Here is a 53,369-nt window from a genome sequence, read left to right as displayed (position 1 = left end):
CGATGTCGCTGGTGATCGGCACGTCCGGGAAGCGCTCCGACACGAGACGCAGGATCTCGTCCCGCCGGTGCGGGCTCTCCACCTCGCCGTGGAGCACGAGGACGTCATCGCGTCGGACGACGGTGATCCCCTGTTCGGCGACGGCCGGATCCTCGGTGAGCGACCGTTGGATCTCCGCTTCGACGTACTCGTCGGGTGGCGCCGCGCCACCGGCCTGATCGTTCGTCACGGTGTCTCCTCTCCTGCCGGGGTGCCGGGCTCCGGCACCACCTCCAGCCGGTCCAGCAACACCAGGAACGCCTCGGCGTACGGCGAGTGCTGCGTCTCCTTGCGTACCCGTTCCCAGTCGATCTGCTCCCGCAGCGACCGGGCCAGCGGCAGGCCGCGGGCGAAGTCGCAGTAGTGCTGCGAGAAACTGAGCAGCTTGTGCACCATGAGCTGGGTGGCGGACAGGACCGGCATGTGGATGGCGTCCACCGGCCGCACGACGGTGTCGGCGAACGTCTCCTCGGTCACCGGCGTCTCGATGGGCCGGTGGATCAGGTCCACCATCCGCTCCTCGTCGAAGACCTTGACGAGCCAGTCCTCCGGCGGTCGCTCGGCGCGGAAGCCGGCGGCGACCAGCGCCTCCAGCGACCGTTCGACGTCGGCCTCGCGGATGAGGAAGTCGACGTCGTGGTCGCTGGAGTGGCCGCCGTGGGCGTAGACGGCGAAGCTGCCGCCCAGCGCGAACGGGATCTCGGACTGCTTGAGCACGGCGGCGACTTTTTTCAGGGTGTGTACCAGACTCTCGTCCCCGCGCTCAGCCATCTGGATCTCCCGTCGGTCGTGTTGGTGGACAGGCGGTTGGATTCGAACCCCCGTACCCGGCATTCCGGTCGCCCACACCTGCTCTGGTCGCGGGCGGGTGCCAACCGGAACAAACAGGTACGAACCTCGCGGGAGGCGAGCGTCGGTCGGATAACCTGTGGAGAGTGGCGAGACCATCGGAGACGCGACATCGCACGGCCCGGTTGCGCACCGTCGCTCTGATCGGCATCGACGGTTCCGGCAAGACCACGCAGGCGCACCGGCTGGCCGACGCGCTCAACGCCGCCGGCCGCCCCGCCACCTACCGCCGCAACGCCAGCGGGCGTCGCTGGCTCGGACGGCTCGCCCACCGTCTCGGCCTGCCGGACGCGCAACGACTCGTCGGGCGCGACGGTGTCCTCGCGGTGGAGTCCGTGCTGCGCTGGCTGGCCATCGCCGCAGCCCTGCTCAGTTGCCTACTCACCGGCCGGACGGCCGTCATGGACCGCTACTCGGCCTGCCAGTACGCCAGCATCCGTGCCCACGGCGGGCACCGCTGGGAACGGCTGGCACGGGCCGGCTACCGACTGTTCCCGACACCGCAGGTGACCTTCCTGCTCGCCGTCGACCCGGCGGAGGCGTACCGGCGCATCGAGGAGCGCGGCACCGACCACGAGTCGATGCACTGGCTGACCGCGGCGGACACCGCGTACCGGACCCTGCCCGAGTACCCGAGCTTCGTACTCGTCGACGCCGGGCGTCCGGCCGAGGAGGTCACCGAGCAGATCCAGGCCCACCTGGCGTCCTGGCTGCCGTCGGACGGCCGGCCCGACCCGGCGCAGTCGTCGACGGGGACACCACCGGCGTCGGGGCGCGCCGGGCCCGGCGACGTACCGCTGCTGGTTCAGGCGCGTCCGTAGACCGGGACGGTGGCCCCGCTGGTCGGTGCCGACTCCGGCGAGGCGAGAAAGCGGATCACCGGCGCGATCTCGGCCGGGCCGACCCAGCGGGAGTGGTCCGCGTCGGGCTGCGCGGCCCGGTTCGCCGGGGTGTCGATGACGCTGGGCAGCACGGTGTTGCAGCGGACCCCGCGGGAGCGGTACTCCACGGCGACGGCGTTGGCGAAGGCCAGCACTGCCGCCTTGGCCGTGACGTAACCGGCCGCCCCGGCGAACGGGCTGACGGCCGCCCGGGCGGAGACGCACACCACCGCGCCGCCGCCGGCCGCCACCAGGTGCGGCAGTGCGGCCTGCGTGACCAGGTACGTGGGGCGCAGGTTGACGGTGAGCATCCGCTCGAACTCCTCGACCGGTGTCTCGTGCACCAGGCCGCCGCTCGCGTACCCGCCGACCAGGTTCACCACCGCCCGCAGCGGCGCCGCCGGATCGGCCGCGGCGGCCTCGACCGCCCGCGCCACCTCCGCGGGCTCCGTCAGGTCCGCGGTGAGCGGGACCAGCCCGTCCGCCGCCGGCTCCGAGCCGGCGGCCCCACCCCTTCGTGGTACGACCACCCGCCAGCCCGCCTCGACGAAGGAGGCGACGACCGCGCCGCCCAACCCGCCGCCCCCACCGGTCACGACCACACTCCGCCCCACCATGCCCCAAACGCTAACCCCACCCACCCCCCACCCCCCCCGGCCCCTCGACCTCTCCGCGCGTCGATCATGAAGTTGTTGCCGGGTCTGTGGATCTAACGGTGTTTCCGGCCTGACCTGCCGGGCGTTGTGCCTGGTGAGGAGGGTGCCGTGATGACCGCGACACTGAACGACCAGACCGGACGTAGGAAGCGGCCCGAGCCGTCGGCGGAGGCGAAGGCGGCCGCTGAGCTGGTTCGGGCCGCGAAGGAACAGGGGCTGTCGTTGACCGGCCCGGACGGGCTGCTCAAGCAGTTGACCAAGACGGTCCTGGAGACCGCGTTGAACGAGGAGATGACCGAGCACCTCGGCTATGAGAAACACGATCAGGTCGGTGCCGGGTCGGGCAACGTCCGTAACGGCACCAGGGCGAAGACGGTGCTGACCGACAGCACCGGTCCGGTGCAGATCGACGTGCCCCGGGACCGGGCCGGCACGTTCGAGCCGCAGATCGTCCGCAAGCGGCAGCGCCGGCTCTCCGGAGTCGACGAGGTCGTGTTGTCGTTGTATGCCAAAGGGCTCACGACTGGGGAGATCTCGGCGCATTTCGCGGAGATCTATGGCGCCTCGGTGTCCAAGGAGACGATCTCGCGGATCACCGACAAGGTGATCGAGGAGATGACCGACTGGTCGCACCGCCCGTTGGATGAGATTTACGCGGCGGTGTTCATCGACGCGATCGTGGTCAAGGTCCGCGATGGGCAGGTCGCGAACCGGCCGTTCTATGCCGCGATCGGCGTCACGCTCGACGGTGAGAAGGACATCCTCGGGTTGTGGGCCGGCACCGGTGGTGAGGGCGCGAAGTTCTGGATGAGCGTGCTGACCGACCTGCGCAACCGCGGTGTGAAGGACGTGTTCTTCCTCGTCTGCGACGGCCTCAAAGGGCTGCCTGAGGTGGTGACGAACGTGTGGCCCCGCACGATCGTGCAGACGTGCATCATCCATCTGATCCGCAACACGTTCCGGCTCACCTCCCGCAAGTACTGGGACGCGCTCAAGCACGACATCAAGCCGATCTACACCGCCGTGAACGCCCAGGCGGCCCGGGCGGCGTTCGATGACTTGGCCGAGAAGTGGGGCAGCCGGTATCCGGCGGTGATCCGGTTGTGGGACAACGCCTGGGCAGAGTTCATCCCGTTCCTCGACTACGACGTCGAAATCCGGCGGGTGATCTGCTCGACCAACGCGATCGAGTCGCTCAACGCCCGCTACCGGCGGGCCGTCAAAGCCCGCGGCCACTTCCCCAACGAGCAGGCCGCGTTGAAGTGTCTGTACCTGGTAACCCGATCCCTGGACCCCACCGGGGCAGGCCGAACCCGATGGACGATGCGCTGGAAACCCGCCCTGAACGCCTTTGCCATCACCTTCAGCGACCGCTTCCCAGCCGCTGAAACTTACTAACCAAGATCGCCGGAAACACCTTTAGCGAGACAGGCCCTTGTTGCCCTCCGGGCCGGCGTGTCGTGCCGATAACTTCATGATCGACGAGCCCTTGGGGCCGGGGTTGGGGCCGGGGTTGGGGCCGGGGTTGGGGTTGGGGTCGGGGCTGTCTGCTGTCGGCAGACGGGTGGGGTCTTTCGGGGTGGGATGGCGCAGGATCGGGCGATGGCGCGGATTCTTGTTCTCGGAGGCACTCGATTTCTTGGGCGGGCGGTGGCTCGGCTCGCTGTCGCGCGGGGGGATGAGGTGACGTGCGCGGCGCGGGGCGTGTCCGGCGCCGTACCGGAGGGGGTGCGGTTCGTGTCGGTGGACCGCGACGATCCGGCGGCGCTGACACCGCTCGCCGGCCAGGCTTTCGACGCGGTGGTGGACGTGACCCGCCAGATCAGCCACGCCCGGTACGCCCTCGCCGCACTGGCCGACCACGTCGGTCACTGGTCGTTCGTGTCGACGATGTCGGTGTACGCGGACAACGCGACCCCGGGTCAGCGTGCGGTAGACGCCCCGCTGCTGCCGCCCCCGCCGTCGGACGTGGACGGACCGGGCCCGGATTTCCGCTGGTACGGCGAGTGCAAGGTCGCCATCGAGCAGCTGGTACGCGAGCGGATGGGTGTGGACAGGTCGTTCCTCTGCCGGGCCGGGCTGATCGTCGGCGCGGAGGATTCGAGCAACCGCTTCCCGTACTGGGTGCGGCGGCTGGCCCGTGGCGGTGAGGTTCTCGCGCCGGGGGAGCCGACCGACCGCGTGCAGTTTGTGGACGTCGAGGATCTGGCCGGTTGGCTGCTGCACGCCGCCGACACCGGGCTCGGTGGCACGTACGACGGGACCGGCCCGGCGATGTCCCGGGCGGAGATGCTGACCGGGGTGGCCGCCGGGCTGGGGGTCGCCGATCCCCGTCTCACCTGGGTCGACCAGGACTTCCTGCGCGCGCACGACGTACGCGAGTGGTGGGGGGAGCGGGCGCTGCCACTGTGGGTACGGCTGCCAGAGTCCGCCGGCCTGATGGACCGGGACGTCTCCGCGGCCCTGGCCGCCGGGCTGGTCGTCCGTCCGCTCGCCGACACCGTTCGGGCGACGGCCTCCTGGATGAGTGCCTACCCGGACGACGTACCGCAGGGTGGACTCGACCCGGCGGATGAGGCGGCGATCCTGGGTACGTGGCACGCTGTGCGAAAGGCGTGATCCGGATCGTCGACACTTTCCCACCACAGATGGTGATGGTTGACGCTCACGCTTGGTGAAAGTAAGTTTCACCCGTGGCGAAGAGTCCGAAGCTTTCTGCGAGTCACGAGCCCGGTGGACTGATCGTCCACATCAGTGGGCTGCTGCCGTCGCTGTCGCCCGCCGAGCAGCGGGTCGCCCGACTTGTCGTGTCCGACCCGGCCGCCGCCGCGCGGAGGACCATCACCGACCTCGCCACCGCAGCGGAGACATCCGAGGCGACCGTCATCCGGTTCTGCCGGTCGGTCGGCATGGACGGTTACCCGCAGCTGCGCATCCGGCTCGCCGCCGAGGCCGCCCGCCGCGTGGAACCTCCGGACGCCCGGGTCGTCGGTGGGGACATCCCGCCCGGCGCCGATCTCGCCCAGATCATCGCCACCATCGCGTTCAACGACGCACGAGCCGTCGAGGAGACCGCCGAACAGCTCGACCCGGCCGTCTGCGAGCAGGTCGTCGAGGCGATCGCCGGCGCTGGCCGGATCGACATCTACGGCGCCGGGGCCAGTGGGTTCGTCGCCTCGGACTTCCAGCAGAAGCTGCACCGCATCGGCCGGATCGCGTTCTACTTCCCGGACGTGCACACCGCGCTGACCTCGGCCGCCCTGCTCGGTCGTGGCGACGTGGCGATCGGCATCTCGCACACCGGCACCACCTCGGACGTGATCGAGGTGCTGGAACAGGCCCGGACGCGCGGCGCGAGCACCGTGGCGCTGACCAACTTCCCGCGCTCGCCGATCACCGAGGTCGCCGACTTCGTCCTGACCACCGCGGCCCGCGAGACGACCTACCGCTCGGGTGCCACGGCCAGCCGTCTGGCGCAGCTCACCGTCGTCGACTGCCTCTTCGTCGGGGTGGCCGCCCGCAACCGGTCCCGGGCCCGCAAGGCCCTCGAGGCGACCGCCGAGGCGGTCCAGTCACACCGGGTGGGCGCGAGCCGGAGGCGGGCATGACGCCCGGCTCGGTCGAGCCGGACAAGGACATGACAGCACCACCCACCCGCCCCACGGTCCGGGTGGCCGCGCCCACCGAACGGCGTAACCCGCTCAGCGTCGACCTCGACTTGATGTCGACCCGGGACGTCCTCTCCGTGATCAACGACGCCGACCGACGGGTGCCGGCGGCGGTCGCCGAGGTGCTCGACGAGATCGCCGCCACGGTCGACCTGGCCGTCGCGGCGCTGCGCGGCGGCCATCGGGTGCACTACTTCGGGGCCGGCACCTCCGGCCGGTTGGGCGTGCTCGACGCGGCCGAGCTGGCGCCCACCTTCAACTCGCCCCGGGACTGGTTCTGCGCCCACCTCGCCGGCGGCCCGGACGCCATGCTGCGCGCCGTGGAGGACGCCGAGGACGACGACCGGGGTGGCGCGCTCGAAGCGGCCGGTTGTGTGCGTGCCGGTGACCTCGTGGTCGGTCTGGCGGCCAGCGGACGCACCCCGTACGTCCTCGGGGCGCTCGCCGCGTCCCGCGCCACGGGTGCCTCGACGGTGCTGCTCTGCGCCAATCCGGAGGCGGAGGCTGCCCGGTCGGTCGACGTGTTCATCGGGGTGGACACCGGACCGGAGGTGGTCACCGGGTCGACCCGGCTGAAGGCGGGCACGGCGCAGAAGTTGGTGCTGAACGCGTTCTCGACCGCCGTCATGGTGCGCCTGGGCCGGGTCTACTCGAACCTCATGATCGACATGGTTGCCACCAACGCCAAGCTCCGGGGCCGAATGATCTCGATCCTGGTCGAGGCGACCGGGTGTTCCGAGGAGGTCTCCCGGCGGGCCCTCGGAGAGGCCGACGGCGACCTGAAGACCGCGCTCGTCACCCTGGTTTCCGGGGCCGGGGTGACGGCCGCGCGAGCCGCCCTCGCCCGCTCCGCGGACCAGGTGCGCGGCGCACTCGCCCTGCTCGCCTCCTGAGCCCGCCCGCACCCGGGAAGCGAACGGGCCCCCGGATTGTTCAACGGGCCGGAGGGTAATGACACCCTCGTGGATGAACCGACCGGTCCAGCGCTGCGTATCTGGCAGTGACCAGGATCGCAGCACGGTGGTGACCCGGGTCGCTGTGCCAGCGCGGCGGGCGGTGTTGCCTATGGTGCGGGCGATCGGTGATTCGTCGATCCACCAGCCTGTTCGAGGTGCCCAGCGGCGCGCCACCCGACGGGTGCTGACAGCAAACATGGACCGTGCTCTCAGCAACTACTCAGGCATTCGTGACACTTTCGACTCACGGAATGGAATCCCGGACACGTCTCATCTGTTGTGTAGGTGTCAGCACCGGTGGGCACAGCAGAAGTTACCAGGGGCTGACCGGACGTGGGGAATGGCAAGGAACCGGGCAACCGGCGCGAGCGAGGGGACCGTGGGCACCGTGGACAAGAACATTGGCATGCGAACCGACGAGGTCGCCGAGGAGCGTGACCTGGTCGGCGTCTACCTGCACGAGATCTCCCGGACGCCACTGCTGGACGCCGCCAAGGAGGTCGATCTCTCCAAGGCGATCGAGGCGGGCCTCTACGCCGAGCACCTGCTCGGCGAGGATGCCGTTCCCGACGGTGTCGACCGGGCCGACCTGGACCGGCTGGTCTCCGAGGGCGAGCGCGCGAAGGACCTCTTCATCCGCGCCAACCTGCGACTGGTCGTGTCGATCGCGCGTCGTTACGTACGCTCCGGGATGCCCATGCTGGACCTGATCCAGGAGGGCAACACCGGCCTCGTGCGGGCGGTCGAGAAGTTCGACTACGAGCGTGGTTACAAGTTCTCCACCTACGCCACCTGGTGGATCCGCCAGGCCATCAGCCGGGCGATCGCCCAGCAGGAGCGCACCGTCCGTCTGCCGGTGCACCTGGTGGAGGACGTCAACCGGATGCGCAACGTGACCCGGCAGCTCACCCGTGAGCTGGGGAGCGACCCGGAGCCGGAGCAGATCGCGGCATCGCTCGGCGTCACCGTCGAGCGGGTCAACGAGCTGCGCCGCTGGTCGCAGGACACGGTCTCGCTGGACACCCCGGTCGGCGACGACGGCGACACCAACCTCGGTGACCTGGTCGCCGACAGCGACGCGCCGTCGCCGGAGGACATCGTCCTGAGCGGCCTCGAGCGGCAGCGCATCGAGGGGCTGCTCAACCACCTCGACGACCGGTCCGCCGGCATCATGCGGGCCCGCTACGGGCTGGAGGACGGCCGCGAGCACTCGCTGACCGAGGTCGCGTCCCGCTTCTCGCTGTCCCGCGAGCGGATCCGGCAGCTCGAGATCCAGGCCCTCGGCCGGCTCCGCGAGCTGGCTCGGGCCGAAGGGCTGCAGGCGGCCTGACCTGGTAGTAATGACGGCGAACGGCCGGCGTCCGATAGGGGGACGCCGGCCGTCGCCGTATCGGCCGCGCTAGCGGACCCTGCCGTACCCGTGGATCGACATCATGTTCATGCCGCGCTTGAGCACGTTGCGACCGGCGCTCGGCGCGTCGATCACCTGCCCGTCGCCCACGTAGAGGGCGACGTGCCCGAGACCGCTGTAGAAGATGAGGTCCCCGGGTCGCAGGTCGCCACGACCGATGTGGGCGACCGCCCCCCACTGCATCCGCGCGCTGTGCGGCAGCGACCGTCCGGCCGCCCGCCAGGCTGCCAGGGTGAGCCCGGAGCAGTCGTAGCCTCCCGGCCCTTCACCTGCCCAGACGTACGGCTTGCCGATCGCACCGAAGGCGTAGCGCACCGCCGCGCCGGCATCTCCGGCGACCGCCGGTACGTTCCGGGCCTCGGCCTGCGCCGACTTGGGCGCGGGCCGCTCGGTGGCCGCCCCGTACGCCTGCCGGCGCAGCTCGTACAGCTCGGCCAGGTCCTTCTCGATGCGCGTCCTGCCTGCCGCCAACTCGCGGGCCTGGGCGGCCTGCCGGGCCAGCGTGGCGTCCAGCCGCTTCTTCTCGTCGAGCAGTCGCCGCTGGTTGTCCGTGAAGCCGGAGATGCGCTCCTGGCGTTGGCGGGTCAGCTGGTCGAGGGTGCCGAGTCGGTCCAGCAGGGCGGCGGAGCCGCCGGGCCGTAGCAACGCGTCGGCGGTACGGAGGCCACCGCTCTTGTACGCGCTGTTGGCGAGTGCGGCGACGTCCGCCCGGCTCTGCTCGGTCTGCTGTTCCAGCGGGCCGATGCGGGCCTGTAATCGGGCCACCGCGGCTTTGTTGACCTTGATGTCCTCCGTGAGCTTGTTGTACGACTCCACGACCCGCTCCAGCTCTGCCGAGGACGCCTCGATCCGGCGGGTCAGGTCGGCGGGAGACGGCTCGGCGTGCGCCGCCGCGGTCGGGGCGATCAGGGCGGCCGACAGGCCGACCAGCGCCACGGTACGCAGCAGGGTTCTCAGGGATGACAAGAGCGAGAGGCTCCTCTCCCACGGCCGCCGATGGGGCTGCTGACGCCCTCGGCGACACCGGTCGGGGTCGTCCGGGTGGACGGCACTGGGCCGGACCGGCCTGCCCAACCTAACCCGGGACGGTTGTGCTGCGCAGTTGAAGCAGGGGCGATTGTTGACCAAGTGGCAGGAAGTGCCACTGCGGAACCACACCGTCAGCGGGGCCTCCGACACGGGAGTGAAGCACTCCGAGGTCCGCTTGCTGGGGTTCTGACCGATATACGACTTTCGTCGTTCCCGGCGCATGCCGACGGTTAACAGCGCGCCATAACCGATAAAAGATGAAATGGATGCTGTTTCATGAGCATGTCACCCGAGGGGGTGAGCGGTCCGTCTGCCGTAAATGCCCAGGTGGAGTGGCAGCGCCCCAACACAATGGAGCCCGGGCCGGGAATCCCGTCACCGGACACTCACACCGGTGGTCGCGGGATCCGATCCGACAGACCGCACCCGCGGGAGGAACCGTGAATCGTGAAGGCGCAACGACGCGACCGCAGCGAACGGTGCCAGGTGCCAGGTCCACGCTGCTCTACGCGCGACCCGGCATCATCGTCACCGTCGACCGGTTCACCGTCGGTCGCACCAGCTACCGCATCCCCGACCTGACCCACCTGCGCACCACCCGAGGGCCGCACGACCGGATCGCCGTCCGGGCCGTCGTGACCACCGCCTCCATGATCGGCGTGGTCGGCCTGCTCCTCGGCTTCAGCGGCGGCCTACAGCGGCTGACCGCCGGGGCGTACCTCATCCTCGGCGCGGTGCTCCTGCTGCCGGCCACGCTCGCGCTCGTCGGTGACCGCTGGCGGCCACCGCCGTACGAGCTGTGGGGCTGGCACCGGGGCGCGGAGGTGCTGCTCTTCAGCGCCGACGACGAGCGGCAGTTCGGCCAGGTCACCCGGGCGCTGCTGCGCGCCCGGGAGGTCAACCGGTACGGCGGTTGGACCGACCCGCTCGCCTCGACCGACCCCTGGCGGCCGAACCGCTGACCGGACAGCCCTTCGGGGCCCTGGTCAGCTGGCGACCGGCTCCGGCGTACGGGTGGCCGGTCGGTCGAGCCAGGCGGTGACGCGCCGCTCGGCGTAGAACGAGACGAATGGCACGGTGCCGGCCAGCATCACCAGGAGCATCCGCTTCAGCGGCCAGTCGGCCCGGCGGCTCAGGTCGAACGCGGCCACCAGGTAGATCATGTAGAGGAAGCCGTGCGCCGGGCCGACGGTCTCCACCACCGTCGGGTTGTCGAACGCGTACTTCAACGGCATACCGATCACGACCAGCAGGATCAGCACCACGCCCACGATCCAGGCGATCACGCGGTACCGGGTAAGGGCTGCGCCCACCTTTGTCCGTCCTTCTTCAGGCCCGGCTCAGCCGGGATAGTCACCGGGCCGGGCGCCCGGATTGGCGTTCAACCATGACAGGTAGTCGTTGTACGCGGCCAGGGCCGCGTCGTCACCGGGCGTCGCGTCGACCGGCGCCCTCGTCACCCGCACCGGTCGGCGTACCGCCGGTCGGGAGTCGGCGTTCACGGCCGGGGCCGGCTCGTCGGCCGCTGCGCCGGGAGACGCCGGGACGCCCTGCGCCGCGCGCCGAGCCAGGCGCACCTCGCGCCACCAGACGTACACCACGAAGCCGGCGAAGATCGGCCACTCGACGGCGTACCCCCAGCTGAGGCTGTTGCCGGCGGTGGCCCGGCTGATCTGCCACCAGCCCAGCCCGAGGAAGCTCCCGACCAGCACGACCATGGCCACGTGACGTGCGATCCACGCCGGGGTCCAGAGCCACCTCATGGCGTCGAGGGTACCGGGGACGGCGGCGCTCTCCGACACGGTGTCGTAGGTGGTGCGCGGACGGGATGGTTTGGCGTCACCCCGGCTGGGCATCCGTCTAGGCGCCAGCCCAAACGAGACCAGGGGGGCGAAGATGACCGGATCGGTACGCGAGGACGGCTTTGCGTCCAGCGGCGGTACGGAGATGAGCCCGGAGCAGCGGATGCCCGAGTGGAACGGCGACCACTTCGCCGACCCAGGGGGCGCGGAACTCGACGGCGACGCGATCGGCGCCGAATTCGACGGCGACGAGGTCGGCGTCGACCCGACGGAGCTGACCGACGACGATCTGATCCGCGAGATGCACAGCCTGCACCGCACCAGGCTGGACACGCTGCGGCACGCGGCGGATTCCGCGCTCGCGAACCATCTGCGGCGTACCGCGGAGTTGGAGACCGAGTACCTGGCCCGCCACCCGGGCCGGGAGATCGACCCGAGCCGCCTGCGGGACGCCTGATGGCGGCGCGAGCCGTGCGGGGCATGTCCGCGCCGCCCGAGGTGGTCTTCAACACGGCCACCGACCCGGCCCGGGCCTCGGCCTGGTTGCCCGCGCCACTGCGTTCCGACGGGAGCCCTCCGGCCGAGGTCAGCGGGGAGGAACTGCGGGCCCGCTGGGGCGACGCCGACTGGGCAGCCGAGATCCGGGTGGATCCGGCCGACTCCGGCGGCGCGCGGATCCAGCTCGACCTGACCGACGGCTCGGGTGCCGACCCGGACCAGTTGGCCGACGAGGCGCTGACCAACCTCGCCCGCGAGGTCGCCGACAACCTCCAGGCCGGTTGAGACACGCCGACCGTTCGGAACTTTCGCACCACGACGACATGGAAGGAGACCGGTGACCGACTCTGGCCTGCGACAGAGGGTGGCGCGGCTGCGCCGGGCGTACGCGCCGCACGAGCATCGTCCACTGGGCGGCTACCTGGCGGCGATGGGCACCTACGCGGGCGTCACGGGAGCGCTCGCCGGCCTGGTGAAGGTGACCGGGCGGCCGGTACCCGAGCGTCCCGCCGTCACCGATGTGGTGCTGCTCTCCATCGCCACCCACAAGCTCAGCCGGCTGCTCTCCAAGGACGCGGTGACCAGCCCGCTGCGGGCCCCGTTCACCCGGTACGACCGGCCGATCGGCAGCGGCGAGGTGATGGAGCAGGTCCGCGACTCCGGCAGCTCCACCCGGCACGCCATCGGTGAGTTGCTGAGCTGCCCGTTCTGCCTGGCGGTCTGGGTGGCGACGGGGCTCACCGGTGGACTGGTGCTCGCCCCCCGGCTGACGCGTCTGGTGGCGACCGCGCTCACCGCCGTCGCAGCCTCTGACTTCCTCCAGATGGCGTACGCCTCGGCCCAGCAGGCCGCCGAGGGCGGACACGACGACTGACCCGACGACGGGCACGACACGACGGGGGCCGGCGAATGTCGCCGGCCCCCGCTGTCGTGCCCACGTCAACGCTGCATGCCGGACCAACCGTGCGGCGACTCCGGCTCGCGTTCGTCCTCGTCCGCGCCGGTGATGATGTCGCGGTCCACCGCCGTGCGGTCGTGCTCGTTGGCGAAGTCCGGCTCGGGCGTGGTGTCCCTGCCCTCCGGCGGCTGGCCCAGCGCCGGGACCTTCTCCTCGTGGTCCTCGTGGTGCGTCATCGTGTGTCGTCCCTTCGCGTCGCTGGGCTCGCTGGCTGCGCTCGTTCCGCTCACCCGACGCTGCCACCCAGCAGGTCGCTGGCCTCGTCCACCGCGTACTCGCCCTCGGGCAGCGCGTCGATGCGGGCGAGCAGGTCCGGCGGGAGTTCGGCGGCGACGGCCCGGCGGTAGATCTCCGCCTGGGTGACGCGCTCCTGCCCCCGGTAGATGTCGTCGAGCAGGTCGTCGAGGGCGCGGGTGTCCGGCTCGTCGGCCACGGATGCGTCGTCGGTCACGTCGGTCAGCTACCCGGGCCGGAATCGGTCAAACGTCACGCCCCGCCCGTGCGCAGAGACAGCGCCGCCCCCGGCCTCGTGAGCCGGGGGCGGCGCTGGTGTCGGTGTGTAGGTCGCCTCTCGGCGAGTGGCGCGACGCGGCTCCAGCCGAACGGTATTCCGCGAGGGCTATTTAGGTGAGGCCCGGGGACACTGAGCACACCGACACCTCAGTTAACCAGTCCTCGCCCCTTCGTGTTCCGGGCACCGCAGTGCCGGCCGTCACACGTCTCAGGCGTGGGTGGGCAGGGTGGCCCGGCGGGCGCGTACGGCGGCGGCCAGTTCGGCGAGCACCTCGGCGGTGTCGTCCCAGCCGAGGCAGGCGTCCGTCACCGAACGGCCGTACACCAGCTCGCGGGTGGGGTCGAGGTCCTGCCGGCCGGGCAGGAGGAACGACTCCAGCATCACGCCGGTGATCCCGCGCTGGCCGGCGGCCAGTTGGGCGGCCACGTCGGCGGCGACCAGGGGCTGGTTGCGGTGGTCCTTGCCGCTGTTGGCGTGGCTGGCGTCAATCACCAGACGCTCCGGCAGCCCGGCCGCCCGGAGCAGGTCGAGCGCCCCCGCCACCGACGCCGCGTCGTAGTTGGGCCGACCGCCGCCGCCGCGCAGCACCAGGTGGCCATCGGTGTTGCCCCGCGTGTGCATGATCGCGGGGGTGCCCGAGAAGTCGATGCCCGGGAAGACGTGCGGCACTCCCGCGGCGCGGATCGCGTCCACGGCCGTGCCGATGCTGCCGTCGGGGCGGTTCTTCATGCCGATCGGCATGGACAGGCCGGAGGCGAGCTGCCGGTGCACCTGGCTCTCCACGGTGCGGGCACCGATCGCGCCCCAGCCCACCGTGTCGGCGATGTACTGCGGGGTGATCGGGTCGAGGAACTCGCAGCCCACCGGCAGACCGAGGCGCAGGACGTCGAGCAGCAGCGCCCGGGCCCGGCGCAGGCCGGTGTTGACGTCCCCGCTGCCGTCCAGCCCGGGGTCGTTGATCAGGCCCTTCCAACCGACCGTCGAGCGGGGTTTCTCGAAGTAGACCCGCATGACGATGAGCAGGTCGTCGGCGAGCCGGTCGGCGGCGGCGCGCAGCCGCTCGGCGTACTCCAGCGCGGCCGCCGGATCGTGCACCGAGCACGGGCCGACGACCACCAGCAGGCGGTCGTCCTCGCGGTCGAGCACCCGGCTCACGGCGCGGCGGTGATTCAACACGGCCGCGGCGAGCGGGGCGTCCAGGGGCAACTCGTGGTGCAGCAGGGCGGGTGTGGTCAGCGGCACGACGCGGTCGATCCGCTGATCGCTGACCCGATCGGTCTCCGGGGTCGTCACGGTGGGCATCCTTTCGCCGACCGTGCCCGGGGCCGGTGCCCGGGACGAGCCGGCTGCTCGTACGCAGAGGGGCGGGAACGACAGCTCCTGCCCGGCCGGCTCGGTCCGTGGTGACGTCAGATCATGGTGAAGTCACCGGCGTGCGAGCCGGCTGCCTAAACCATGGATACGTCTTCATCACCGGGCCAGCGTACCCGACCGGGCGGGGCTCGCCGGCCCCTCGTCCCAGGATGCGGAGTGAACACCGCGTGCGAAGGGCGGGCCCGGGGTAACAGGGGTGCCATGACTGACGAGCAGAGCGATCAGGAGCGGGCGGAGTCCCGCGCCCACCACCTCCTACCCGAGGAGGTCGCCGCGGGCAGTGACGATCCGCAGGCGCAGGCCGAGGCCATCCTCGCCGAATCGGACCTGCGCGAGGCGGACCAGAACGCGGCCCCCGACACGGTGCTGGAACGGCGTACCTCCGATCAGAGCGTGGTGGCCGTCGAGCCGCCGGACTGAACCGACGCACCGCGGGCCCGGCGTGACCCCCGGTAGGTCTGCTCGCGCAGCCAGGCGAGCGGACCGGCCGCCCGCAGTCCGGCCGGCAGGTTGCGCACCGGATCGAACGCCAGCGCCGCGTCCTGGCGGGCGTCCAGCGGGACGCCGATGCCGACCTGGCCGACCGGCCGCCACGGCCCGACGGCGGACGCGACCGCGAGCACCAGGCGCGGCGCGTCCGTCCGGGCCGCGGCCGTGACGGCGGCCAGGGTACGACCGAGGTCGACCGCCTCCGGGTCGGCCAGCGCGGCCAACCACACCCGGCGGCGGCCCGCGCGATAGCCCATGATCGTGCTGTACGTCCCGGAGAAGCCCCGGCGGGGCAGTGGCAGGTTCCGCAGCACCGGAGCGGCACCGCTGGAGCTGACCAGCAGGTCGAACGGGCGTCCCTGGCCGGAGTGCACACGCAGCGCCAGGCCCAGCACGTCCGGCCATCCGCCCGGCGTGGGCGTCCCCCGGGACAGCCGTACCGTGCCCGCGTACTCACCGGGGTCGTCCAGGAGGCCGACCCCGACGGGCGGTCCGGGCGTACCCCAGATCGTCACCGTGGCGGAGAACGACGCCCCCGCCGGATGCAGCAACCGGCCGCGGCGCAGGCGGCCGAGCGCGGCGCTCGCGCGTTCGACGGCGCGGGCGGCGCGACGCGCGGGTGGACGGGCGCTCGAACGGGTCATACCCCTGCGGTACCCCGACCGGCGGACTCGATGCGGGCCCGCGGGTGGGTCGGCTCGCCGACGCACCACACGTCACCTTTCCGCCCGCGAGATCGGATAGCGTCGTGCCATGCCCGACAGTGGTTACCCCTGGCCCATCGAGACGTCCCGACTGGACAACGGCCTGCGTGTGGTGGTGAGCGAGGACCGGACCGCGCCCGCCGTGGCCGTGAACCTCTGGTACGACGTCGGATCCCGGCACGAGCCGGCCGGGCAGACCGGCTTCGCCCACCTCTTCGAGCACCTCATGTTCGAGGGCTCGGTGAACGTGGCGAAGACCGAACACATGAAGCTGATCCAGGGCTCCGGCGGCTCGCTGAACGCCACCACCAACCCGGACCGGACGAACTACTTCGAGACGGTCCCGGCCGAGCATCTGGAGTTGGCGCTCTGGCTGGAGGCCGACCGGATGGGTGGGCTCGTCCCGGCGCTCACCCAGGAGACGCTGGACAACCAGCGCGAGGTGGTCAAGAACGAGCGCCGACAGCGCTACGAGAACGTCCCGTACGGCGACGCCTGGCTGCGGCTGCTGCCGCTGCTCTACCCGCCGGGGCACCCGTACCACCACTCGACGATCGGCTCGATGGCCGACCTGAACGCCGCCGACCTCGCGACCTTCCAGGCGTTCCACGAGATGTACTACGCGCCGAACAACGCGGTGCTCACCGTCGTCGGCGACGCCACGGCCGCCGAGGTGTTCGCGCTGGCCGACAAGTACTTCGGCGCGCTGCCCGCCCGCGACGACATCCCGGCCGCGCCGGACGGCCGCAACGTCCCGGCGACCGGGCAGCCCGCGGTGGAGACGGTGACCGCCGACGTGCCCGCCCCGCGCGTCTACGTCGCGCACCGTGGTCACCCGTTCGGCACCCCCGGGTACGACGTGCTCACCGTGCTCGCGACCGTCCTCGGCAGCGGTCGGGGCAGTCGGCTCTACCAGCGGCTCGCGGACGGCGAGCGGATCGCCCAACCCGACCTGGTCGGCGCGTACGGGGTGGACCTCGCGCACGCGCCCGCGCCGCTGATCGCCACCGCCACGGCCCGCCCCGGGGTCAGCGCCGAACGGCTGGCCGAAGGGCTCGCCGAGGTCGTCGACGAGCTGGCCACCGTGCCGGTCACCGCCGCTGAGCTGGACCGGGCCAAGGCGCTGCTGAGCACCGCGTGGTGGCGGCAGATGTCGACGGTGGACGGCCGCGCGGACACGCTCGGCCGGTACGCCACCCAGTTCGGTGACCCGGCCCGGGCCGCCGACCGGCTGCCCGCCTGGCTCGCCGTGACCGCCGAGCAGATCGCCGAGACGGCCGCCGAGGTGCTCGGCGCCGCCGACCGGGTGACCTTGACCTACGTGCCCGAGGAGACCGCATGACGCTGATCACCGACCGTCCCGGCCCGGGTGCCGCTCGCCCGTACCGGTTCCCGCCGGTGGTCCGCCGCGCGGTAGGCGGCGGGCAGGTGGTCGCCGCGCACCTGCCCGGTCAGAACCTGGCCGTCGCGCTGCTGCTGCTCGACGCCGGCGCCGGCCGCGAGCTGACCGGCAAGGAAGGCTTGGGCGGCGTCCTCGCCAAGGCCATGGAGGAGGGCACCGCGCAGCGGGACGCCACCGCGTACGCGCTGGCCATCGAGGCCTTGGGCACCGAACTGGTGACCGGGCTGGACTGGGACTCGTTCCAGGTCAGCGTGCAGGTCCCGGTGGACCGGTTGACCGCCGCCGTGGAACTGCTCGCCGAGGCCGTCCGGACGCCCCGGCTCGACCCGGCGGACGTGCGGCGGGTCCGCGACGACGAGGCGAACGCGCTGCGCATGGACTGGGCCAACCCCGGCCCGCGCGCCGACGCGGCGCTGCGTGCGGACCTGTTCGGCGCCGACACGCGCTGGGGACGACCGATGTACGGCGACCCGGACTCGGTGGCCGCCCTGGACGTGGAGGACATCACCGTCTTTCACTCCGAGTGGTTCCTGCGGCCCGGGACCCTGGTCGTCGCCGGTGACCTGGACCGGATCGACCTGGACGCGTTGGCGGCCGCGGCGTTCGCCGGCAGCGGAGGGGGGCCGGCCGAGTCGGGTGGCCCGATCGAGGTACCGCTGCGCGCCGACCGACGGATCATCCTGGTGGACCGGCCGGGCTCGGTGCAGTCCACGCTGCGGCTGGGTCACCCGTCGCCGCACCGGGCGCACCCCGACCACGTACCGATGACCCTCGCCGGCACGGTCCTCGGCGGGGCGTTCACCTCCCGGCTCAACCACCTGATCCGCGAGGTGCGTGGCTACACGTACGGCATCCGGGGCGAGTTCGCCTCGTCCCGACGGTTCGGCCGGTTCGCGGTCAGCTCGGGCGTGCAGACCGCGGTCACCACCCCGGCCCTGGTCGAGGCGGTGGGCGAGATCGCCCGTACGCAGGCGGAGGGGGTGACCGAGGACGAGCTGGCGGTGGCCCGTTCCTGGCGGGCCGGGCAGCTCTCGGTCGAGTTGCAGAGCCCGCGGGCGATCGCGTCCGCCCTGACCACGCTCGTGGTGCACGACCTGCCGGACGACTACCACGCCCGGCTGCGCGAGGAACTGCTCAACGCCGACGTGGACCAGGTCTCCGCGGCGGCAGCCACACACCTGCACACCGAGGCGCTGACCCTGGTCGTGGAGGGCGACGCGGCAGTGATCCGCGAAGACCTGGAGTCGGCGAACCTGGGAGACCTGCACCTGCTCCCGTGACCCCGGCGTTCGACCTCGTTGATCATGAAGTTGTTGTCACCCCGCCCGGCGTGTCGTGGCAACAACTTCATGATCGACGCGGGGGAGGGATCGGTGTGAGGTGGGACCCGGGGGGTGGGAAAGGGGTCCCGGTTTCGGGGGTGGGGTGGGTAGCCTCCGGGCATGAGGATCGGCATTGTGGGTGCCACCGGCCAGGTCGGTGGCGTGATGCGGCAGGTGCTGGCGGAGCGGGAGTTCCCGGCGGAGCAGGTGCGGTTGTTCGCCTCGGCGCGGTCCGCGGGGCGTACGCTGCCGTGGCGCGACGACGAGATCACCGTCGAGGACGCCGCGACGGCGGACTACTCCGGGCTGGACATCGTGCTCTTCTCGGCCGGTAAGGGCACGGCCAGGGAGTTGGCTCCCCGGGTCGCCGAGGCCGGCGCCGTGGTGATCGACAACTCGTCGGCCTTCCGGATGGACCCGCTGGTGCCACTGGTGGTCGCCGAGGTCAACCCACACGCCGCCGCCGACCGCCCGAAGGGCATCATCGCCAACCCCAACTGCACGACGATGGCCGCGATGCCGGTGCTGCGCCCGTTGCACGCCGAGGCGGGTCTGATCGGCCTGGTCGTCTCGACGTACCAGGCGGTCTCCGGCGCCGGGCTGGCCGGCGTCGCCGAGTTGGACGAGCAGGTCCGCAAGGTCGCCGAGCACGCCTCCGGTCTCGCCTTCGACGGGTCGGCCGTCGAGTTCCCCGCGCCGCGCTCGTTCGCCGAGCCGATCGCCTTCAACGTGCTGCCGCTGGCCGGCTCGATCGTCGACGACGGCTCGTTCGAGACGGACGAGGAGCAGAAGCTCCGCAACGAGAGCCGCAAGATCCTGGAGATCCCCGACCTCAAGGTCTCCGGCACCTGCGTCCGGGTGCCGGTCTTCACCGGCCACTCGCTCCAGATCAACGCCCGCTTCGCGCGGCCGATCACGCCGCAGCGGGCCCACGAGCTGCTCACCGACGCGCCCGGCGTCGCGTTGACCGCCGTGCCGACGCCGTTGCAGGCGGCTGGGCAGGACCCGACCTACGTGGGTCGCATCCGCGCCGACGAGACCGTCGAGTACGGGCTGGCGCTGTTCTGCTCCAACGACAACCTGCGCAAGGGCGCGGCGCTCAACGCCGTACAGCTCGCCGAGTTGGTCGCCGCCGAACGGCGCTGAGGGTCACCGTCCCCTGCGGGCCCGGCCGGTCACGGTCCGGGCCCGTAGTCGGTGGTGGGTACCGGCACGTCGGGGGCGGAGGCGCGCCGGTCGTGTTTGGATGGACGAAGCCGACCGTGCCACCTGGAGGAAGCCGTGCCGGAGGACCCCAACCAGCAGGCGTTGACCGAGTTGATCGCCGGTCGTTCGATGGGCGTGCTCGCCACCATCAAGCGTGACGGACGACCGCAGCTGTCCACCGTGGTCTACTCGTTCGACCCCGCCGCCGGCCTGATCCGGGTGTCCGTCACCGACGGCCGGGCCAAGACCGCCAACCTCCGTCGGGACCCGCGCGCCAGCTTCCACGTCAGCAGCGAGGACGGGTGGGCGTACGCGGTCGTCGAGGGGCGGGCCGAGCTGACCGTTCCGGCGGCCGACGTCGATGACGCCACGGTCGAGGAGCTGGTCGGGCTCTACCGGTCGTTGCGCGGCGAGCACCCGGACTGGGCCGAATACCGCGACGCCATGGTCGCCGAGCGGCGGCTGGTGCTGCGCCTGCACGTGGAACGGGTCTACGGGATGCCGCCGCGCTCCTGAGCGGGCCGGTCTGACGGGCGCCGGTCAGCCCGGCTCGACCACGGTCACCCCGGGCCAACGCTGCGCGGGCCGGTGGCGGGCCAGCCGCTGTCGGGACCGCGCGACGTCCACCCGGGTCGGGTTGTGCCGCCACACCCCGCCCAGCAGGTCCGCGAGGCCGTACGGGGCGCAGACCTTCAGCTCACCGTCCGTCGACAGGCGCACGGCCACCGCGGTGGCGTACTCCGGCCAGGTGGCCACCGCCTCGGCGACGCTGCGGTACGGCGCGATCGGCTCGCCACCGAACTTCGCGGCGTACCAGGTGTGCACCGCCGCCTGGTTGCGCGCCTCCCACGGCGGCTCGGGCCAGGCGGCGGCCAGGCGGGCGGTGGCCCGGTCATCGTCGGCGCGGGACAGCTTCGTCGGGTCGAAGAAGACCACGTCCACGTCGCGGACGGTGGTCGGGGCGAACCCGTCGCCGTACCGCTCGCCCCAGACCAGGTCGCGCAGCGCGCCCGCGCCGATCCAGGCGTTCGGTAGACCGGAATCGCGGACCACTGTCAGTGCCCGGGTCAGCCAGGCGTTGCCGGCGACCAGTTCCCGCAGCTCATGTTCACCCGTCAGCACCGTACCCACGGTAGGTGTGGTGACCCGGACGCGCGGCCCGGCCCACGGGTGTCGGGACCCTCGGCGGGTATACCGGACCGCCGTGCCGGAGCAGCCCAGGCGGTATGCCGGGCGGCGCGGCACCTCGGGGGAGGGGGCGGAATTGGGCACCGAGCAGGGGAACGACGACGTCGGGCAGGCCGGCGGCGGCCCGATCCTGCGTTCGGAGACCTCCCGCCTGCTCGCTTTCAGTGACGGGGTCTTCGCCATCGTCATCACGCTGCTGGTACTCGACCTCCAGCCGCCCCGGGTGGGCCGTGGCCAGCTGCTGCACGCGCTCGTCGAGCAGTGGCCGGCCTACCTGGCGTACGTCACCTCGTACGTCCTCGTGGCCGTCACCTGGCTGAACCACCGCTCCGCGCTGCACCGGGTGGTCAACAGCGGGAAGGGTTTGCAGTGGTACAACCTGGGCGTGCTGTTCACGACAGCACTGCTGCCCTTCGCGACCTCCATCGTCTCCCAGGCCGTGCAGCTGGGCGACCGGGCGGACGAGCGTACCGGGGTCGCCCTCTACGGCCTGGTCGGCATCCTGCTCACGACAAGTTGGCTCGGTCTGTACCACTATCTGGCCCGCCATCACGACCTGGTCGACCCGGCCGTCCCGCGAGAGTTCTTCCCCGGAGAACGAAAACGGGCCGTGGTGGGCATCCTGGGGTACGCGCTGGCGGTGCTCATCGGGTTCGTCACCGAACCGCTGTTCGCGTTGGTGATCTTCCTGCTGCTGCCGATCTTCTACAGCCTGACCAGCAGTGGCCTCTACGAACTGCGCCGCTTGCGCCGGCCGGACGGATAGCCGCCGCACCGACCGCGTTACCCCCTGCGGGACGGCGGGTAGACGGGCCGTGCCGACACCGAGAGGGGAGCACCATGACAACGGTCGGAGAGTTCATGACGACCCGGTTGGTGACGATGGACGGCAACGACACGTTGATCGCCGCCGCGCAGGAGATGCGCGACAGCGCCATTGGTGACGTGGTGGTGACCGACGGCGACAGTGTCGTCGGTATCGTTACGGACCGGGACATCACGGTCCGGGGCGTCGCGGAGAACATGGACCCGGGCTCGACCCGGCTGAACCAGATCACCAGCCGCGACGTGATCACGGTGAGCCAGTACGACGATGCGGTGTCCGCCGCTGACCTGATGCGTACCTACGCCGTACGCCGACTGCCGGTGGTCGACGAGGGCCGCCTGATCGGCCTGGTCTCGATGGGTGACCTCGCGGTCGAGCGTGAGCCGCAGTCGGTGCTGGCCGACATCAGCGCCGACGAGCCGAACAACTGACGTACCCAGCACACGAGCGCCGGCCCTTCCGTCCCGGAAGGGCCGGCGCCTCCATACCCCCGCCCCTACGGCCCCCGAGCGGGGGAGGAGCGGTGGGTCACCCCATGTGGGCGAGGTTGGGACTGTGCGGTGCGGGGACCCGAGCGGGGACGTGCGACGCCGGCCCTGAGCGCGCCGGTGGGTTGCGGCGGCCTGGCCGACTGGGAGGAGTGGACCCGATGGTGGACGCGACCACGAGGTTCTTCGAGGACCTGGACCGGCGGGGGTACGAGCCCCTGCTGGCGAAGACCTCCGGGACGCTGCGGATCGACCTGCACGAGGGAGCGCAGACCCGGCACTGGCTGCTGAGGATCGACCGGGGGCGGCTCAACGTGAGCCAGGAGGACCGCGAGGCCGACACGGTCATCGGCGCCAGCCCGATGCTGTTCGACGAGATAGCTGCCGGCCGTGAGCACGGCCTGGCGGCCCTGTTGCGCGGGGACATGACGGTGTCGGGGGACGCCCGGCTGGTGGTGCAGGTGGAGCGGATCTTCCCCGGGTCGCCGGACGCCCGTGGGCCGCGCCGCCGATTCGCGGGGGAGGTGCGGTGATGGGGCAGAGCAACACGATCCGGATCCTGGACGGCAACACGTTCGTCGTCTGCGAGGACACCGGCGACATCGAGGCGACGCCGAGCGAACCGACCGGGCTCTTCTCTCTCGACACCCGGTTCCTGTCGACGTGGGTGCTGAGCGTCAACGGCGAACGCCTCAACTCGCTGTCGTACGACGACCTGCAGTACTTCGAGTCCCGGTTCTTCCTGGTGCCGGGGATGGCCACGCACTACGTGGACGCGAAGTTGTCGATCATCCGTGAGCGGGCGGTCGGCGGCAGCTTCCGCGAGCAGCTCACCATCCTCAACCATGACGAGAAGGCGGTCGACCTGGAAGTACGGATGGACGCGGCGTCCGACTTCGCCGACCTGTTCCAGGTCAAGGACGAGATCCTGAACAAGAAGGGCGAGATCTACACCGAGGTCGAGTCGGACAAGCTGCGCCTGGGCTACCGCCGGGGCAACTTCCGGCGCGAGACGAGCATCTCCTCGTCGATGTCGCCGCGCTACGACAACCGGGGCTTCTCGTACACCATCCACCTGGAGCCCAACGAGCAGTGGGACGCGACGATCGACGTGCAGACACGCGCGGTCGGTCCCGGGGACCGGGACCTGCGGATGGGTCTGCGCGTGCACGGCGGCGAACGGCTGGCCCTGCAACACGACCTGGAGCAGTGGATCGCGGACGCCCCGAAGGTCAACAGCGAGCACGGTCGGGTCGCCGCCACGTACCGTCGCAGTCTGATCGATCTGGCGGCGCTGCGCTTCTCGCCGCTGTCGCTCGGGGGCGCGACCCTGCCCGCGGCCGGTCTGCCCTGGTTCATGACCATGTTCGGCCGGGACAGCATCCTCACCTGCCTCCAGACGCTGCCGTTCACGCCGCAGTTGTCGAAGACGACGCTGCGCATCCTCGCGTCCCTGCAGGGCAGCCGGTTCGACGACTTCCGGGACGAGGACCCGGGGCGGATCCTGCACGAGATGCGCTACGGCGAGACCGCCGCCTTCGAGGAGCAGCCGCACTCCCCGTACTACGGATCGGTGGACGCGACTCCGCTGTTCCTCGTGCTGCTCGACGAGTACGAGCGGTGGAGTGGGGACGTGGCGCTGGTCAAGGAGTTGGAGCAGGAGTCCCGGGCCGCGCTCAAGTGGATCGACAGCTACGCCGACCTGGTCGGCAACGGCTACATCTGGTACGAGCGCCGCAACACCGAGACCGGCCTGGAGAACCAGTGCTGGAAGGACTCCTGGGACTCGATCTCCTACTCCGACGGCACCCTGCCACCGTTCCCCCGGGCCACCTGCGAGGTGCAGGGGTACGCGTACGACGCGAAGGTCCGCGCGGCGCGGATGGCCCGCCTGTTCTGGGACGACCCGGAGTTCGCCGACCAGTTGGAGCGGGAGGCGGCGGAGCTGAAGGAGCGGTTCAACCGGGACTGGTGGGTGGCCGACGGCGAGTACTACGCGCTGGCCCTGGACCCGGACGGTCGCCAGTGCGACATCCTCAGCTCCAACATCGGTCACCTGCTGTGGAGCGGGATCGTCGATCCGGCGCGGGCCGAGAAGTTGGCGGCGCACCTGGTCGGGCCGCGACTGTTCTCCGGCTGGGGGGTGCGCACGCTCGCTGAGGGGGAGGTCCGGTACAACCCGATCGGCTACCACAACGGCACGATCTGGCCGTTCGACAACTCCTTCATCGCCTGGGGCCTGCGGCGGTACGGCTTCGCCGAGGAGGCCGCCACCATCGCCAACGGCATCCTGGACGCGGCCACCTACTTCGACGGGCGGCTACCGGAGGCGTTCGGCGGCTACCCGCGGGAGCTGACCAAGTTCCCGGTCGAGTACCCGACGGCGTGCAGCCCGCAGGCCTGGTCGACGGGTACGCCGCTACTGCTGCTGCGCACCATGCTCGGTCTCGAACCACACGACGGGCACCTGGCGGTCGAGCCGCGTCTGCCGGTGGGGATGGGCCGGATCGAGGTCCTGGACATTCCCGGCCGTTGGGGGCGGGTGGACGCCTTCGCCCGGGGCCGACTCGATCTGCACAGCCTCGCCGACTGATACGCGGGCGGGCATACCGGCGGCGGCACGCCACCCGCGTCGCCGCCGGGCCGCCGCCCAGGCGATCCCCAGTCCGGCACGGTAGATTCTGCGAATGCCGGAGCTCGTGTACCCGCCCGTTATCGCCGCTGCCAAGACGCTGTTCCGGGTCCTCGACCTGAAGATCACCATCGAGGGCGCCCACCACGTACCTCGCACGGGCGGGGCGGTGCTGGCCAGCAACCACGTCAGCTACCTCGACTTCATCTTCGCGGGGTTGGGCGCGAACCCCTCGGGTCGGCTCGTCCGGTTCATGGCCAAGCAGTCGGTGTTCGCGCACCGGATCTCCGGCCCGCTGATGCGCGGCATGCGGCACATCCCGGTGGACCGGCAGGCCGGTGCGGCCTCGTTCCGCGCGGCCGTCGACGCGCTCAAGCGCGGCGAGGTGGTCGGCGTCTTCCCGGAGGCCACCATCAGCCGGTCGTTTACCGTGAAGGAGCTCAAGAGCGGCACCGTCCGGATGGCCCGTTCGGCGAAGGTGCCGGTGCTGCCGGTCGCGCTGTGGGGCACCCAGCGACTCTGGACCAAGGGCCGCCCCCGCACGCTCACCCGCCGGCACACGCCCATCACGATCCTCATCGGCGAGCCGATCATGCCGGCGGACTTTCCGGACCCGAACGTGCTGGCCGCCGAGTTGACCACCCGGCTGAGCGCGCTCGTCGAGCGGGCCCAGCGCGACTACCCGGACGTGCCGGCCGGCCCGGAGGACACCTGGTGGCTGCCGGCGCACCTCGGTGGGAGCGCGCCGACGCCGCAGGAGGCGGCCGCGCTCGACGCCGAGGGGGAGGAGCGCGCCCCCAGCGTCTGAGGACGCCCGGCCACCCCGCCGGCCGCCGTCCGGACCGGCCGCCGGCCGCGCGCAGGCTGTCGGCGACGCCGGGGTACGCCACCAACGACACCTGGGTACGGCCGGACTCCGCGTCAGTGCCGCCCGGACGTGCCGTCCGCGAAGCGGTCCCACGAATTGGGCTCCGGTCCCGAGCGGTAGTAGTCGTCGCGGGAGCGGAACTCCACCGGCAGTGAGCCGGGCAGGGTGATCCGGCTGTCCCCGTCGAGCAGCGCGGGGCCGGCCCGCAGCAGCAGGACGTCGCGCTCCTGGGCAGAGAGATCCACCAGTTGCGGGCGGGTGAGGCGGAACATGGCCACCGCCCGGCGGACCTGCCGGGCCAGCGCGACGACCTCGCCCGGCGACCCACCCAGGGCCAGCGCCGGCTGCTGGATCGTCCGCAACGCGTCGCAGACGATCATCAGTTGTGGTGGCTCGGCGGGCAACTCCAGCCGGGACGGCCACTGCCAGCGGATCTGGCCGGTCATCAGGCCGGTCACGCGGCCGGTGGGCCGGGGCCGGGGCGCGTCGTCGGCGACCAGCGAAAGCTGCGAGCCGGTGCCGACCCAGCAGATCCGCTGGTCGGTGACGGTCACCGAGACAGGCCCGGGGAGCTGCCAGGCGCGTCGTGTCTCCGTGGGCCCGAGCAGGTAGCCCGCCACGAGCAGCCGGTGCCGGCCGAGCACCTTCTCGCCGGGCAGCGGGCGCATGTCGTACCGCCGGTCGAGGGTGGGGCCGGCGTCGTCCGGCGCGTCGAACCGGTGCGGGCCGATGAAGAAGGGGGACGCGTCGGCATGCATCGTCACGACCTCCCGGTCAACTGGCTGTGCGTTGAGCTTCGCCGATTGGTCGGCCACTGTCATGACGCCCGTTAGGGGGTCGGCCGGTCGTGTGTCGCCTGTGACCGGTAGATGCCGATCTCCTCCGGGCGGACGAGGCCGTCCTCGATCGCACGGGCGAGCAGCGCCGCCTTTGTGGCTGCCGGCCGCCCCGCCCGGGTGTACTTGATCCGCGCGCGGTCGACGTACTGCTTCACGGTGTGCTCGCTGATCTGCATGCGACGCGCCACCGACGCCTTGGACATCGACTGGAACCAGAGCAGCAGGGCCTCCCGTTCCTTGTCGGACAGTGCCGGCCGGTCCGGTCTCGGGTCGCCGACCATCGCGCCGGCCAGCGCCGGTGGCACGTACGGGCGGTCACTCGCCGCGGCCAGTACGGTCGCCACGCAGTGCTCGCGGCCCTCGTGCTTGGCCAGGAACGCCACCGCCCCGGCGTCCAGCGCGGCGAGCATGGTCGCCGGGTCGGTGTGCTCCGAGTAGACCACCACCCGCCGCCCGGTGGCGCTCAACTCGGCCAGCTTGTCCAGCGCCATCCGGCCGTGCAGCCGCAGGTCGAGCAGGACGACGTCGGCGTCCGGCGCGGCGCGTAGCACCTCGTCCGGGTCGTCCCCGGTGGCCAGCACGGTCAGTCGCGGTTCGCTGGCGAGCCAGGCGCGTACCCCCTCGACGACCACCGGGTGGTCGTCGACGATCGCCACCCCGACCGGCCGGTCACCGGTCATGTCGACCATCGGGTCTGCGCCCATCTGATGTCCCCGTCCCGTTCGTAGAGGTGCTGCACCGGTCCGTCCTGGAGCTCGCTGGGCGGGCCGGTCGCGTCCGGCCCCTCCCGGTCCGGCGTGACGAGGCTGACCACCACCTCGTCCGGGCCGGACACCACGGTCAGGCGGGCCCACCCTCGGGCGTCGGCGAGCAGGCTGGTGAGTGGGTCGGCCAGCCGGCGACGGACCTGGACCGGTAGCGGCGGCGGGTTGCCGATGGCGACCAGGTCGATCGGTAGCCCGTTGCGTTCGGCAAGGTCGGCGGCGGCCCGTAACTCGTGCAGGAGCGGGTCGGGCACGTCGTCGGATTCGGCAATCAGACGGCGCAGCCGGGCCGCGGCGAGCACGCACCGACGCTGCACCTCCGGGTCACCCGGGTCCGCCTCCCCGGCGGCCAGCTCGCCGAGCACCCGACCGGCCGCCGCACCCGCCAGGGCGAGCCGGTCACGGCGTTCCTCCCGGCCCTGCTCGGCGGCGGCCCGTTCGGCGGCGATCGTGTGCATCGCCGCGGCTGCGGCGGCGCGTTCCCGGGCCAGGCCGACGATCACCGCGCTGCCGGCGAAGACCGCCACCGGCAGCGAGAACGTGCCGTAGACGTACATGGTGTAGCGGGCCAGGTCGGCCGTGCCCGGCGCGTACGCCAGGACGGCGGCGAGCGCGATCAACGCGTGGGTGGTCAGCAGTGCGACGAGACCGCCCACCCGCCGCCCCCACAGCGCGAGCACGAAGAACCAGCCGAGCGTGCCCCACACCCAGTTGGCGGCGGTGAACAGCTGTCGTTCGCCGACCGCCGCGAAGACCGCCGCGTCGACGGCGACCAGTACCCCGGCGAGCGGCCACGGCGGCAGCGGCGTGCCGCGCAGCAGCTGGACGCCGGCCACCGCCCCGGCCACGGCGACCAGTAGCCAGCCGCCGAGCACCACCAGGGGCGCGGAGAACTGCGTGCGGGCCGCCACCACCGCCGGCAGTCCGATCGCGACGTGCCAGGCCAGCGCAATGGCGACGGCGACGATCCGGGCACCCCGGTCGGAGGCGTGCGCCACGGCGGCGGGCGCGGCGAGCACCGACTGCTCGGGTGCGGGCCCGTCGACCGGCCCCGGTCGAGGTGCCGGCACCGACGCGACCCCGGCTCCGGTGCGGTCCGCCGTCGCGCCCAGGTCAGCCGCCACCGGGCCACTCCAGTCGAATCCGGGTGCCGGCGCCGGGCGCGGAACACACCTCGGCCCGCCCGCCGACCGCCGCCATCCGCCCGTGGATCGACTCGCGCAGACCGTACCGGTGCGCGGGGACGGTGGCCGGGTCGAAGCCGGGGCCGTCGTCGACCACCTCGGCCACGACGGTGACCGCGTCGCGGCTCAGCCGCAGTGTGGTCCGCGCGCCCGGGGCGTGCCGGACCACGTTGGACAGCGCCGCGTAGGCGCTCTCGGTGATCGCGTCGGCCACCCCGGCCGGCACCGCACAGGCGGTCAGCTCCAGGCTCACCGGTAGCTCGGGCAGCCGGTCGGGCACCGCGCGCAGCCGCTCGTCGAGCGGCACCGGGCCGTCGCCGGGCGTCGGGTCGAGGTCGGTCAACTCGACGAGGGTACGCAGGTCGGCGGCGCACCGACCACGGAACGCGGCCGACGGGCCGGGTACCGCGCCCAGCCCCACCATGGTCAGGGTGCCGAGCACCGTGTCGTGCAGGTCCCGGTTCTGCTGACGCTCCGACTCCCGGGCGGCCCGGTCGACCAGCGCCTCCCGGGTGAGCCGCTGGTGCTCGGCGAACGCGTTGTCGGCCCGAGCGATCCGACGGCGCATCACCCCCGTCATCATCGCGGTGCAGGCCGTCTGCACGAGCAGGGTGGCGGCGTGGGCCCGCGCCTCGGTGACGTCGCCGGCGGCCTGCGCGCCCGCCACGTACGCGGCGGTGACCAGCAGCCCGGCCGGAATCGACCAGCGGGCACTGGCGGTGGCCTGCGCGTTGATCACCGTCGTGCTGGCGAGCACCGCGATCCAACTGCCCTCGCCGGGCAGCACCTCGGGTGCCACCAGGCGGGGGATGAGCAGGCAGGCGACCGCGGTGATCGCGACGTCACCGGCGACCAGCGTCGGCGTGATCCCGTGGCGTAGCGCGCGGACCGCGTACCAGAGCGACCACCCGGTCAGCGCGGCCACACCGGGCAGCAGCAGAGCCGGGTCCACCGGCGGGGTACGCACCGACAGCGCCACGGCGGCGCCGACCAGCCCGCAGGTCAGCCGCAGCAGGGCCGGCAGGGTGGTGAAGATGAACCCGAACGCCCCGCCAGCCGGATTGTCGAGGGCGGGCGGTGGCACGGTCGGGGCGGCAGTCGCCGGCATCGGGAGGTGTCCTTCCGACAACGACCCGCTCTCGGGTCCGCACGGCGGAGATCGACATCGGAGAATAGCATGGCGGACGGTGAGCGTTCACCTACCGGATGCGTGGTGTCGCCTTGTCGTCACTCTGCGCTGCGGGGCTGGATCAGGTCCCAGCGGTTGCCGTACAGGTCGACGAAGACCGCCACCGACCCGTACACCTCGTGCCGCGGCTCCTCCAGGAACCGTACGCCGGCCGCGACCATCCGGGCGTGAGCTGCGGCGAAGTCCTCGGTGTGCAGGAACAGGCCGACCCGTCCGCCGGTCTGGTCGCCCACCCGGGCCCGCTGTTCGGCGTTGCCCGCGCGGGCCAGCAGCAGGGCCGTCTCCCGAGCCCCGGGAGGCCGCACGACCACCCACCGTGACCCGTCCGGGCGTGGCGTGTCCTCCACCAACTCGAAGCCGAGCCCGCCGACGTAGAAGTCGAGCGCCTCGTCGTACTCGTTCACCAGCAGCGCGACCAGTCCCAGATGTGCCATCCGCCCATTCTGCGCAACGGACACTCCGGCGCCGCCGGGGGCGTCACCATGGTCGGCAAGGTCACGCGGGAACCTGGCGGGACGCACTCCCGTCCCATTCAGCGGTAGAGAGGTGGTGAGCGGGATGCGTCCGCGCGGAACGACACTGGTGGCGACGCTGCTCGGCCTGGGGCTGTGCGGCCTGGCACTGACCGGCTGCGCCGGACCGGCCGACCCGCCGAAGGGTCCCGGCCCTGCCGAGATCGCCGAGAAGTGGACCTCCTGCGCCGAGGTCGCGCCGCAGGCGGGCGTCATGCTGCCGGTACGTCCCGGATCGGCGACGTCGCCGCCCGCCGGGGTCGAGCCGCGCGTCGGACGGATCGATCCGGCGTTCACCCCGGTCGCCGCCGTGCTGTGCGGCCGCGACGTCGTGCCGGGGGCCGCCGGTGGCCGGGAACAGGTGGCCGTCGAGCGCCGCGCCGACGAGATCGGCCCGCTGGTCGCCGCGCTGGCACTGGCCGACGAGGAACGGGGCCGGGGCGACGTCGCCTGCACCGCCGACATGCTGGTCCCGCCCTGGCTGGCGCTGCTCGACGACCAGGGTCGGTGGCTACGGCCGTACCTGCCGATGGATGTCTGCGGCAAGCCGCGCAGGGAGGTCCGCGCGGCCCTGGACGGGCTGCGGTTGACCAGCGTCGACAGCCGTACCGTCGGGATCGTCGAATCCTCGGCGGCCGAGGCCGCCGGATGCGCGCAACAGTGGGCGGACATGGTGTGGGTGCAGGCCAGCATCGGCGGTCCCGACCCCGTCGCGCCGGGCGCCGCGCCGGGCGCCGCGCCGAAGACCGGGCCGCTGCGCCTCTGCGTCTACCAGGTGCCCCCGTCCGAGCGGGGCGGCGGCAAACCGGCAGGTGACTTCGTGTACGGCCGGCCGCTCCCGCCCGAGCGGCAGGCGGACGTGCTGCGGGCGCTGGTCGGCACGCGACCGGTGGCCGACTGCGCCACCCCGGCGTCCCGCTTCGCGGTGCTGCGGCCCGTCGACGACAACGGGCCGCAGTGGTACGTCGAACTCGATGCCTGCCGGCGGTTCCTGGCGGTGGCACCGTCCGGTGGGTCACAGCTCGGGCAGGGCGACGCCGCGCTGGCGGCGCTGCTGGGACCGAGCTGACCCGGCTCAGCGGATGGGCAGCGCCTTGGTGCCGGCACCGGCGATGGACCGCTTGACGGTGGTGCCGCCGGACCAGTAGTAGCAGCGCACGCCGCGGTCGCCGCGCTCCCACAGCAGACGGTTCGGAAAGCGGTACGAGGTGCCGGTGCGGTAGACCAGATCGCCGTCCACCGGCACCTTCGCGTACCGGGCGATGACCTTCCGGCAGGCCGCGTGGATGGAGTCCTCGTCCCGGGTCGCGTCATCCCAGGAGCGGTCCGGTGCCATCCAGGTGCCGGCGTACTCGAACTGATGTCCGGCGGTGCAGGCGACCGGCCGCAGCATGTTCCACTTGTCCTCGTTCATGCACCCGTAGTGCAGCGGAGAGCGGGTGGCCAGGGCGTTGCGCAGCGAGCCGCCCCGCTGGATCGCCGCATCGCTCTCGCCGTTCGGGCCGTTGACCTCGTCCAACTCGAAGATGTCGCACCGGTACCAGCGCGCGCCACCCGACCAGGCGGCCGGCGACGGCGGCGCGACCTGCACCGACAGGCGGGCGTCGCGCCAGTCGCCGCCCACGAACTGCTTCGCGCGCTTGTCACAGTCGGCGAAGGTCGACCGCATGGTCGCCGACTCCGTCTTGGGCGGCGCGGTGCGGGTGGCCAGAGCGCCGGTGAAGGTGCCGACGTGGAAGGTCTCCACCTTGTGGGTCTTCGCGCAGTCGACGGGGGAGTAGCTGCTCAGGTACGACGTGGCCTCGTCGATGAGGTGGCACTCGTCGGCCTTCGGGACGAACTGCTGCGCCGCCGCCATCGGCTGCCAGTCGTCGGCCAGATCGCCATCGGTGCCGGCCGGCGTGCCGCAGCCCGCCAGCGTCATCGTGAGGATCGCAGCCGTGAGCGCCGCCCAGCCGTACCGTCGCATGTGTTTCTCCCCGTGGCCCCCGTGTCGAACGCGGGCAGCATATGGCACGGCCGTGACCGACCGGCACCGGCTTCCGGTGCGGTTCGGCCGGCCTTACCGCCACTGCTCGTCCCTCGTGCGGACGACCAGCACCAGCAGAACGACGCCGAGGGCGGCGAACGCGAGCCCGACCGGGGGAATCGTCCAGTTCATCAGGAACGACATCGAACCGTTGGTATGCCCGTTCGCCGCTACGAACCTGTCGGGCGCGGCCGGGTCCACCCACACGTCCATCGTCGGGCCGGGAGTCCGGTGGCAGCCGGTCCCACCCGCGCAGGGAATCCAGGTGCTGTACGACCTCGACTCGTACAGATAGGAGACCTCGATCCGGTCGATCCCGCTGCCCCGGCCGTGGCCCCCGGCCCGATCGGAGACGTAGGCCGTGACCGGCACGCCGTCCGCGCGCAGGCGAGCCGCCTCCGACGACACGTGCCAGCGGTAGACCCCGGCACCAATGGCCAGGCCCAACCCTCCAAGCAGCATGGGCAGCGCGATCAGCAGCACCCGCACGCGCGGACGCAGACTCCTCGGAGCGGGTGGCGGCGACCGACGCCGTCGTCTGGACACCGGGCCATCGTCCACCGTGGGCGCAACAGTGGGCGTCACCAGGTGTCGGGGTGGTCGAGGTCGGGGGCGGGGCGGTACCCGCCGAGGATCGTCAGCGCCTCCGCCTCGGTGTAGCCGTTGCCCCAGCCCTCGCGGAACGCCTCGACGAAGAAGGGGTCGACGGTCATCTCCAGGACGTCGTCACCCTGTCGACGTGCCCGGTAGGGGCCCGCGACGAGGTCCGCCGACCTGACCCGGTGGCCCGGGGCGGGCTGCGCCCGGACCGTCAGCCAGCGGCCGGCGTCGTCGCCGACGACGAGCGAGCCCTCGGCGATCGCGCCCCTCTCCGACCGGCCGAGGGTGACCGAGCATTCCAGCAGCCGCGCGCCGGCCGGCAGTGCTTCCAGGTGGAACGGCACCACGCAGCGGCGGGCACCGTCGAACCGCACCCGGCCCGCCGTGCCGGTCGCCTCGTCGCTGGTGACCGCGTACGTGTCCAATTGCGCCCAGAGCCCGTCGGTGGGCTGCCAACGGACGAACCACAGCTTCTGGTCGCCGGACGGATCGAACCAGGCGACCCCCGGCCGGTCACCGACCCGCACGTCGGTCCGGGGCTGCGGGCGGCCGGACGAGGACAGGGTCTGCGGCAACGCGTCCAGCGCCGCGACGCTGCGCGCCAGCGCGAAACGCGCCGCGCCGTCCGGGCCCCGGAACTCGACACTCTCGGACCCGCGCCCGGTACGCCAGGTGGCGGATTCGGCGCTGCTCACAAGCGCGTCCGCCGAGAAGTGGATGGTGGTGGGGTCGGCGCCGACGACATCCTCGGGTCGTACCGCGTTCTGTACGGACGCCTCCGGCAGTAGGAGCGTTGTGGCTGGCGGCATCGGGTCATCGGCGCTGGGGATGGTCAGGCCCACCGCGGCGAGGGCCGCACACGCCGCCGCCGCGCCCGCGGCGAGCAGCCCACGGCGACGCCGCCGCAGACGGCGACCGTTCTGACGGGCCTGCTCGACGATGGGTGTCGGGTCGATGTCGCCACCGGCGCGATGCGCGAGCGTGGCGGCGAGCTGCCGATCAAAGTCGCTGACCATCAGAGGTCTCCTGCCCGTGCGAGGGTCGGTGCTTCCTGCCGTCGGCGCAGCGTCGTCAGGGCGCGCTTCGCGTGGGTGCGTACCGTGCCGGTCGAGCAGGCGAGGATCTCGGCGATCGCCGTGTCGTCGAGATCCTCGTAGTAGCGCAGGACGATCACGGTCCGCTGACGCGCCGGCAGGTCGGACACGAGCCGCCACAGCGCGTCGCGCTCGACGACGCCGACCGCCTCGTCCACGTCACCCGCCCGATCGAGTACGGCCGCGACGGTGACCTCCCGGCTCCTGCGCCGACGCCACCACGAGTGGTGGGCGTTGACGAGCATGCGGCGGACGTAGGCGTCCGGTTGATCCGTCCGCGAGATACGACCCCAGCGGGCGTACGCCCGAGCCAGGACGTCCTGGACCAGGTCCTCGGCCCGGTGCTCGTCGCCGGTCAACAGGCGCGCGAGCCGCACCAGCGCCGATGTGCGGGCGAACGCGTATTCCTCGAACGTCACGCCCTATTAACGCCGGGGGCCGTGCCGCCCGTAGACACCCGTTCGGCACTTCTTCCGCAGCGGAGCCCTACTTGTCGCTGACGTAGGTCCCGCGCTGCGGCACGGTCATGACCAGTCCGCGCTCGCGCAGCAGGCGCACTGCCGCACGGACCGTGCCGCGGGCGACGCCGTACTCCTGCTGAAGCGTGGACTCGCTGGGGATCGGTCGCTTCGGTGGCAGCTCGCCGGTCTCGATCCGCTTGGCGATCACGTCAGCGAGCTGCACGTACATCGGCGTCGGAGACAGCGGATCGATCATGAACGCAACCTAGGGCACGTCCATGGACGTCTAGACCTCTGGTACGTCTATAGACGTACACATACGTATAGCGCTACCGTCGCGGAAGAGAGGGTGACAGTCCGTAGGAGGCTGGATGCGAAGGGTTCGTTTCGATGATTACCTGCTGTCGACGGCACTGACCCTCGCGCGCCGTCACCGTCCGGCCTGGAGCTGGGAACGATGGCGTTACGTATGTCGCTGTGGTGCCGAGCTGCCCTGCCACTCTCGTCATCGCATCCCCATCAACCGGGGCCACTGGCCGGGCGAGGACCAATGACGCGGCACGGGCCGACCCTGCCGCTCTGGCTGTGCGTGACGTGCGACCGCCCCTGGCCGTGCCTGGCGCGACGAGAGGAACTGCGGGGCGAGTACGCGGAGGATTCGTGCGCGCTGAAGCTCTACATGGGCATGTGCCTCGCCTCCGCCCGCCAGGACATGAGCTGGGCGCGCCCGGAGGCCCTTCGACTCCGCTTTCTCGGTTGGGTGCCGTGACCGCGTTCAAGGCCGGTGATGTCGTGCTTATCGGTCCGGAATGTTCAGTGCAGTTCGGCGGGGACAGAGCACTCCGCGTCCGGCTCGTGTCGATCGGCGCGTCCGACCCGTACCACGGCTGGGTGTGGTTGACCGGCTACGTGCTCGATGCGAAGGGCATGGCCACCGACAAGCGGGAGGTCTATGTCCGCAGCGCTGGCATCAAGGCTTGTAGCCCGGTGCCGCCTCGGACGTGGCGCGTGGGTCAGAAGGTGTCCGGGCTTGCATCGCATGCCCAGCGCAATGAAGAAGGCCGTCCTGCGACTGTGCTTTCGCAGTGATCGATGATCCAGCGAGGTCTGCCTCACTTTCCAACTGAGGGGTCTACGCTGCCGCCCATGACGAGCCCGCTCAACAACATGCCGCTTTACCGGCAGTTGGCTGACCTGCTCGCCAAGCAAATCGAGGAGGGCAAGCTCCGACCTGGGCAGCCCTTGCCGAGCGAACTTCACTTGCAGCAGACTTACGGCGTGGCGCGCGGGACCGTCCGGATGGCAATGCGCGAGCTGCGCGAACGCGGTCTGGTTGTCACCGTCCACGCGCGAGGCACCTTCGTAGCCGAACAAGGGTGACCAAGAAGGGCCTCGGTTCTGACGCCGTCGGGCACCAGGGTCGCGCGGACCGTGACCGGCGTGGGGCTGTTAGCCCGTTCATAGTCCGCAGTCACCGGACGGCTCATCTTGAGGAGGTGGCGCCATGGACCGCTTCGAGGGCCGCTGCTGGCTGGACTGGTGGGCCAACAGCTCGCTGACGTTCGGCCCCGTCGAAGTCGCCGTCGTGATCACCGCCAGCGACGCCGGCTGGGACGCACGCGGCCACCTGGTCGGCGACTCCGACGACGACCGCGACGGCTTCGCGTTCCTGTGCGACCTCGATCCCGTCTTCACGCTGCGCTTCGAGGACGAGAGCACCGTCGAGGTCACTGTTCATCCCTTCCAGGACCACCGACGGTTCACGCTCACCGAATACATCGGGCCGGTGAATCACCAGGTCGGTTAGCACGTCGACCTGACCCGACACCTCCCTGATCTGACAGCGGGCGGGCCGTTCAGCTTTTGGTCTCGTACCTGGTCAGGAGCACGCCGCCGGGGAACGTCCTGGTCTCCACCAGGCTCAGGCTCACCCACTTGTCGAGGGCCGTGAAGAACGGTCTGCCACCGCCGATGAGGACCGGGTGGGTGACCAGCACGTACTCGTCGATCAGCCCTTCCCGCATGGCCTCCGCCGCGAGGGTGGCGCCGGCGATGTCCAACGGACCGCCGTCCCCGTCCTTGAGCCGGATGATCTCGGTGACCGCGTCGCCGGTGTGCAGGCGGGCGTTCCAGTCGACCGTGTCGATCGTCGAGGAGAAGACCACCTTCGGCATGTCCCGCCAGCGGCCGGCGAACTCGATCGTCGCCGGTGTGGCACCCGGTTGCTGGTCGGCGGTCGGCCAGTGGGAACTCATCGCCTCCCACAGCCTGCGCCCGTACAGGGCCGTAGCGGTCGCCGCCACCCGGTCGGACCAGAATTGGAAAAGTTCGTCGCTCGGCACACCCCACCCGAGGTCGTCACCGGGCGCGGCGACGTAGCCGTCCAGGCTCACGCTCATACCGAAGGTCAGTTTCCGCATCGGGTCAGCCTGCCGTATGTCAGTCCTCCGCGCATGGACCGGCACAATGCAGGAAAAATCCGCGAATGGTGGCGGCGGGATGCAGGGGAGGCGGTCATGGCCGAGGACGACAACCGCCCGCTGAAGCGGGTCGACAGCCTGGACGACCTGGTCACCTGGCTGCGATGGCTGGCTGATGACGTCGCTCGCGATCCAGACGCGGTCGAGAACATGACCACAGACCGCTACCTGAAGGCGTGCGCGGCGTTTCTACAGGACCGAAGCCGCCTACAGAAGCGTGCCGGCCGACCGCTGCCGGCGCAACCGACCTGGCAACTCCTCGCGGACGCCCTGCGTGCCGGCTGCTTCTACGAGTAGACCCGCCCCGCAGACGAAGTCGTCAGAGCTGCTGGACGATCTGGATCGGGTTGCCGTCCGGGTCGGCCGTCCACGCGATCAGCAGGCGGTCGAGCCACCGGTGCGGTGCGGCCAGGGCGGGAGCGCCGTTCGTCGTGAGGGCCGCGTAAGCGCCGGCGGTGTCGTCGGTCCAGAGGATCACCGCCGCCCGCTGACCCTGCGGTACGGGATCGAGTCCGTGGTCCTCGCGCGTGGAGGTCACCGAGGCGATACCGATCTTGTAGCCGTCGAGCGTCAGGTCGATGTGGATCGGCTCGCCCTCGGTCGGTACCCGGAAGGTCTCGGTGAAGCCGAGACCGCCATAGAACTCGGCGGCGCGCGGGACGTCCTCGCTGAAGAGAATCACCTGAGGAGTTCGGAACATCGACACGCGACGACGCTATCAGCGGACTCGCTGCGCGTCCGCCGCAGTCGGCACGAGCAGCGCGGCGGCATTCAGGATGCCGAGGCAGGTCGCCGTCTGCGACGGTCTGCGCGCCACCTGATCAATCCCACTCGGCCCGCCCGCCGCCGTGGAGCGCGGAGCCCCACCGTTCACCGGGTCGGCGGCAGGACTCCGTCGTCGCCTTGGAGGTTGGCTCCCAAGTCCTCGGCAGCCGCTCCGAACACCCGGTCCTCGTGAGCGGCAGCGGGGCGCAGGTGTTCCCCCTGCGGGTCGTAGCAGACGAGCCCGTGGTCGATGGCTAGTTGCGCCGCTGCCGCGGAAACCTCGTCGGCCCGGTTGAAGGGGATCGTGAAGTAGACCATCGGCCCGGACGCCTCGTCGACGAGTCCGTTCGACAGGGGGTAGAGCTGGGCGTCGTGGCCATAGAGGTCGGGCCAGCGTTCCGCGACGGCATCGACGTAGGCGCGGATCCGGGGCGTGGGCGGCAGCTCCTCGAACTCGAAGTACTGCTGGTACAGCGCTTCGTACAGCTCGCCGGCCGTTTCGTCGTCGGCGGGCATGTCGCCCTCCCACACCGCCAGGTCGTAACTCATGCGAGGCAGTATGGCCGCCTGCTCGACGGCCGGCCCGACGGATGGCACCCGGTAGGTGCGTGAGAGCATCGATCGATGTTGCGCTATGACGAAGCGGAATTGACCGCCTACGTCACCGAGCGCTGCTCCGGGGTAGCGCTGGCCTTGCACGACACGACGGACCAGGCCGCGGGCATCGCGGCCCTGCGGCGTGCGGTTCGGGCGGTCAGCCAGATCTCACATCCGGACGAACCCGACTGCCCGTTGCCGAGCTGGTGCAGCGTACTGGTCGAGGACGCCGTTCCGGTGTTCCGTCTTGACCTCAAGGATGAAGGTCAGTACGCCGAGCGGGTCGTTCGGATCCTGCTCGAAGAACTCGAGGCGGCCGGCATCGACGGTCGACTTGCGCCCAGGACGCCACCACAGCCGCCCTTCGACTATGACGCCCAGGCGGACATCTTCTCCGGCGCCGCGACGGGGCTGCTGGAGCTGGACGCGCGAGGGCTGCCGCCACACTTTCCCGCCGGGTTCCCGGTACCGCAGAATGCCGTGCTCGTACTCGCCCAGCAGGCCCGCGACGGCACCTGGGAACACGCCGCGTGGCGGCGCTCGGGCCGGCCGTTCACCGAATACCTGGAGCAGCTGCGGAGCTTCGGATGTGACCTGGGCGCCGTGCCCGCAGCCGAGATCGCCGACTACGTCGACAAGACGTGCATGGTCAGGTATTCGCTGCGTCGGGGCGGTGCGGGTGGCAGCGTCTCGCTCTACCACGAATGGCACGAGCACGGGCAGCCGCCGTCGAACTGGTACGTCAACGTCGTCTGGCACACCGAACCGGAGAAGACGTCGCCACCGCCGGTCGCCGCCACCCGCGGTGTGGATCGGGCGACAGCACGCCAACTGGTGCCGGCGTTCGCCGGACCCGAACACGTCACCAGCTGCGAGACGCTGCTCGCGATCAGTGCGGCGTCGCTCGCCGTGACTGCGGTGCAGAGTGCCCTGCCGGCTCGCTGCCACCATGATCAGAACTTCCCGCTCTGGCAGCACCGTCAGCTCGCTCCGCTGCTGAGGGGTCTGGACGCCGACCAGATGACGATTATTCGCCATGTCTGTCTGACGGCGATCTCCAACTGGGTGTACCACGGAATGGCGCGTCTGCCGCGCTTGTCCCTGGCCCGCGACGACGCCGGCTATCTCTACGCGCCAGAGGTCCGGCACGGGGTCGCGTCGACGCTCCAACCCGAGCAGACACTCGGGACCGAAACGCTCCACGCGTTGCAGACCGCCGCGATCACACTGAGCCCGCTGATCCAAGATCTACGCACCGCCATCGCCGACCCCCTGACCCCGATTCTGGGCCAGCTCGCTGGGCACGAGGACGGCAGGCCGCTGGGCGAATCTGTCCACGGCCCCGGCACCCACCAGGTCAACCTGGCGATGCGTCAACGAGCCGGCAGGCTCTCGAGGACCTTTTCGGACGTCAGCCCCGAACAGTTGACCGAGGCACGCGACGCCTACTGGCACATTGCCGCGAACCGGCCGACTCCCTGATCCGTGACCGACCGACTCCGGTGGAGAGGTGCGCCCGGCAGGATTCGAACCTGCGGCCTTGGGATTAGAAGTCCCCTGCTCTATCCGCTGAGCTACGGGCGCGCGGCGTGGAAGTCGCGCCAGAAGGGTACCGCCGACCCACCGCGCGTCGGGTCGATGGGTGCCGCCTCCACGTTGCCGTGCAGAGTCTCACGAGGCGGCTCCGGTCGGCATCCGGGTTCCCGCGAGGAGGCCGGTCGTCTCCCCGTACCCTCGGCTGGTGTTGCTGGACCCCGACGCCGAGAGCAGCGTCGCCTACGAGCTGTGCCAGGTCGTCGGTCGGGCGATCCTGCCCTACCGCGCGGCCGACGCCTACGGCACCGCCTTCTTCTACCAGGGTGGCGACGACCCGGTGGGGGAGGCGCTGCTGACGGCGGCCGACCTCGTCGGCGCGGCGGGCGGTGAGTTGGGCCTGCGGGCGAGCGTCACCGAGCCGGCGGGCGTCGCGCCCGACGCCGTCGCGCAGGGCGAGATCGTGCCCGGTTGGTCCAGCTTTGCGGGTGACGGGGTCGCGGTGCTGCCGACCGCCGGTCTGCACCGCTACGCGGGCGACGGCGGCTGGCGGTGGCGCGTGCAGCCGGTACCGGCGGGGATCGCCGCCGGGCCCGAGGCCGTCGCCGACGCCAGCTCCGCCTTCGTCCTGGCCCACGGGGTACGCGAGGACGGCTCCCGCCCGCTGGAGGTGGCGATCGAGCGCGTGATCCGCGACGGGGACGAGGTGCGGATCACCGCGGAACTACCCCCGGGGTACGTCGGGGCGCCCGTCTTCGTCGTGCGGGCCGACGCCACGGGTGACGTGTCGCTGTACTGCCTCGGCCTGGTCCTGCCCGGCGTCGGCGGCCACCCGGTGGCGACCTTCGACCGCATCGGCGCGGTCCTGTCGGCCGCGCACGGCGACGCCTGAACCCGGCTCGACCGCTCAGTCGCCGACCGCCGTTGCCTCCGCGGTGTCGGTCGACGGGCGGCGGCTCTGCGGCACCGTGGGCACGTCGGTGTCGGCATCGTCGTCGGCCGGAGCGGTGGGGCCGGCGGCCAGGAACGCCTCGGCCCAGCGGCCCACCTCGTCGAAGACCTTGGCGCGTACGGCCGGGCCGGAGAGCGTGAGGTCGTGCAACCCGCCGTCGAAGCGGGCCAGGGTGACGTGCTGGCCGAGGCGGGGCGCGTACTTGACCATGTGCCCGACGTCCAGCACCGCGTCGGCGAGGGTGGCGTTGTCGTGCCACTTCGTGCCCCGGAAGGAACGGGTCGAACAGGCCAGCAGCACCGGCACCGGGATGTCCAGTCCGGCGCGCAGCCGACGCTGACCGGTACGGATCGCGTTCAGCCAGCCGGCCCGCACCGGGAACCCGGCCAGCGGCTTCCAGGCCAGGTCATAGGTCCACTCGCCGCGGTGGTCGGCGTGCAGGCTCTCGCCGTACACCGTGCCCAGGCCCAACGGCAGGACGCGGTGCGGCGCCCTGCGGCCCAGCCGAGCGACGGCGGCCGCGAGGGGTCGACGGACCACCCAGGGAGCGTTGAGGTCGAAGAAGGGGCTGTTGAGGACCAGGCCGTCGACGATGCCGGCGTCGCGGCGGGCGTCCGCCCAGAGCGAGATGATCAGGCCGCCGGTGGAGTGGCCCATCACCAGCAGGGTGTCGTGCTCGTCCTCGTCGCGGATGATCTCGGCGGCGGCGTCCAGCTCGGGGAAGTAGTCGCTGATGTCACGGCAGAAGTTCGGTGTCTGGTGCGGGAGCAGACTACGCCCGTACTTGCGCAGGTCGAGCGCGTAGAAATCCCAACCACGCTCGGCGAAGAAGTCGGCCAGGTGGGTCTGGAAGAAGTAGTCGACGAACCCGTGCACGTAGAGCACCGCCCGCCGGGTGGGGCGCTCGGCCCGCCGCCGGACCAGGGTCGCGACAACGGGACCTTCCTCGTCGGTGCCCAGGTCGATCGTCTGCCGCTCGTACGGCGGCCCCAACACGTCCGGTTCCACAACCACGACGCTACGCCGCCAGCCCTACCCGACGGTAGCCCGCCGCCCACGCTCCCGCGCGGCGCGCCCGTTCCTGCCGCGCCCGCCCCGCGCCCCCGCCCGCGCCCGCCCCGCGCCCCCGCCCGCGCCCGCCCCGCGCCTCCGCGTCGATCATGGAGTTGTGGTGCCCCGCGAAAAAGATTTAGGGGGTATAACGACCACCACAACTCCATGATCGACCAGGTTATGAGGGGGTCAGGCGGTTTCCGCGTCGGCGCGGGCCGGGTCCTCGTCGATCGGGTCGGTCTCGCCCTGGGGCTGGGGGATGTCGCGCAGGTGCTTGTTGTTACGCGGCTCCTGGCGGGTCTTGGCGTCGTTGAGCTTCCGCCGCAGGTCGTCGCGGACGTCGTTGAGGGCGGCGTGCAGGTCCTCCTCGGTGGAGGTGGTGACGATCTTCTGCCGGCCGGCGATCCAGCACTCCAGCGTGACCTTCTGACCCCGCGCCTCCCGGTCCTTCACCGACACCTCCAGCTCGGTGGCGTCGGCGTGGAAACCGGCCAGCCGGGCGTCGAGGGTGGCGAACTGCTCGGCGATCCAGTTGCGGTCGCCCTGCGAGAACCCCGCGCCGACCCGCAGGCACTCACCCACGGTCGCCGGGTTCGTCACGGCGCTCATCGCCGCACCTCGGAAACGGTCGCGGAGCCGAAAGTAGTGATCGTCATGGTGCTGACCTCTCGTCGACGTGGAGCTTGTCGGTGGTGCGTTGATCAAATCCATACCCAGTTCGGTCGGCTCCGGAACCGCCATTGGCCGCTCGGGTGGGTCGGCCGTACCACAACAGGGCTTGATCAGGGCGTTGTCCACAGGTGGGCCGTTGTCCACAGGTCGAGGTGGCGGCGCTGGCGGTGGCCGTCGACATCGCACAGGCTCGATGCCGAGTCGACTCGCGCTGGCAGACCCCGGATCCCCTGGAGGGACGATGTTCGACACGTACGTCACGATCGTCGGCAACATCTTGACGGCGCCCGAGTGGCGCCGGACCAAGGAGAGCAACACGCTGGTGGCCAACTTCAAGGTCGCCTCCACCGCCCGCCGACTCGACCGCGACAGCGGCCGTTGGGTCGACGGGAACTCGCTGCGCGTCCGCGTCAACTGCTGGCGCAAGCTCGCCGAGGGCGTCGCCGCGTCGGTGATGGTCGGCGACCCGGTGGTGGTCTGCGGTCGGCTCTACACCCGCGACTGGGTCGACGAGGCCGGCACCCACCGCACCCTCTACGAGCTGGAGGCGGTCGCCGTCGGCCACGACCTCTCCCGGGGCCGTGCCCGCTTCCTGCGCAACCGGCCGACCATGACCACCAGCACCGTCGAGGACGCCGCCACTCAGAGCCGCGTGCACGGCGAGCCCACCGAGTCGGTACCCGCCGAGGAGGCGCCGGCGCTGCCCGACGACGGTCCGCTCGACGACGACTTCGAGCTGCCCGAGTACGCCGCGCCGCGTACCGGCGCACTGGGTCGCGGTCCGTTCGACTCCTCCCTGGACGGCATCGGTGCCGTTCCGGCGTCGCTGGACGACGACGGGCTGGCCCTCGCGGCGGCGGACGACACCGACCCGGAGGGCGACCCCGACGACGAGTTGGGGCCGGTGCCCGACGAAGGTCAGCCGGACGTCCCGGCGTCCGGTCGGGGGCGGCGGGGCCGGGGTCGGGTTCCGCAGCCGGCGTGAGCGTCCGTTCCCGGGGCGGCGGAGCGGACGCCTGAGAGGTCGGTTCGCGTCGGTGGCACGACGGGGGCGGGGTGGCGGCGCGGTCGGCGTCGTCACCCCGCGTGGGCAGAACGGGCAGAGGAGAGTTCGATGGGGTACGGCGGCCGCGGCTGGCTCGTGCGGTGCTCGTCTAGGCTGGCCGGCCGGGGGTGGTGAGCGTGCGACGGACAGCACCGGTGGCGAACGCGGTGGGCCTGGTGGCCGGTTACGCGCTGGACGGGCTGCTCGGCGACCCTCGCCGGTGGCACCCGGTCGCCGGGTTCGGTCAGCTGGCCGGCACTCTGGAACGTCGCCTGCACCGGCCGGACCGGACCGCCGGGGCGGCGTTCACCGCGCTGGCGGTCGGCGGTCCGGTGGCGCTCGGGGTGGTCGCCGCGGTGGCCACCCGACACCGGCCGGTGAGCCGCGCGGTCCTCGTCGCCGCCGGCACCTGGACCGTGCTGGGCGGACGCACCCTGCGGCGCGAGGCCGCGATCATGGGTCGGACGCTGCGCGGCGGCGATCTGCCCGCCGCCCGGGAGCGCCTCGGCAACCTGTGCGGCCGGGACCCGTCGACCCTGGACGAGTCGGAGTTGGCCCGGGCCACCGTCGAGTCGGTCGCGGAGAACACCTCCGACGCGGTGGTCGCCCCGCTGCTCTGGGGTGCGGTCGCCGGCCTGCCCGGCCTGCTGGGTTATCGCGCCGCGAACACGCTGGACGCGATGGTGGGGCACCGGTCGGAGCGCTACGCCCGGTTCGGCACCCCGTCCGCCCGCCTGGACGACCTACTCAACCTCGTGCCGTCCCGGCTGACCGGGCTCCTCACCATCGCCGTCGCTCCGGTGGCGCACGGCGACCGGGAGCGCGCCTGGCGGGTGTGGCGACGAGACCGCAACGACCACCCGAGCCCCAACGCCGGCCAGTGCGAGGCGGCGATGGCCGGCGCGCTCGGCGTCCGCCTCGGTGGCCGCAACAGGTACTTCGGGCGTTCCGAGGTCCGCCCGTTCCTGGGCGACGGACCCCGTCCCGAGGCGCGACACCTCAAGCGGGCGGCGCGCATCTCCGGGGCCGTCGGCCTGGCGGCTCTCGGGCTGGCCGCCGCCTACCCGCTGACCGTCGGTCGCCTCACCGGCGCAGCCGCGCGGCGGGGCCTGCGCGCCGTGACGGGGCGGGGGAGCGGGCGGTGAGCGGCGGGCTGCTGGTCGCCGGCACCACCTCGGACGCCGGCAAGAGCGTGCTCACCGCCGGCATCTGCCGCTGGCTGCACCGGCGGGGCGTCAAGGTGGCGCCGTTCAAGGCGCAGAACATGTCGAACAACTCGGCTGTCGTCGTCGGGCCGGACGGGCGGGGTGGGGAGATCGGCCGCGCCCAGGCCATGCAGGCCGCGGCGTGCGGGCTCGCACCGGACCTGCGTTTCAACCCGGTGCTGCTCAAGCCGGGCAGTGACCTCGCCAGTCAGGTGGTCCTCCTCGGCGAAGCGGTCGACACGATCACCGCCGGCACCTTCCGGCAGTTGCGACCCCGGCTCGCCGAGACCGCGTACGCGGCGCTGGCCGAGCTGCGCGCCGCGTACGACGTGGTGATCTGTGAGGGCGCGGGCAGCCCAGCGGAGATCAACTTGCGGGCCGGGGACTACGTCAACATGGGGCTCGCCCGGCACGCCAACCTGCCCGCCATCGTGGTCGGCGACATCGACCGGGGTGGCGTCTTCGCGTCGATGTTCGGCACGGTGGCCCTGCTCGACCCGGCCGACCAGGCCCTGGTCGCCGGCTTCGTGATCAACAAGTTCCGGGGGGACCTCGGCCTGCTCCAGCCAGGGCTGGACATGCTGCGTCACGTGACGGGCCGTCCCACGTACGGGGTGCTGCCGTGGTCGCTCGACCTGTGGCTCGACGCGGAGGACTCCCTCGCCTACGGCCGGGTACTCGGGCGACCCGCAGCCCCACACGGCACCGAATGGCTGGATGTGGCCGTCGTCCGGCTGCCCCGCATCAGCAACGCCACCGACGTGGAGGCGCTCGCCACCGAGCCGGGTGTCCGCGTACGCCTCACCGTCGAGCCGGCCGAACTGGCCTCCGCCGACGTGATCGTCCTACCTGGCTCGAAGTCGACCGTCGCGGACCTGACCTGGCTGCGCGAGACCGGTCTCGCCGACGCGGTCGCCGCCCACGCGGCAGCCGGCAAGCCGCTGCTCGGCCTCTGCGGCGGGTTCCAGATGCTCGGCCGGGCCATCCACGACCCGGTCGAGAGTCGGCAGGGCAGCGTACCCGGGCTCGGTCTGCTGCCCATCGAGATCACCTTCGACCCCCGCAAGACCGTCCGGCAGTCGGTGGGCGCCGGCCCCGGCGACGTGACGGTCCGCGGCTACGAGATCCACCACGGGTACGTCTCGCAGGCCGACCCGGCGTTGCCCCCACTGCTGACCGGGGCCGACGGCGCGGGCGAGGGAGCGGTGCTCGGCCCGGTGCACGGCACGCACTGGCACGGTGCGTTCGAGTCCGACGGCTTCCGCCGCTGGTTCCTCACGGAGGCGGCGCGGCTGGCCGGGCGTACCGGCTTTCAGGTCGCGCCGGCCACCAGCTTCGCCGCCGCCCGGGAACGCTCGCTCGACCTGCTCGGCGACCTCGTCGAGGAGCACCTCGACACCGACGCGCTCTGGCGGCTCATCGAGACCGGCGCACCCGAGGCTCTCCCCTTCATCCCACCCGGCGCCCCGCCCACCTGAACGCGCCACCCCCGCGCCGGACCGACCGCCTCCAGCGTCGACAGCGGCACGGCTGCTCCTGACCCCCGCCTCCACCGTCGATCATGAAGTTGTGGTGCCTGATACGCCAGGAATGGTCCCCCTACGTCCCCCACCACAACCCCATGATCGGCGGGGCTGGAGTGGCGGGCGGGTCAGAGGCGGATGTCGGCGGGGCGGTCGGTGGTGGGCAGGCCGGCGGCCAGCCACGCGTCGACGCCGCCGATCATGTCGGTGGCCCGGCGCAACCCGAGGGTCTGCAGGCTGGCGGCGGCCAGGCTGGAGCTGTAGCCCTGGCGGCACACCACGATGATCTCCCGGTCGTACGCGGTGGCCTCCGGGATGCGCCAGGCGCTGGCCGGGTCGAGCCGCCACTCCAGCACCGTGCGGTCGATGACGACCGCCCCGGGAAGGTCACCCTGTTCGCGGCGCTGCGTGTCGGTACGGGTGTCGACAAGCAGAGCGCCACCGCGGACCGCCTCGACGGTCTGCTGTGGAGTCAGTCGGTGCAGCCCGGCGCGGGCCTGTTCGAGTAGGGCGTCGATGCCGGGGCTCATCACGTCTCGGAGCACCACCCGATGATGCCGACTCGACTCCCGGCTCGCGCGCCGAACGGGCGGCCCGTCACCCGTCGCCACCCCAAATCCCCCGGACGTGAGAATGGCCGCCCCTGACGGCCTCAGCCGGACGTGTCACACCGCCCAGTCGGCCGTGATCGACTCGATTTCAAGGATGTCGGGGCGTCCCCGTCGGCGCGACACCCCGACATCCTTGAAATCGAGTCGATCATCGGCCCGACCGGGCCGGCCGGACCGGTCTGGCCCGGCGGGCGCGGGTCGGAGCGGGGCCGCGCATACTGCGGTCGTGTACGGACTCGTCGCCAGGGGACCGCTCGGCCGCAAGGGCCCGCCGCTGCGTGACCCCGGCACCCTTCGCCACCCGGACGACGACGGCGGGCCGACGGGGTGTTCCGCCGCGCAGGTGGCACCGGTGGCGGTCGTCGAGGCGTACGCCGAGGTCGCGCGCCGGGTGCTCGCGGGCCCGGCACGGTTGGGACGGACCCGGCTGGTGGCCGTCGACGGGCCGAGTGGCGCGGGCAAGAGCCGGTTCGCGGCGCACCTCGCGGATGCCCTGGCGGCGTTGCCCGGCGGGCGGCCGCCGGTGGTGCACACCGACGACCTGCTCGACGGCTGGGACGACCAGCTCACCTTCTGGCCGCGGCTCGACGGCGACGTGCTGGCCCGGCTGCGCGAGGGTGAGCCGGGCGCGTACCGGCGGTACAGCTGGGTGCGGCGGTCCTTCCTGCCCCGCCCGGTGCCGGTGCCGGTGACGCCGGTGTTGATCGTGGAGGGGGTCAGCGCCGCCCGTGCCGTCGTCCGGCCGGAGCTGACGCTCGCCGTCTTCGTGACCGCGCCCGCGCCGCTGCGGCTGGCCCGCGCGGTCGAACGGGACGGGCCGGAGATCCTGCCGGAGCTGCGTCGCTGGCATGCCGGTGAGCGGACGCACTTCACCGCCGACGACACCGTCGCGCACGCCGACCTGGTGGTCGACGGCGCGCCGACGCTGCTGCTCGACGCGTTGCGCTACTTCGTGCGGGTCCCCACAGCGGGTACGGGCTCCGCCGGCAGGCCTGGGTAAGGCCGGCATACGATGCCGGTCATGACCTCACCGATCATGTCCGAGTCCGAGGTGCGGGCCGCCGTCGAGCGGGAGATGCCCGGCGTACGGGCCGACCTCGAACGCCTCGTCCGCATTCCCGGCATCGCCTTCGACGGCTTCGACCACTCGCACGTCGAGCGTTCCGCCGAGGCGGTCGCCGAGTTGCTGCGCGGCTGCGGCCTGGACGTCGACATCGTGCGTTCCGGCGGGCAGCCGGCCGTGATCGGCCGTCGCGCGGCTCCGCCCGGGGCACCCACCGTGCTGCTCTACGCCCACCACGACGTGCAGCCGGTCGGCGACCGGTCGCTGTGGGAGTCCGACCCGTTCGAGCCGGTGGAGCGCGACGGTCGCCTGTACGGCCGGGGTGCCGCCGACGACAAGGCCGGCATCATGGCGCACGTCGCGGCCCTGCGGGCGTACGGGGACGCCCTGCCGGTCGGTGTGGTGCTGTTCATCGAGGGCGAGGAGGAGTTCGGCTCCGACTCGTTGGAGCGGCTGCTCGTCGAGCACCGCGACGAGATCGCCTCGGACGTCATCGTGATCGCCGACTCCGGCAACTGGGACATCGGCGTACCGGCGCTGACCACCTCGCTGCGCGGCATCGTCAACTGCTTCGTCGAGGTGCGCACGCTGGACCACGCCGTGCACAGCGGCATGTTCGGCGGTGCCGTCCCGGACGCGCTGACCGCGCTGGTCCGGCTGCTGGCGACCCTGCACGACGATGCCGGTGACGTGGCGGTGGACGGCCTCGTGAGTCGCGAGGGCGCGACTGTCGACTACCCGGAGGACCGGGTGCGCGCCGAGGCCGGGCTGGCCGAGGGTGTGCAGTTCATCGGCACCGGTCGGATCACCGACCGGATCTGGACCAAGCCGGCGGTGGCCGTGCTCGGTGTCGACGCTCCGGCCACCGGTGAGGCGCCGAACGCCCTGGTGCCGGCCGCGAAGGCCAAGCTCAGCGTCCGCCTCGCCCCGGGCGACGACCCCAAGCGGGCGTACGCGGCGGTGCGCGCCCACCTGGAGAAGCACGCGCCGTGGGGCGCGCAGGTGACGGTCACCATCGAGCACGACGGCGACCCGTGCGTGATCGACGCGTCCGGACCGATGTTCGACGCCGCCCGCTCGGCGTTCAAGGCCGCCTGGGACGGCACCGAGCCGGTGGACATCGGCATCGGTGGTTCGATCCCGTTCATCGCCACGTTCCAGGAGATGTTCCCGCAGGCGGCGATCCTGGTGACCGGCGTGGAGGACCCGCACGCCCGCGCGCACGGCCCCAACGAGAGCCTGCACCTGGGCGAGTTCGCCAAGGTCTGCCTCGCCGAGGCGCTGCTGCTGGGCAAGGTGGCCGCCGCGGCGGAGTGATAACGGCAAGTTTGCGTCTGATCTGCGCGTTTACGGCGTGTCGCCGATGGGATTGTTATAGGCTTTCGAACATGAGTACGAACGAGGTGATGGCCCGGTTGGGGGCCGCCGTCAGCGCACTGGGGGACGTCGACGTCTCCGCGTGGTCCGAGGAGACGCTCAACGAGCAGCTCGGTGAGCTCTCCGCCGCCCTGGTCGCCCTCGACTCGGTGCTCTCCCGGGTGGCCGGTGAGGTCCGCGCCCGAGGATTGCGCATCGAGGAGCCCGTCTCCGCCTGATTCCCGCCACCCCTCGGTGCCCTGGACAGCAGGGCCCCGCGGGGTCGCGGCCCCGCGCCGACACCGCCCGGGCACGGCAATGTCCGGGCGGTGTCGGAGGTGACTGGCAGGATGAGTCTCGTGCGGTTCATCGACCTGGCGGCCACCTCCGCCGCCGTGGGCGCCACCAGCGGCCGGCGGGCCAAGGTGGAGCTGCTCGCCGACGCGCTGCGCCGGCTCGACCCGGCCGAGGTGGAGCCCGGCGCCGGCTATCTCGCCGGTGAGCTGCGGCAACGCCAGACCGGCGTGGGTTACGCGAGCCTGCGTGACCTGCCCACGCCGGCCGCCGAGCCGACGCTGACCGTGGCTGCCGTCGACGCGGCCATCGCTGAGATCGCCGCTGTGCAGGGCTCGGGGTCGCAGGCCCGCCGTCGCGCGTTGCTCGGCGCCCTCTACGGGGCGGCCACCGCCGACGAGCAACGGCTGCTGACCGGCCTGTTCGGCGGTGAACTGCGCCAGGGCGCGCAGGCCGGGCTGCTCGCCGACGCCGTGGCCCGGGCCGCCGAGGTGCCGGTCGCCACCGTACGCCGTGCCCTGCTGCTCGCCGGTGACCTGCGCGCCGTGGCGGTGGCCGCGCTGCGCGGAGGGGCCGCCGAGCTTGCCGGCTTCGGCCTGCGGGTCGGCCGACCGCTCGCGCCGATGCTCGCCCAGAGTGCCCCCTCGGTCGACGAGGCGCTGGCCGCGACCGGCACGCCCGCAGTGGTCGACGTGAAGCTCGACGGCATCCGCATCCAGGTGCACCGCTCCGGCGCCGACATCGCCGTGTTCACCCGCAGCCTCGACGAGATCACCAGCCGGGTGCCCGAGGTCGTCGCGGCGGTGCGCGCCCTGCCCGGTCGGGAGCTGGTGCTCGACGGGGAGGCGATCGGGCTGGACGAGACGGGCCGCCCGCTGCCGTTCCAACAGACCTCCAGCCGGGCCGCCCGACGCACCACACCGAGCACCACCGGCCGTACCCCGGTCGCCCCGGCGGTGCTCGCGGCCGCCGCCAGCACCGGCACGACGGTGCTCACCCCGTACTTCTTCGACCTGCTGCACCTCGACGGTGAGGATCTGATCGACCTGCCCGGCCACGAGCGGTGGGCCGCGCTCGCCGGCGCGGTGGACGCGTCGTTGCTGGTCGGACGGATGGCGGTCGACGGTCCGGAGCAGGCCGGCGCGGCGTTCGCCGCCGCCCTCGACGCGGGCCAGGAGGGCGTGGTGGTCAAGGCGCCGGACGCCCCCTACGACGCCGGCCGTCGTGGGGCGGCCTGGGTCAAGGTCAAACCCCGACACACCCTCGACCTGGTGGTGCTCGCCGTGGAGTGGGGCAGCGGGCGGCGCAAGGGTTGGCTCTCCAACCTGCACCTCGGCGCCCGTGACCCGCGCACGGGCGACTTCGTGATGCTCGGCAAGACGTTCAAGGGGCTCACCGACGAGCTGCTGCGCTGGCAGACCGAGCGGTTCCTCGGCCTGGCCGTCGAGCGCGGCGACTGGGTGGTCCGGGTGCGCCCCGAGCAGGTCGTGGAGATCGCGTTCGACGGGGTGCAAACGAGCACCCGCTATCCCGGTGGGATGGCGCTGCGGTTCGCGCGCGTGGTGCGCTACCGGGACGACAAGTCCGCCGCCGAGGCCGACACCATCGACGCTGTCCGTGCCATCCACGCCGGCCGGGCAACCGGCTGACGCCGGCCCAGCCTGGCAGGGCGGGGGTCAGGCGGAGGCGCTGGGCGTCGGCTCAGCCGCCCGGTCCAGCGGGGCTGACGCGCCACCGAGGCCGGCGGCCCGGCGTGCCTCACGGCGGGCCACCCAGCCGTAGCCGAAGATCGCCATCGCGGCGAAGAGCCACCACTGCACGACGTAGCCGAAGTTCTGCCAGTTGTTGGTGTGCCCGACCGGTACGGCCTTGAACGCCGGGTCGGCGGCCGGGGTCTGCTCGTCCAGCAGGAGATAGCCGCCGTAGACCGGGTAGGGCAGCTCGCGGGCCAGCCGCGGCACGGCGATCCGGCGCGTCTCCAGCCGCCCGTCGCGGCGGTCCACCGTACCGGCGCCACTCTCGGTCTCGTGCACCCGGCCGCTGACCGTGACGTCGCCGCCGGGCGGGGTGGGTACCGACGGTTGGGCGGTCGCGCCGCCCGGCGCGGGCGGGATCCAGCCCCGGTCCACCAGCAGCGCGGTGCCGTCGGCGAGCACGAGTGGGGTGAGCACCTCGAAGCCGACCCGGCTGTCGACCGTCCGGCCCCGGACCAGGACGGTGTTCGACGTGTCGTACCGGCCGGTCGCGGTGACGCGGGTCCAGACCCGGTCCTTCGCGGGGGCCGGGCCGGCGGTGCCGGGGCCGCCGGCCGGCGGGCGGAACGCGTCGGACAGCGGCGCCGGGGCCATCCGCTCGCCCGCGTCGATCCGCTCGTTGATCTCGGTCCGACCTCGGTAGCGGTCCAGCTGCCAGTTGCCGAGCCACACCATGACGGCGGCGGCGACCAGCGTCAACGCGAGGGCGCCCAACCAGCGTGGGCTCAGCAGGAACCGGTACACGGCACCGAGGCTACCCGTATGACCGGGGCCACTCACCGCGACCGGGCCGGGACGGTCCGCCGACCCCCGGTTGGCGGTGCTCGCCCGTCGGCGCGGGCGAGTATCGTCACGCCGACGGATCGACCTCCTCGGTTGTCCGTCGCGTACCCGCCGCCGCCCGCGAGGAGTCGATGATGACCGTCGTGCCGCGCCTGGTGCTCAGCGCGCCGTCCTCCGGGCACGGAAAGAACGCGCTGGCGATCGGGCTGCTCGCCGCCCTGGCCGAGCGGGGTGTCGACGTCGCCGGGTTCAAGCTCGGCCCGGACCACGTCGACGCCGCGTACCTCGGTCTCGCCGCCGGCCGACCGGGCCGGGTCATCGACCCCCGGCTGGTCGGCGTCGACCGGCTCGCCCCGCTGGTCGCGCACGGCGCCGCCGGTGCCGGTCTCGCGGTCGTGCAGGGCAGCATGGGCCTCTACGACTCGGTGGGCGGCCGCCCCGAACAGGAGTCCACGGCCGCCGCCGCGGCGGCGCTGCGCAGCCCGGTGGTGCTCGTGGTCGACGTGGCCGCGATGGGTCAGTCGGTGGCCGCGCTGGTGCACGGCTTCCGCTCGTACGACGAGCAGCTGTGGCTGGGCGGGGTGATCCTCAACCGGGTGGCGTCGTCGCGGCACGAGGGCATGCTGCGCGAGGCGTTGGACGACGTGGGTGTGCCCGTCTACGGCGCGCTGCGCCGCCAGGACCTGCCGGCCGTGCTGCCGTCCCGCCGGCACGGGGTCGCGCCGGTCGTCGACGCCTCGGCCGACGCGGTCCGTGCGGTGCGTCGACTGGGTGAGGCCGTCGCCGCCACCGTCGACCTGGAACGCCTGCTCGGGTTGGCCCGTTCCGCTCCGCCCCTGCCGGCGGTGGCCTGGTCGCCGGGGGACGCGCTCGGTGAGCTGGTCGTGCCGGCACAGCGTCCGCTGGTCGCGGTGGCGGGCGGCCCGGGTGGCAGCTTCAGCCACCCGGAGACCGCAGAGCTGCTGTCGGCGGCCGGCGCCGAGGTGGTCACCGTCGATCCGCTGCGCGACGAGGCGTTGCCCGTCGGCACCCGCGCGCTTGTCGTCGGCGGCGCGCTGCCCGAGGCGTACGCCGAGCAACTGTCGGCCAACCGTCGGCTCTGCATCGCGGTGGCCGAGTTGGCGCGTACCGGCCGGCCGGTGGTCGCCGAGGGCGCCGGCCTGCTCTGGCTCGCCCGCGAGCTGGACGGGCTGCCCATGTGCGGTGTGCTGGACGCGGTGGGTGTGAGCCGCGACGGTCTCGTGGTGGGCT

General features: G+C 72.1%; 64 protein-coding genes and 1 tRNA gene (2 of these 65 only partly in view). 36 read left to right on the top strand and 29 right to left on the bottom strand.

Translation table 11 applies throughout. The annotated features are described in order from the left end of the window. A protein-coding gene (locus ACN269_RS13865) for a hypothetical protein (RefSeq protein WP_421472837.1) crosses the window boundary here: on the bottom strand, nt 1-229 show its 5' portion. Its footprint begins 47 nt before the window's first position; 229 of the gene's 276 nt are visible here — the first part of the coding sequence; it begins with the start codon at nt 227-229; the stop codon falls past the left edge of the window. Continuing rightward, a complete protein-coding gene (locus ACN269_RS13860) occupies nt 226-873 on the bottom strand; it encodes a nucleotidyltransferase (RefSeq protein WP_421476329.1) in 648 nt (215 codons plus the stop codon). Before ACN269_RS13860 ends, ACN269_RS13865 begins: the two co-directional genes overlap by 4 nt. A 101-nt stretch (nt 874-974) precedes the next feature. Between ACN269_RS13860 and ACN269_RS13855 the strand changes: the two genes are divergently transcribed. After that, a complete protein-coding gene (locus ACN269_RS13855) occupies nt 975-1,709 on the top strand; it encodes a dTMP kinase (protein WP_421472836.1) in 735 nt (244 codons plus the stop codon). Here ACN269_RS13855 and ACN269_RS13850 read toward each other — a convergent pair. Further along, nucleotides 1,694-2,386: an SDR family NAD(P)-dependent oxidoreductase gene (locus tag ACN269_RS13850; protein WP_421472835.1), complete on the bottom strand. Its 693-nt coding sequence runs from the start codon at nt 2,384-2,386 to the stop codon at nt 1,694-1,696. The two genes, ACN269_RS13855 and ACN269_RS13850, sit on opposite strands and share 16 nt — an antisense overlap. Before the next feature lie 150 nt (nt 2,387-2,536). Between ACN269_RS13850 and ACN269_RS13845 the strand changes: the two genes are divergently transcribed. From ACN269_RS13845 to ACN269_RS13825, 5 genes are all read left to right on the top strand, one after another. Continuing rightward, complete coding sequence (locus ACN269_RS13845) at nt 2,537-3,823, top strand: IS256 family transposase (RefSeq protein WP_421470792.1); 1,287 nt, start codon at nt 2,537-2,539, stop codon at nt 3,821-3,823. Between the two features lie 186 nt (nt 3,824-4,009). After that, a complete protein-coding gene (locus tag ACN269_RS13840; protein ID WP_421472834.1) occupies nt 4,010-5,044 on the top strand; it encodes an NAD-dependent epimerase/dehydratase family protein in 1,035 nt (344 codons plus the stop codon). 74 nt (nt 5,045-5,118) lie between these two features. Then, complete coding sequence (locus tag ACN269_RS13835; RefSeq protein WP_421472833.1) at nt 5,119-6,033, top strand: MurR/RpiR family transcriptional regulator; 915 nt, start codon at nt 5,119-5,121, stop codon at nt 6,031-6,033. After that, entirely contained in the window at nt 6,030-6,986 is a 957-nt protein-coding gene (murQ, locus tag ACN269_RS13830) for an N-acetylmuramic acid 6-phosphate etherase (RefSeq protein ID WP_421472832.1), read from the top strand. The genes ACN269_RS13835 and murQ overlap by 4 nt, the downstream gene beginning before the upstream one ends. Nucleotides 6,987-7,389: 403 nt before the next feature. After that, nucleotides 7,390-8,379, top strand: a complete 990-nt coding sequence (locus tag ACN269_RS13825; protein ID WP_421472831.1) for a sigma-70 family RNA polymerase sigma factor — start codon at nt 7,390-7,392, stop codon at nt 8,377-8,379. A 69-nt stretch (nt 8,380-8,448) separates the two neighbouring features. Here ACN269_RS13825 and ACN269_RS13820 read toward each other — a convergent pair whose 3' ends face one another. Continuing rightward, on the bottom strand, nt 8,449-9,426 hold the full coding sequence (locus ACN269_RS13820) for an NlpC/P60 family protein (protein WP_421472830.1): 978 nt from the start codon (nt 9,424-9,426) through the stop codon (nt 8,449-8,451). 542 nt (nt 9,427-9,968) lie between these two features. Here ACN269_RS13820 and ACN269_RS13815 point away from each other — a divergent pair. After that, a complete protein-coding gene (locus tag ACN269_RS13815; protein ID WP_421472829.1) occupies nt 9,969-10,451 on the top strand; it encodes a DUF6232 family protein in 483 nt (160 codons plus the stop codon). Between the two features lie 24 nt (nt 10,452-10,475). On the opposite strand, the gene ACN269_RS13810 is transcribed toward ACN269_RS13815, so the two are convergent. Further along, on the bottom strand, nt 10,476-10,802 hold the full coding sequence (locus ACN269_RS13810) for a DUF3817 domain-containing protein (protein WP_421472828.1): 327 nt from the start codon (nt 10,800-10,802) through the stop codon (nt 10,476-10,478). 27 nt (nt 10,803-10,829) lie between these two features. Continuing rightward, on the bottom strand, nt 10,830-11,252 hold the full coding sequence (locus ACN269_RS13805) for a hypothetical protein (RefSeq protein WP_421472827.1): 423 nt from the start codon (nt 11,250-11,252) through the stop codon (nt 10,830-10,832). 133 nt (nt 11,253-11,385) lie between these two features. Here ACN269_RS13805 and ACN269_RS13800 point away from each other — a divergent pair, with 133 nt between their 5' ends. From ACN269_RS13800 to ACN269_RS13790, 3 genes are read left to right on the top strand one after another with little or no spacing between them, the layout of a single operon-like run. Continuing rightward, nucleotides 11,386-11,748: a DUF6158 family protein gene (locus ACN269_RS13800; RefSeq protein ID WP_421472826.1), complete on the top strand. Its 363-nt coding sequence runs from the start codon at nt 11,386-11,388 to the stop codon at nt 11,746-11,748. Further along, nucleotides 11,748-12,074, top strand: coding sequence for a hypothetical protein (locus tag ACN269_RS13795; protein WP_355052227.1), 327 nt, complete (start codon nt 11,748-11,750; stop codon nt 12,072-12,074). The genes ACN269_RS13800 and ACN269_RS13795 overlap by 1 nt, the downstream gene beginning before the upstream one ends. 52 nt (nt 12,075-12,126) lie before the next feature. Continuing rightward, on the top strand, nt 12,127-12,663 hold the full coding sequence (locus ACN269_RS13790; RefSeq protein WP_421472825.1) for a DUF1360 domain-containing protein: 537 nt from the start codon (nt 12,127-12,129) through the stop codon (nt 12,661-12,663). A 65-nt stretch (nt 12,664-12,728) separates the two neighbouring features. Here ACN269_RS13790 and ACN269_RS13785 read toward each other — a convergent pair whose 3' ends face one another. The 3 genes from ACN269_RS13785 to ACN269_RS13775 form a co-directional block, all read right to left on the bottom strand. Beyond that, nucleotides 12,729-12,923 (bottom strand): hypothetical protein, encoded by a 195-nt coding sequence (locus ACN269_RS13785; RefSeq protein WP_421472824.1) that lies wholly within the window; start codon nt 12,921-12,923, stop codon nt 12,729-12,731. 50 nt (nt 12,924-12,973) lie between these two features. After that, nucleotides 12,974-13,207, bottom strand: coding sequence for a hypothetical protein (locus ACN269_RS13780; RefSeq protein ID WP_421476327.1), 234 nt, complete (start codon nt 13,205-13,207; stop codon nt 12,974-12,976). A gap of 261 nt (nt 13,208-13,468) precedes the next feature. Next, nucleotides 13,469-14,563 carry a 3-deoxy-7-phosphoheptulonate synthase gene (locus ACN269_RS13775; protein WP_421472822.1) on the bottom strand — a complete coding sequence of 365 codons (1,095 nt, stop codon included), beginning with the start codon at nt 14,561-14,563 and terminating at the stop codon, nt 13,469-13,471. A 273-nt stretch (nt 14,564-14,836) separates the two neighbouring features. Between ACN269_RS13775 and ACN269_RS13770 the strand changes: the two genes are divergently transcribed. Then, nucleotides 14,837-15,055, top strand: coding sequence for a hypothetical protein (locus ACN269_RS13770; protein WP_421472821.1), 219 nt, complete (start codon nt 14,837-14,839; stop codon nt 15,053-15,055). Here the strand turns inward: ACN269_RS13770 and ACN269_RS13765 are convergent. After that, the gene (locus ACN269_RS13765; RefSeq protein ID WP_421472820.1) at nt 15,022-15,768 is read right to left on the bottom strand and encodes a phosphodiesterase; all 747 of its coding nucleotides are present in this window, start codon (nt 15,766-15,768) and stop codon (nt 15,022-15,024) included. The two genes, ACN269_RS13770 and ACN269_RS13765, sit on opposite strands and share 34 nt — an antisense overlap. 109 nt (nt 15,769-15,877) lie before the next feature. Between ACN269_RS13765 and ACN269_RS13760 the strand changes: the two genes are divergently transcribed. The 4 genes from ACN269_RS13760 (at nt 15,878) to ACN269_RS13745 (ending at nt 20,274) form a co-directional block, all read left to right on the top strand. Beyond that, on the top strand, nt 15,878-17,170 hold the full coding sequence (locus ACN269_RS13760; RefSeq protein ID WP_421472819.1) for a M16 family metallopeptidase: 1,293 nt from the start codon (nt 15,878-15,880) through the stop codon (nt 17,168-17,170). Next, the gene (locus ACN269_RS13755) at nt 17,167-18,510 is read left to right on the top strand and encodes a M16 family metallopeptidase (RefSeq protein WP_421472818.1); all 1,344 of its coding nucleotides are present in this window, start codon (nt 17,167-17,169) and stop codon (nt 18,508-18,510) included. The genes ACN269_RS13760 and ACN269_RS13755 overlap by 4 nt, the downstream gene beginning before the upstream one ends. 162 nt (nt 18,511-18,672) lie before the next feature. Further along, on the top strand, nt 18,673-19,698 hold the full coding sequence (locus tag ACN269_RS13750; RefSeq protein WP_421472817.1) for an aspartate-semialdehyde dehydrogenase: 1,026 nt from the start codon (nt 18,673-18,675) through the stop codon (nt 19,696-19,698). Nucleotides 19,699-19,833: 135 nt separating this feature from the next. Continuing rightward, nucleotides 19,834-20,274, top strand: coding sequence for a PPOX class F420-dependent oxidoreductase (locus tag ACN269_RS13745; RefSeq protein ID WP_421472816.1), 441 nt, complete (start codon nt 19,834-19,836; stop codon nt 20,272-20,274). 24 nt (nt 20,275-20,298) lie between these two features. Here the strand turns inward: ACN269_RS13745 and ACN269_RS13740 are convergent, their stop codons facing one another. Beyond that, entirely contained in the window at nt 20,299-20,880 is a 582-nt protein-coding gene (locus ACN269_RS13740) for a nucleotidyltransferase family protein (RefSeq protein WP_421472815.1), read from the bottom strand. 142 nt (nt 20,881-21,022) lie between these two features. On the opposite strand from ACN269_RS13740, the gene ACN269_RS13735 reads away from it, so the two are divergent. The 5 genes from ACN269_RS13735 to ACN269_RS13715 all read left to right on the top strand — a co-directional run bounded on the left by ACN269_RS13735 (nt 21,023) and on the right by ACN269_RS13715 (nt 25,700). Beyond that, nucleotides 21,023-21,712: a TMEM175 family protein gene (locus tag ACN269_RS13735; protein ID WP_421472814.1), complete on the top strand. Its 690-nt coding sequence runs from the start codon at nt 21,023-21,025 to the stop codon at nt 21,710-21,712. Between the two features lie 74 nt (nt 21,713-21,786). After that, nucleotides 21,787-22,203 carry a CBS domain-containing protein gene (locus tag ACN269_RS13730; RefSeq protein ID WP_355052239.1) on the top strand — a complete coding sequence of 139 codons (417 nt, stop codon included), beginning with the start codon at nt 21,787-21,789 and terminating at the stop codon, nt 22,201-22,203. 218 nt (nt 22,204-22,421) lie between these two features. Continuing rightward, nucleotides 22,422-22,793 (top strand): SCP2 sterol-binding domain-containing protein, encoded by a 372-nt coding sequence (locus ACN269_RS13725; RefSeq protein WP_421472813.1) that lies wholly within the window; start codon nt 22,422-22,424, stop codon nt 22,791-22,793. After that, the gene (locus tag ACN269_RS13720; RefSeq protein WP_421472812.1) at nt 22,793-24,853 is read left to right on the top strand and encodes a glycogen debranching N-terminal domain-containing protein; all 2,061 of its coding nucleotides are present in this window, start codon (nt 22,793-22,795) and stop codon (nt 24,851-24,853) included. The genes ACN269_RS13725 and ACN269_RS13720 overlap by 1 nt, the downstream gene beginning before the upstream one ends. 94 nt (nt 24,854-24,947) lie before the next feature. Then, nucleotides 24,948-25,700 carry a lysophospholipid acyltransferase family protein gene (locus tag ACN269_RS13715; RefSeq protein ID WP_421472811.1) on the top strand — a complete coding sequence of 251 codons (753 nt, stop codon included), beginning with the start codon at nt 24,948-24,950 and terminating at the stop codon, nt 25,698-25,700. 113 nt (nt 25,701-25,813) lie between these two features. Here the strand turns inward: ACN269_RS13715 and ACN269_RS13710 are convergent, their stop codons facing one another. The 5 genes from ACN269_RS13710 to ACN269_RS13690 all read right to left on the bottom strand — a co-directional run bounded on the left by ACN269_RS13710 (nt 25,814) and on the right by ACN269_RS13690 (nt 30,170). Continuing rightward, on the bottom strand, nt 25,814-26,518 hold the full coding sequence (locus ACN269_RS13710) for a hypothetical protein (RefSeq protein WP_421472810.1): 705 nt from the start codon (nt 26,516-26,518) through the stop codon (nt 25,814-25,816). A 71-nt stretch (nt 26,519-26,589) separates the two neighbouring features. Then, the gene (locus ACN269_RS13705; protein ID WP_421472809.1) at nt 26,590-27,303 is read right to left on the bottom strand and encodes a response regulator; all 714 of its coding nucleotides are present in this window, start codon (nt 27,301-27,303) and stop codon (nt 26,590-26,592) included. Beyond that, nucleotides 27,276-28,382, bottom strand: coding sequence for a hypothetical protein (locus ACN269_RS13700; RefSeq protein WP_421476325.1), 1,107 nt, complete (start codon nt 28,380-28,382; stop codon nt 27,276-27,278). Before ACN269_RS13700 ends, ACN269_RS13705 begins: the two co-directional genes overlap by 28 nt. A 94-nt stretch (nt 28,383-28,476) precedes the next feature. After that, entirely contained in the window at nt 28,477-29,655 is a 1,179-nt protein-coding gene (locus ACN269_RS13695) for a sensor histidine kinase (protein ID WP_421472808.1), read from the bottom strand. A gap of 119 nt (nt 29,656-29,774) precedes the next feature. Beyond that, a complete protein-coding gene (locus ACN269_RS13690; RefSeq protein WP_421472807.1) occupies nt 29,775-30,170 on the bottom strand; it encodes a VOC family protein in 396 nt (131 codons plus the stop codon). Between the two features lie 124 nt (nt 30,171-30,294). Here ACN269_RS13690 and ACN269_RS13685 point away from each other — a divergent pair, with 124 nt between their 5' ends. Next, a complete protein-coding gene (locus tag ACN269_RS13685; protein ID WP_421472806.1) occupies nt 30,295-31,317 on the top strand; it encodes a hypothetical protein in 1,023 nt (340 codons plus the stop codon). Nucleotides 31,318-31,323: 6 nt separating this feature from the next. On the opposite strand, the gene ACN269_RS13680 is transcribed toward ACN269_RS13685, so the two are convergent. The 5 genes from ACN269_RS13680 to ACN269_RS13660 form a co-directional block, all read right to left on the bottom strand. Beyond that, the gene (locus ACN269_RS13680) at nt 31,324-32,217 is read right to left on the bottom strand and encodes a septum formation family protein (protein ID WP_421472805.1); all 894 of its coding nucleotides are present in this window, start codon (nt 32,215-32,217) and stop codon (nt 31,324-31,326) included. Between the two features lie 93 nt (nt 32,218-32,310). Continuing rightward, a complete protein-coding gene (locus tag ACN269_RS13675; RefSeq protein WP_421472804.1) occupies nt 32,311-32,766 on the bottom strand; it encodes a hypothetical protein in 456 nt (151 codons plus the stop codon). Nucleotides 32,767-32,858: 92 nt separating this feature from the next. Beyond that, nucleotides 32,859-33,893 carry a hypothetical protein gene (locus ACN269_RS13670; protein WP_421472803.1) on the bottom strand — a complete coding sequence of 345 codons (1,035 nt, stop codon included), beginning with the start codon at nt 33,891-33,893 and terminating at the stop codon, nt 32,859-32,861. Further along, on the bottom strand, nt 33,893-34,390 hold the full coding sequence (locus ACN269_RS13665) for a SigE family RNA polymerase sigma factor (RefSeq protein ID WP_421472802.1): 498 nt from the start codon (nt 34,388-34,390) through the stop codon (nt 33,893-33,895). Before ACN269_RS13665 ends, ACN269_RS13670 begins: the two co-directional genes overlap by 1 nt. 67 nt (nt 34,391-34,457) lie before the next feature. Next, on the bottom strand, nt 34,458-34,688 hold the full coding sequence (locus ACN269_RS13660; RefSeq protein ID WP_357133660.1) for a GntR family transcriptional regulator: 231 nt from the start codon (nt 34,686-34,688) through the stop codon (nt 34,458-34,460). Nucleotides 34,689-34,982: 294 nt separating this feature from the next. On the opposite strand from ACN269_RS13660, the gene ACN269_RS13655 reads away from it, so the two are divergent. The 4 genes from ACN269_RS13655 to ACN269_RS13640 all read left to right on the top strand — a co-directional run bounded on the left by ACN269_RS13655 (nt 34,983) and on the right by ACN269_RS13640 (nt 36,239). After that, nucleotides 34,983-35,201 (top strand): hypothetical protein, encoded by a 219-nt coding sequence (locus ACN269_RS13655; RefSeq protein ID WP_421472801.1) that lies wholly within the window; start codon nt 34,983-34,985, stop codon nt 35,199-35,201. Next, nucleotides 35,198-35,521 (top strand): hypothetical protein, encoded by a 324-nt coding sequence (locus tag ACN269_RS13650; RefSeq protein ID WP_421472800.1) that lies wholly within the window; start codon nt 35,198-35,200, stop codon nt 35,519-35,521. Before ACN269_RS13655 ends, ACN269_RS13650 begins: the two co-directional genes overlap by 4 nt. A gap of 57 nt (nt 35,522-35,578) precedes the next feature. Next, a complete protein-coding gene (locus ACN269_RS13645; RefSeq protein WP_421472799.1) occupies nt 35,579-35,812 on the top strand; it encodes a GntR family transcriptional regulator in 234 nt (77 codons plus the stop codon). 124 nt (nt 35,813-35,936) lie between these two features. Continuing rightward, nucleotides 35,937-36,239: a hypothetical protein gene (locus ACN269_RS13640; protein WP_421472798.1), complete on the top strand. Its 303-nt coding sequence runs from the start codon at nt 35,937-35,939 to the stop codon at nt 36,237-36,239. 49 nt (nt 36,240-36,288) lie between these two features. Here the strand turns inward: ACN269_RS13640 and ACN269_RS13635 are convergent, their stop codons facing one another. After that, nucleotides 36,289-36,852: a dihydrofolate reductase family protein gene (locus tag ACN269_RS13635; RefSeq protein ID WP_421472797.1), complete on the bottom strand. Its 564-nt coding sequence runs from the start codon at nt 36,850-36,852 to the stop codon at nt 36,289-36,291. A gap of 96 nt (nt 36,853-36,948) precedes the next feature. Between ACN269_RS13635 and ACN269_RS13630 the strand changes: the two genes are divergently transcribed. Beyond that, nucleotides 36,949-37,209, top strand: coding sequence for a DUF7660 family protein (locus ACN269_RS13630; RefSeq protein WP_421472796.1), 261 nt, complete (start codon nt 36,949-36,951; stop codon nt 37,207-37,209). 22 nt (nt 37,210-37,231) lie between these two features. Here ACN269_RS13630 and ACN269_RS13625 read toward each other — a convergent pair whose 3' ends face one another. Then, a complete protein-coding gene (locus tag ACN269_RS13625) occupies nt 37,232-37,612 on the bottom strand; it encodes a VOC family protein (RefSeq protein ID WP_421476323.1) in 381 nt (126 codons plus the stop codon). A gap of 170 nt (nt 37,613-37,782) precedes the next feature. Continuing rightward, entirely contained in the window at nt 37,783-38,226 is a 444-nt protein-coding gene (locus ACN269_RS13620) for a hypothetical protein (RefSeq protein WP_421472795.1), read from the bottom strand. A gap of 75 nt (nt 38,227-38,301) precedes the next feature. Between ACN269_RS13620 and ACN269_RS13615 the strand changes: the two genes are divergently transcribed. Next, the gene (locus ACN269_RS13615) at nt 38,302-39,756 is read left to right on the top strand and encodes a hypothetical protein (protein ID WP_421472794.1); all 1,455 of its coding nucleotides are present in this window, start codon (nt 38,302-38,304) and stop codon (nt 39,754-39,756) included. A gap of 29 nt (nt 39,757-39,785) precedes the next feature. Here the strand turns inward: ACN269_RS13615 and ACN269_RS13610 are convergent. Continuing rightward, a tRNA-Arg gene (locus ACN269_RS13610) sits at nt 39,786-39,858 on the bottom strand. A 157-nt stretch (nt 39,859-40,015) separates the two neighbouring features. On the opposite strand from ACN269_RS13610, the gene ACN269_RS13605 reads away from it, so the two are divergent. Then, nucleotides 40,016-40,699, top strand: coding sequence for a hypothetical protein (locus ACN269_RS13605; protein WP_421472793.1), 684 nt, complete (start codon nt 40,016-40,018; stop codon nt 40,697-40,699). A 15-nt stretch (nt 40,700-40,714) separates the two neighbouring features. Here ACN269_RS13605 and ACN269_RS13600 read toward each other — a convergent pair whose 3' ends face one another. Both ACN269_RS13600 and ACN269_RS13595 read right to left on the bottom strand, forming a co-directional pair. Continuing rightward, complete coding sequence (locus ACN269_RS13600) at nt 40,715-41,767, bottom strand: alpha/beta hydrolase (protein WP_421472792.1); 1,053 nt, start codon at nt 41,765-41,767, stop codon at nt 40,715-40,717. A gap of 234 nt (nt 41,768-42,001) precedes the next feature. Beyond that, nucleotides 42,002-42,421, bottom strand: a complete 420-nt coding sequence (locus ACN269_RS13595) for an HPF/RaiA family ribosome-associated protein (protein ID WP_421472791.1) — start codon at nt 42,419-42,421, stop codon at nt 42,002-42,004. A 304-nt stretch (nt 42,422-42,725) separates the two neighbouring features. On the opposite strand from ACN269_RS13595, the gene ACN269_RS13590 reads away from it, so the two are divergent. The 3 genes from ACN269_RS13590 (at nt 42,726) to ACN269_RS13580 (ending at nt 46,212) form a co-directional block, all read left to right on the top strand. After that, complete coding sequence (locus tag ACN269_RS13590) at nt 42,726-43,469, top strand: single-stranded DNA-binding protein (RefSeq protein ID WP_421472790.1); 744 nt, start codon at nt 42,726-42,728, stop codon at nt 43,467-43,469. A gap of 197 nt (nt 43,470-43,666) precedes the next feature. Further along, entirely contained in the window at nt 43,667-44,674 is a 1,008-nt protein-coding gene (locus ACN269_RS13585; RefSeq protein ID WP_421472789.1) for a cobalamin biosynthesis protein, read from the top strand. Beyond that, nucleotides 44,671-46,212 (top strand): cobyric acid synthase, encoded by a 1,542-nt coding sequence (locus tag ACN269_RS13580; RefSeq protein ID WP_421472788.1) that lies wholly within the window; start codon nt 44,671-44,673, stop codon nt 46,210-46,212. Before ACN269_RS13585 ends, ACN269_RS13580 begins: the two co-directional genes overlap by 4 nt. Before the next feature lie 173 nt (nt 46,213-46,385). Here ACN269_RS13580 and ACN269_RS13575 read toward each other — a convergent pair whose 3' ends face one another. Further along, on the bottom strand, nt 46,386-46,787 hold the full coding sequence (locus ACN269_RS13575; protein WP_355052319.1) for a rhodanese-like domain-containing protein: 402 nt from the start codon (nt 46,785-46,787) through the stop codon (nt 46,386-46,388). Nucleotides 46,788-47,094: 307 nt separating this feature from the next. On the opposite strand from ACN269_RS13575, the gene ACN269_RS13570 reads away from it, so the two are divergent. The 4 genes from ACN269_RS13570 (at nt 47,095) to ACN269_RS13555 (ending at nt 51,230) form a co-directional block, all read left to right on the top strand. Next, nucleotides 47,095-47,868, top strand: coding sequence for a uridine kinase family protein (locus tag ACN269_RS13570; protein WP_421472787.1), 774 nt, complete (start codon nt 47,095-47,097; stop codon nt 47,866-47,868). A gap of 36 nt (nt 47,869-47,904) precedes the next feature. Further along, on the top strand, nt 47,905-49,248 hold the full coding sequence (locus tag ACN269_RS13565; RefSeq protein WP_421476321.1) for a dipeptidase: 1,344 nt from the start codon (nt 47,905-47,907) through the stop codon (nt 49,246-49,248). Nucleotides 49,249-49,319: 71 nt separating this feature from the next. Further along, nucleotides 49,320-49,526 carry a hypothetical protein gene (locus ACN269_RS13560; protein ID WP_278148708.1) on the top strand — a complete coding sequence of 69 codons (207 nt, stop codon included), beginning with the start codon at nt 49,320-49,322 and terminating at the stop codon, nt 49,524-49,526. A gap of 111 nt (nt 49,527-49,637) precedes the next feature. Next, a complete protein-coding gene (locus ACN269_RS13555) occupies nt 49,638-51,230 on the top strand; it encodes an ATP-dependent DNA ligase (protein WP_421472786.1) in 1,593 nt (530 codons plus the stop codon). A gap of 27 nt (nt 51,231-51,257) precedes the next feature. Here the strand turns inward: ACN269_RS13555 and ACN269_RS13550 are convergent, their stop codons facing one another. Then, nucleotides 51,258-52,079: an SURF1 family protein gene (locus ACN269_RS13550; protein ID WP_421472785.1), complete on the bottom strand. Its 822-nt coding sequence runs from the start codon at nt 52,077-52,079 to the stop codon at nt 51,258-51,260. A 173-nt stretch (nt 52,080-52,252) separates the two neighbouring features. Here ACN269_RS13550 and ACN269_RS13545 point away from each other — a divergent pair, with 173 nt between their 5' ends. Next, nucleotides 52,253-53,369 carry the 5' portion of a cobyrinate a,c-diamide synthase gene (locus tag ACN269_RS13545; protein ID WP_421472784.1) on the top strand. The gene runs 281 nt beyond the window's last position, so only the first 1,117 of its 1,398 coding nucleotides appear in the window; the start codon lies at nt 52,253-52,255; the stop codon falls past the right edge of the window.

Source organism: Micromonospora sp. WMMD736 (assembly GCF_049179015.1).
Classification (GTDB): domain Bacteria; phylum Actinomycetota; class Actinomycetes; order Mycobacteriales; family Micromonosporaceae; genus Micromonospora.
The sequence above is the reverse complement of the archived record's forward strand: the minus strand, read 5'-3'. Positions and strand labels throughout refer to the sequence as shown.

Coding starts and splice junctions, on each gene's coding strand:
- ACN269_RS13645 (WP_421472799.1), top strand. CDS start 35,579: ATGACGAGCCCGCTCAACAACATGCCGCTTTACCGGCAGTTGGCTGAC.
- ACN269_RS13845 (WP_421470792.1), top strand. CDS start 2,537: ATGACCGCGACACTGAACGACCAGACCGGACGTAGGAAGCGGCCCGAG.
- ACN269_RS13805 (WP_421472827.1), bottom strand. CDS start 11,252: ATGAGGTGGCTCTGGACCCCGGCGTGGATCGCACGTCACGTGGCCATG.
- ACN269_RS13630 (WP_421472796.1), top strand. CDS start 36,949: ATGGCCGAGGACGACAACCGCCCGCTGAAGCGGGTCGACAGCCTGGAC.
- ACN269_RS13655 (WP_421472801.1), top strand. CDS start 34,983: ATGACGCGGCACGGGCCGACCCTGCCGCTCTGGCTGTGCGTGACGTGC.
- ACN269_RS13555 (WP_421472786.1), top strand. CDS start 49,638: ATGAGTCTCGTGCGGTTCATCGACCTGGCGGCCACCTCCGCCGCCGTG.
- ACN269_RS13625 (WP_421476323.1), bottom strand. CDS start 37,612: ATGTTCCGAACTCCTCAGGTGATTCTCTTCAGCGAGGACGTCCCGCGC.
- ACN269_RS13620 (WP_421472795.1), bottom strand. CDS start 38,226: ATGAGTTACGACCTGGCGGTGTGGGAGGGCGACATGCCCGCCGACGAC.
- ACN269_RS13850 (WP_421472835.1), bottom strand. CDS start 2,386: ATGGTGGGGCGGAGTGTGGTCGTGACCGGTGGGGGCGGCGGGTTGGGC.
- ACN269_RS13685 (WP_421472806.1), top strand. CDS start 30,295: ATGCGTCCGCGCGGAACGACACTGGTGGCGACGCTGCTCGGCCTGGGG.
- ACN269_RS13640 (WP_421472798.1), top strand. CDS start 35,937: ATGGACCGCTTCGAGGGCCGCTGCTGGCTGGACTGGTGGGCCAACAGC.
- ACN269_RS13660 (WP_357133660.1), bottom strand. CDS start 34,688: ATGATCGATCCGCTGTCTCCGACGCCGATGTACGTGCAGCTCGCTGAC.
- ACN269_RS13765 (WP_421472820.1), bottom strand. CDS start 15,768: ATGACCCGTTCGAGCGCCCGTCCACCCGCGCGTCGCGCCGCCCGCGCC.
- ACN269_RS13565 (WP_421476321.1), top strand. CDS start 47,905: ATGTCCGAGTCCGAGGTGCGGGCCGCCGTCGAGCGGGAGATGCCCGGC.
- ACN269_RS13635 (WP_421472797.1), bottom strand. CDS start 36,852: ATGCGGAAACTGACCTTCGGTATGAGCGTGAGCCTGGACGGCTACGTC.
- ACN269_RS13760 (WP_421472819.1), top strand. CDS start 15,878: ATGCCCGACAGTGGTTACCCCTGGCCCATCGAGACGTCCCGACTGGAC.
- ACN269_RS13590 (WP_421472790.1), top strand. CDS start 42,726: ATGTTCGACACGTACGTCACGATCGTCGGCAACATCTTGACGGCGCCC.
- ACN269_RS13840 (WP_421472834.1), top strand. CDS start 4,010: ATGGCGCAGGATCGGGCGATGGCGCGGATTCTTGTTCTCGGAGGCACT.
- ACN269_RS13575 (WP_355052319.1), bottom strand. CDS start 46,787: ATGAGCCCCGGCATCGACGCCCTACTCGAACAGGCCCGCGCCGGGCTG.
- ACN269_RS13755 (WP_421472818.1), top strand. CDS start 17,167: ATGACGCTGATCACCGACCGTCCCGGCCCGGGTGCCGCTCGCCCGTAC.
- ACN269_RS13705 (WP_421472809.1), bottom strand. CDS start 27,303: ATGGGCGCAGACCCGATGGTCGACATGACCGGTGACCGGCCGGTCGGG.
- ACN269_RS13860 (WP_421476329.1), bottom strand. CDS start 873: ATGCCGGGTACGGGGGTTCGAATCCAACCGCCTGTCCACCAACACGAC.
- ACN269_RS13560 (WP_278148708.1), top strand. CDS start 49,320: ATGAGTACGAACGAGGTGATGGCCCGGTTGGGGGCCGCCGTCAGCGCA.
- ACN269_RS13720 (WP_421472812.1), top strand. CDS start 22,793: ATGGGGCAGAGCAACACGATCCGGATCCTGGACGGCAACACGTTCGTC.
- ACN269_RS13800 (WP_421472826.1), top strand. CDS start 11,386: ATGACCGGATCGGTACGCGAGGACGGCTTTGCGTCCAGCGGCGGTACG.
- ACN269_RS13695 (WP_421472808.1), bottom strand. CDS start 29,655: ATGCCGGCGACTGCCGCCCCGACCGTGCCACCGCCCGCCCTCGACAAT.
- ACN269_RS13725 (WP_421472813.1), top strand. CDS start 22,422: ATGGTGGACGCGACCACGAGGTTCTTCGAGGACCTGGACCGGCGGGGG.
- ACN269_RS13710 (WP_421472810.1), bottom strand. CDS start 26,518: ATGCATGCCGACGCGTCCCCCTTCTTCATCGGCCCGCACCGGTTCGAC.
- ACN269_RS13795 (WP_355052227.1), top strand. CDS start 11,748: ATGGCGGCGCGAGCCGTGCGGGGCATGTCCGCGCCGCCCGAGGTGGTC.
- murQ (WP_421472832.1), top strand. CDS start 6,030: ATGACGCCCGGCTCGGTCGAGCCGGACAAGGACATGACAGCACCACCC.
- ACN269_RS13690 (WP_421472807.1), bottom strand. CDS start 30,170: ATGGCACATCTGGGACTGGTCGCGCTGCTGGTGAACGAGTACGACGAG.
- ACN269_RS13715 (WP_421472811.1), top strand. CDS start 24,948: ATGCCGGAGCTCGTGTACCCGCCCGTTATCGCCGCTGCCAAGACGCTG.
- ACN269_RS13770 (WP_421472821.1), top strand. CDS start 14,837: ATGACTGACGAGCAGAGCGATCAGGAGCGGGCGGAGTCCCGCGCCCAC.
- ACN269_RS13670 (WP_421472803.1), bottom strand. CDS start 33,893: ATGGTCAGCGACTTTGATCGGCAGCTCGCCGCCACGCTCGCGCATCGC.
- ACN269_RS13825 (WP_421472831.1), top strand. CDS start 7,390: ATGGCAAGGAACCGGGCAACCGGCGCGAGCGAGGGGACCGTGGGCACC.
- ACN269_RS13730 (WP_355052239.1), top strand. CDS start 21,787: ATGACAACGGTCGGAGAGTTCATGACGACCCGGTTGGTGACGATGGAC.
- ACN269_RS13785 (WP_421472824.1), bottom strand. CDS start 12,923: ATGACGCACCACGAGGACCACGAGGAGAAGGTCCCGGCGCTGGGCCAG.
- ACN269_RS13750 (WP_421472817.1), top strand. CDS start 18,673: ATGAGGATCGGCATTGTGGGTGCCACCGGCCAGGTCGGTGGCGTGATG.
- ACN269_RS13615 (WP_421472794.1), top strand. CDS start 38,302: ATGTTGCGCTATGACGAAGCGGAATTGACCGCCTACGTCACCGAGCGC.
- ACN269_RS13775 (WP_421472822.1), bottom strand. CDS start 14,563: ATGCCCACCGTGACGACCCCGGAGACCGATCGGGTCAGCGATCAGCGG.
- ACN269_RS13595 (WP_421472791.1), bottom strand. CDS start 42,421: ATGAGCGCCGTGACGAACCCGGCGACCGTGGGTGAGTGCCTGCGGGTC.
- ACN269_RS13680 (WP_421472805.1), bottom strand. CDS start 32,217: ATGCGACGGTACGGCTGGGCGGCGCTCACGGCTGCGATCCTCACGATG.